The organism is Plesiocystis pacifica SIR-1 (assembly GCF_000170895.1).
Taxonomy (GTDB): domain Bacteria; phylum Myxococcota_A; class Polyangia; order Nannocystales; family Nannocystaceae; genus Plesiocystis; species Plesiocystis pacifica.
Genome location: NZ_ABCS01000007.1, coordinates 115343 through 170347 on the forward strand (window position 1 = coordinate 115343; position 55005 = coordinate 170347).

The following is a 55005-nucleotide window of genomic DNA, read 5'->3' on the forward strand; positions in this document are numbered from 1 at the left end:
TGCGCGTCCTCGAGCTCCTCGGCGGAGTCGCCCGCGAAGGGCGGGACGCCCGTGAGCAGCTCGTAGAAGGTCGCGCCGAGGGCGTAGAGGTCCGTGTGCGGCCCGGGTTGATGGCGCGTGCGACCGCTGAGCTCGGGCGCGGCGTAGCGGACCATGTTGGCGTAGAGCTCGATGTCGTCGGGGTCGAGGAGCTCGTGCTCGATGGCCGCCGCGGTCCCGAAGTCGAGGACGTAGACCTCCCCGCCGCCGTGGCCCACGCGGACCGAGGCCGGGCTCAGGGTCCACGCGAGCAGGCGCCGGGCGTGGAGCTGCACCAGGGCCTCGGCCAGCTCCCGGGCGACCGGCAAGAAGGTGTCCAGGGGCATGGCCTGGTTGGCGCTGAACTCCGAGAGGTCGACGCTCGGCACCCGCTCGGACAGCACGACCAGCTGCTCTCGGGTCTGCTCGACGCCGACGATCGGCACCACCCCGCGCAGCTCGTGGGCCCGGGCCAGCTCGCACTCGAAGGCGAGATGATCGCCGACCCCCGCCACGCTCAGGTCGAACACACGCGCGATCACCTCGAGCCCGTCATCGCGGACGGCCTCATAGGTTCTGGAGAACCGCGTTGCCCGGATGAGCTCGACGGTCGAGTAGCCGGTGATCGGCAGTCCCATGCGTGGATTGACCCTGCGTCAGGGTGTCCCTAGTTTTGGCATGAAAACCCGACCCACAGCTACCAAGCTGGCGTCAGCGTGCGATCTCGGGCGGCCAGACCGATCTTGAGGGTGGGGTCGTGCCCCATGCGCGTCATGCCCTGCGCGCCTCGATGATCGGCTGGTCATCTACCGCCGCCGCCCTAGGGGCAATGTGCACCGCCGTTCTCGGCCAGGAATGACCCACTGAACCACAAGTGCACTCTCGCCCCTCGGCGGGACCACGGGCCTCTTTGTGGTCCATGGCCAATGCCCTCGACGGGTGATGATCGATGGATCACCCACGCCCACACCCCTCACTGCTTGGGGGCAAAACGCTCGGACAGCTCTTCGAGCACCAGAGCGCGCAGCGTCGGCGAGGCGTCCTTGCGAGCCGCGAGCACGCGCAACTCGTGCGCGAGGCGGGCGCTGTCTTGACCGAGACCGAAGGACTCGCTGTGCGCCAGGGTGTTGCCCAGCGCCATGGCCAGCTGCACGCGCAGGTGATCGTCCGCCTCGGGGCCCGAGCCCAGCTCGCGGATCCGGGCGAGCAGCACCGCGCCCCGATCCCGATCGCCCCGCTCGAGGGCCATGCCGTGGTGGTTGACCAGCGCCATGATCAGCCGGCGAGGCAGCTCGAGCTGCCCCGGGTTGGCGCGGCACAGGGCCTCGAGCTCCTCGAGCAGCGCCTCGCTCGCGCGCAGATCTCCGCCGAGGACCTCGCTGCGCCGGGACGCGTCGACGTGGGCGTTGAACAGCGCCGTGGCGAGGTGACGCTGCAGCGCGGACGAGCCGAGGTGCTGGCGGGCGAGGGCGCGGAGCTCGACGAGCAGGGCCTGGGCGAGCTCCGAGGGCGCGCCGCCTCCCCCGCGGCTGTCGCCGGCGTCGACGTGGGCGTTGACCAGCATCTGGGCGAACAGCTCGACCATGCCGAGCGAGCCCCCCGCCAGGTCGACGAGGTTGCGGGCGCGGCTCAGCAGCAGCTCGGCCCGCACCCACTCGCCGCGGTCCCCGACCCGCGCGTGCGTGGTCACCAGCATGCGCAGGTGCTCCCGACGCAGGGCGAGCAGCAGCTCGACCTCGCGCTCGCTCCCGGCGCGCGGACCGAGCTGACGCTGGGTGCGCTGCTTGGCCCGAGCGCCTGCGTCCGCCTCGGCCTCGGTGTGGTGATCGAGGAGGCTGTCGGCCTCGGCCTGGAGGTACTCGCAGACCTCGTCGAGGCCGAGCTCCGCGGCGTTGAGGTGCACCTGCAGCAGCGCCTCGAGCAAGATGTGGCCGAGCTCGAGGTCGGCGGGGTGGCGCTCGTGGATCAGGCGCAGCTCGTTGAGGCCTCGCTCGGCGGCGCCCGGCAGACCGGCGCCGGCGCCCTCCGACTCCCACGCGCCCAGGCCAAACACGGCGACGTCCCGGAGCACCCGCGCGAGCTCCCGGACCAGGCTCGGCTCGCCCTCGCCGCGCGCTCGGACCAGCGCCCGCAAGGCCTCGAGGGCCGCGTCCGCGCGCTCGTCGGCGCTCTCGCCCGCTTCGTCTGCGTCCGCGTCCTCGTCCTCGTCCACGGCGGCGCTTCGATGGCGAGCGTGCGCGCGGCCCAGCGCCCGGGCGCGCTCGAGGTCGACGCGGCCGTCCTCGTGGGCCTCACCCAGGGCGCGGAGCCTGGCCAGCGCCTCGACCTCCCGGGCCGGGAAGGCGACGAGCTGCTCGCGCAGCGCCCGGGCGAGCTCTCGGGCCACGCGAAAGCCTCGATCGTGGCGCTCGAGCTGCTCGAGCTCGGCGAGGCTCTCCGCCACCCGAGCTTCGTCGCCGTCCTCGCAGCTCGTCGCGACGCGATCGGCGAGGAGCTCGGCCAGGGCCACGCGGCAGGCCGCCGCGGACGGGTCGAAGCGCGCCCGCATGCGCAGCTCCTCGAGGGCCGCCAGGCGCATGGGCTCGTCGTCGAGGAGCAGGCCGCCGCGGTGCGCGTTGAACAGCGCCGCGGCGAGTCGGTCTTGGAGCAGGTCCGGCGCGCCGCTGCCGTGCAGGCGCGCGCGGAGCTCGTCGAGGCGGCGCCAGGCTTCGCCCCGGTCGCCTCGCTCGAGGGCGAGGATCTGCGCGTCGAGCAGCGCGCCCGCGAGGGCGTCCGTGCACCGCCCGCGCCCGTCGGCCGCGAGCGCGCGCAGCTCCTCGAAGGCCGCCTCGATCGGCCCCTCGACGGCCTCGTCGGGCAGCTCGCGCAACAATCGGCGCAGGCGGTGGAGCAACCTGGTGGCGAGCTCGTCGCGCTCGCGCCCCGTCGGTCCCCCCTGCTCCGAACTGGCCATCCCAGGGAGTATACGGGGGATGGTCGGCACACGTCCGGAGGCTAGGCGTCCGCGCTGGGGTCCGGGCCGGTGTCGAGCACGAAGGCGATCGCCCGTTCGCGGCTGTCGAACACCGAGGCCGGAGCGGACGCGCCGACGTTGTGGTGGGCGAAGAACTGCCGCGTGCGCTCGCTGCTGCTCCACCGCGCGACCCGGGCGAAGGCCCGCGAGGTCAGCTTCTCGGCGAGCTCGCGATAGCGCCGCACCAGCTTGGGCGCGACCCACAGATTGTCCACGCCGATGACCAGCGGGATCTTCCCGCGACCTGCCGTCAGCGCCTCGAGCCGACGCTCGAGCTCGGCCTCCAGCGCGAGCATCCCGGCCTCGTCCTCGATGCGGGTCGCGCGGGGGTACTCGAGCAGAGCAATGCCCCGGGTGGGGTCCCAGACCACCCGCATCCACAGGGTCTCGATGCCGAGGTTCTCCCGCTCGCGCTCGCGCTCCGCCTCGCGGACCAGCGCCGCCGGCAGCCGATGCACGCCGCCCTCGCCGGGCATCAGGCGGACCGAGTCGATCACCGCGGACCGGGGGATCTCGCCGTAGTAGTGGGGGAAGCGCTCGTGGGCCCGGTCGGGGCCGCCGCGCTCGGGCGCCTCGAAGCGCAGGCTGCCGTCGAGGAGCAGCTCGACGTCGACGGTCAGCAGCACCAGGTCGTCGCGGCCCGCGAAGTGCCGGGCCAGCGTCGGCGCGACCTGGCTGATCGTCGACAGGTGGACGAAGCCGTCGCGGGCGTCGAGGCTCGTGGGCGGGAGCTCGCCCTCGTCCAGACAGCGCTTCCAATCCTCCACGCTCGAGATCCGATAGAGGAGCTCCCGCGCGCGGACGGAGGGTTCACGAGAGCGCATGGTGCCAGCTTGAACTTGGTGGTGGGCGGACATGGCCGAGACCGGGTCCACCAGATACCCGGGGGCTGCTGCGTGGGCGTGCCCGCTGAGCATCGCAGAGGTGACGAATGACCGCCCCCTCGTGCGCAGATTTCATCGTTCTGGCCCAATTCCCACGGGGACCCCGCGGTCCCGCTATGCTGTCTCCATGCTCGGTTCCCCCGGCGGCAGCATGCTCTTCGCCTGCGCGCTCATCGTGGTCCTGGTCGCCGGACTCTTCGTCCTCGGTGACCGCGCCTTGGGCGTCGAGCGCCGCCGCTCCCTGGGCGGCTGGCTCATCGACGAGCTCCCCGCCGAGGCCCGCGTCGACACCCTGCCGCAGGCCTTCATCGAGTGGTTCGACGCGCTGTTCCGGACCCGCGCGGTCTCCGTGCTCGGCGTCGAGCTCCACCTCCCGCGATTGGGGCGCTCGCTGCTCGCCTCGGGGATCGCGCTGATCGCCGCCGCCCTGGTCTGGCTGGCCAACAAGGGCGCCCTCGCCGAGGCCCCCAGCTCGGGCACGAACGTCGCCCTGCTCGGCCTGCTCTACGGCGGGGCGACCATCGCGACCAACCTGATCCCCGACTACCTCTCCCTGGTCGAGAGCCGCTTCGTGCTCGGGCGCATGGCCGCGGCCCGCGGCCCGCTGGCCCGCCTGGGCTGGCTCGCCGTCGACGTCGTCGCGTCCATGGCGATCGTGTTCGGCTTCGTGTTCCTGTCGTTTTGGCTGGCCCTGCCCCTGGTCCCCGAGGGGGCCGACTACGCCGTGGGCTGCCTCGACCGCGAGAGCCTGAGCTTCGCCCGCATGGTCGACATCTTCGTCGCCGGCCTGACCTTCAGCACGCCGCCGGGCACCCTCAACTACGACGTCTCGGGCGTCTACATCTACTCGAGCCTGTTCACCTCGTTTTGGGTGTGGATCTACCTGGCCTCGACCCTGCTGGTCCGCGTCGCCCAGCTCGCCCCGGGCCTGCGCGCCTTCCTGCGCGACGCCTGCCGCGTCCACGACTACCCCCTGCGCGTGCTCGCGGCCGCCTCGGCCCTCGTCGCCGTCGTCGCCCTGACCCTGCCGCCGCTGCTGCGCCCGCTCCTGCCCGAGGATCGTCAGCACACCAACGGCATGGACGGCGACGTCTGGGAGGTCGACCTGTGCCGCGAGAAGCACTTCAGGGAATTCATGTTCCCGCTCCCAAACCAGCGCGTCCGCCAAAACCCAGGCGGCTGGCCGTTCTGACACCCCCGCCAGACCACGCCCCACCAGACAGCACCTTCCTCCTCGCCAGACAACGCCCCCTCGCCCCGCCAGATAGCACCCCCCTTGGGGGGTGGCCACATGCGCCCTAGAAGGCACGAACGAGTTTGAGGACAACCCAGAGCGGAGGAGCGGCCAGCGACGAAGCGTCCCCGGTCCTACCCGCCTGCGGGGGCATGACAGCACGCGTCCCCGGTCTGAGCCGCCCGCGGGGGCATTACAGGTACTCGAAGCCCCAGGTCATGGCTTCGTTGGGGTCGTCGCTGTAGCCGTCGACGAAGTCGACGATCTCCGAGCCGGTCAGCTCCGTCGCGCGCATGGCCCAGCCCTTGATGCCCAGGTAGAGGGCGCGGTGGGGCTTGGGCACCTCGGCGAGCTTGAGGGTCACGCGGTGGCGATCGTTGGGGTCGCGGTGGACCGTCATCGTCCCGAAGTCGAACTGCGAGTGCCAGGCCTTGGCCGCGCGATCGAGCAGGAAGTTGAGGTTCCCGAAGCGAAAGAAGATCCGATAGATGCCGGTCAGGTTGTGCTCGCAAGAGAAGCGGCCGAGCTCCTCGACGAGCTGCATGTCGCCGCGGCCGAGCACCTTGTCGACGGCGACGTTGAGCTCGACGAAGACGTCGAAGGGGTACCAGACCGTCTCGAGCGGCCCGCCGTCCATCATGTCCTTGCCGGCCGGGCCGAGCTCGGCGAGAATTTTCTGGTAGGCCTCGTCACCCGCCTGGCGCACGTACATGTAGCGCGACCGGATGACGTGACCACTGACCTGCATCGCCCAACGCTAGCGACTTCCCGCCCAGGTCTCAACTCTTTCGTGACACCCCGGCCAGCCCTGGAGCCTCTGCGCGGCTGCCTCGAATTGCCGGCCGCGGGCGCGCAGGTGCCCCTGATTTTCTGTTACCGTCTCCGCGATGTCGAATGCGGTGCGAGTCGACCTTCGTGAAGCCACGCTGAGCAACAGTGCGACCCTGACCGAGGGGGAGCCGGCCTTCCTGGCCCTCGACAACCCACCACCGGTGCGCAGCCTGCTCAAGGTCCACGTCGGCGAGGCGCTGCGCGTGTTCGAGGTTGGCCGCGTGGTCGAGGTCGTCGACGAGCGCGAGCAGGCCCGCGGCTGCTACGGCACCTTCGTCGACGACGAGCGCCTCGCCGAGCAGGGCAAGGTCGGCTCGGAGCACCTCGAGCCCGGCATCACCGACAGCGGCGTACCGGCGCCGGTGGTCATCATGAACACCGCCGACATGATGCTCGGCGAGCCCGGTGGCTCCAGCGAGTCCAGCGAGCCCAGCGAAGCGGAGGCTTCCGAGGCCGCGGCCAGCGAGGACGCGCCGGCCGAGGGCGCCGAGGCTTCCGCGGACGAGAGCGCGGACGCCGAGGGTGACGACGCGCCTGCCGAGGGTGAGGCCGCTGCCGAGGGCGACGCTCCGGCCGAAGGCGGCGAAGCTGCTGCCGACGGCGACGCGCCTGCCGACGGCGACGCGCCTGCCGAAGACGACTGAGCCCGAGGCGTCCTCAAGCCGGCGGCAGCGCAGCGTTGCCGCCCGAGGGCTCTTTTTTGGTCCCGGACTCGACCGCGAGCTTGCGCTCCATGCCGCGGACCTTGGCCGTGAAGAAGGCCTCGGCGCCGGCGTAGAGCGCGACGAAGATCGAGATCGGCGAGAGGTGGGTGAGCAGCGCGAGGCTCCACACCGCGAACACGAGGGAGGCCCGGCCGACGTCGCCGTTGAGCAGCTGCCCCGTGCCCGGCAAGAACAGGCTCAGCAGACCCGCCGTCACCGGCAAGCGCGGCTCCTCCTCGTCGTCGAACACCGCGAGCTCGTCGGGCTCGCGCAGCATCAAGGCGTTGGTCTCTCCGAGCTCGTGGGCGGCCTCGCGGAACATCGCCTCGAGCTGGGCCTTGCGCGCGGGCGCGACGGAGTAACGCAAGCTGCCCTCCGCCACGGGCTCGAGCTCGCCGGCCTGGACCAGCGCGTCGATGGCCGTCTCGATGTCCCGCCGGGGCCGCTCGAGGGCCCGCGCCGCGGTCACGGCCGTGATCGTCGTGATGCCCGGCTCCGAGAACAGACTCAGGACCCGAGCGGGGAGCGAGCTGTCGTCCAGACGGGTCTCGGGCTCCGCCTCGGGCGTCGCGTCGTGGTCCCAGCCCACGCTCCCGCGATCCGTCAGCGCCGCGGCCTTCCGGCCCGATCGCCGCGCTCCCTCTCGGTGACGACGCATGCGGTCGAGGGATCGCCTGACTTTGGCCTTGCCTTCGGTCATCTGAGCGCGCCGCGGTCGGACCCGCGGAAGAACAGCATGCCAATGAATTGGGGCTGGGGGTACCGCGTACCCCCCAAGTCGTCGGTGACGGCCACCGAGGGCCCTCTGGGCGGACATCGTCGGCCGACAGCGCGCTCCCCCGAGCTCTCCGAGCCTCTGCGCACCTGGCGCCTCTGGAGTTCAGCGCCCTCGCGTGCGACACGGAGCCCATGAGCGAGACCCTCGAGCGACTCATCCGCGCCGCCTACGAAGACCGCAGCCTGCTGGCCAAATCCGAGCACGTCGACGCCGTCGAAGAGACCATCGCCCTGCTCGATCGTGGCGAGCTGCGCGTGGCGACCCCGCCCGAGGGCGAGGGCGGCAGCTGGACCGTGCACGCCTGGGTCAAGCAGGCGATCCTGCTCTACTTCGGCACCCGCAAGCTCGAGACCATGGAGGTCGGGCCGTTCGAGTACTACGACAAGATCCCGCTCAAGCGCGGCTGGGCCGAGGCCGGCGTGCGCGTCGTGCCCCCCGCGACCGCCCGCCGCGGCGCCTTCATCGAGCGCGGCGCCGTGCTCATGCCCAGCTACGTCAACGTGGGCGCCTGGGTCGGCAGCGGCACCATGGTCGACACCTGGGCCACCGTGGGCAGCTGCGCGCAGATCGGCCGCCACGTCCACCTGTCTGGCGGCGTGGGCATCGGCGGCGTGCTCGAGCCCCCCGGAGCCACCCCGGTCATCGTCGAGGACGGCTGCTTCCTCGGCTCCCGGGCCATCGTCGTCGAGGGCGTGCACATCGAGCGCGAGGCCGTGCTCGGGGCCAACGTGGTCATCACCGCCTCGACCCCGATCATCGACGTCAGCGGCAGCGAGCCCGTCGAGCACCGCGGCCGCGTGCCCGCGCGCAGCGTGGTGATTCCTGGCACCCGCCCCAAGTCCTTCCCCGCCGGGGACTACCAGCTCGCTTGCGCGCTGATCATTGGCCAGCGCAAGGCCAGCACGGACAAGCGCACCAGCCTCGAGGACGCCCTGCGCGACTTCGACGTGCAGGTCTGAGTCGTGGACGTGGGGCAGGGAGGGCGTGGCGTCGTCCACGACGGCTAGAGCAGACAGGGACTGTGAAAACTTCACAGTCCCTGAGTCTCTGCTCTACCCCCACAGGCATCTGGGCACCGGGGGCGCTTCGTCGCTCCGCTCCTCCGCTTTGGCTTGGTGGGCAATGGGGTTCGTGCCTTGGAGAAGGCGCGTGGTCGCCCCCGCTCGCGGGGGCGTGGATTCGTTGACAGTCCCTGAGTTCTGTTTTGCCCCCACAGGCGCCTGGGACCGGGGGCGCTTCGTCGCTCCGCTCCTCCGCTTTGGCTTGGTGGGCAATGAAGTTCGTGCCTTCGAGAAGGCTCGTGGTCGCCCCCGCTCGCGGGGGCGTGGGTTCGTGGGTTTGCCCCCACAGCCGCCTGGGACTGGGGGCGCTTCGTCGCTCCGCTCCTCCGCTTGGCTTGGTGGGCAATGGAGTTCGTCCCTTCGACCACCTCTCGCGATCGGGACGGTGAAAGGCCGGTGAGTGAGCACACTCTTTTGTGACCATCAAAGATGGGCCGAGCGTTGATCGAGTCAGTACCCGCTCGGTACCTACCACTCGAATCGCGGGTAGTTCGACCCAACACCGCGATTCAGTGGAGACAACACAATGGTTGCAAGCCCGATCCCCCCGGCCCAAAAAAGCACACACTTTCAGGCGAACCGTAGAGCCATGAAAGCACCGCTGACCCCCCTGTTCGCCATTGGCCTCACCCTGCTCCCCGCCACGGCCTTCGCCGCGAAGCCCGACCTGACCTTCTCGAACATCGACGGCTTCTACGACCCCGCCACCGACCTGGTCAACCTCGAGCTCACGGTCAAGAACGCCGGCGACGCGGCGACCAACCATCCCTTCTTCGTCGACGTGTTCGGGGCCGAGAAGGGCAACTGGGACGAGTGTGCCGAGACCGCGACGGACTTCGCCTCCGTCCCGGCGGGGCTCCAGCCCGGCGCCGAGGTGGTGGTCGAGCTCGAGATCGACCGGGACTTCACCCAGCTCGGCCCGCTCTACTTCTTCGTCGACATCGACGAGCTCGTGTTCGAGAGCGACGAGGGCAACAACGAGGGCCTGGTCCACGTCCTCGACGCCGACCCCAACGAGCCCGTCGTGACCATCAGCAACCTCCAAGAGAACAACCCCCAGTGCCTGCGCGACACCGTGTTCAACGCCTTTGGCGTGATGATCGGCGCCGTCGCCGACGTGTTCTACTCGAAGCTGCGCATCCTTCCCTGAGTGCAGCCATCCCAATCACCATCCTCGAGGAGGGTGTACGCAAAGCTGCGTGCGCCCTCTTCGTCGCTAAACGGCACCGAACAGCAGGCACACCGGCGGCCCGGGTGTCGCCCACACCGGCGACGATGACAGCGGTCGACCGCTACTGATCGGCGTCGGCGTCGGGCAGCTTGCGGTCGTCGGCGCGCAGGTACCAGCTGGCGAAGGCGAGGATCGTGAACACGATCGGGCCGATGTACTTGTCGGGCCCGTCGCCGTTGGCGATGTGCGAGTAGGCGGCGCCGCTCAGGTCGATGACGATGCCCGCGTAGGCCCACTCTTTCAGGCGCGGGAACTTGGGCGCGACGATCGCGACGGCGCCGAGGAACTTGGCCAGGCCGATGAAGCGGACGATGTACTCCGGGTAGCCCAGGTCGAGGAAGAACTGCACCGCCTCGGGGAAGGCGATGAGATCGGCGAGCCCGCTCGCGCCCATGATGAAGGCGACGATCCCCGTGGTGATCCAGTAGCCAACCTTGCGCCCCGTACTCTGCTCAGCCATGACCCATTCTCGCCCACGGCCCGCACCCCTGCCAAGGGCTCAGGGACTGTGAAGTTTAGCCGTCGTGGACGACCCCACGCCCTCCCTGCCCCACGTCCACGACTCAAAGGCTGTCAACGAATCCACGCCCCCGCTTGCGGGGGCGACCACATGCCCTCTCAATGGCACGAACTCCATTGCCCACCAAGCCAAAGCGGAGGAGCGGACAGCGACGAAGCGCCCGCGGTCCCAGGCGGCTGCGGGGGCAAAACAGAACTCAGCGGCCCGACAGAAAAGGCAGGCGCTGGAAGATCGGCTCGGGCAGGTTGCGGACGACGAGCATGATCCACCGCCACCACCCGGGCACGTAGATGACGTGGCGACGACCCTCGAGGCCGCGGAGGATCGCCGCCGCGACCTGCGGCACCTCGGCGAACACCGCGGTCTTCGGGTGATCGACGGTCATCGGCGTGTCGACGGGACCCAGCTTGAAGTTGTGCACGCGCACCCCCTGGGGGCCCAGGACGCTGCGCAGGCCCTCGAGGTAGTGGCTCAGCCCGCCCTTGGCCGCGCCGTAGGTGAAGTTCCGGGGGCGGCCGCGCTCGCCGGCGACGGAGGTGATGACGCCGAGGTGACCCGCGCCGGCCTCGGCGAAGTGGCGGCCCAGGGGCACGAGCAGGGCGACGACGGAGCTGAGGTTGGTGTGCAGCGTGGCCATGGCCTCGCCGACATCCCGCTCGGAGCGGAGCTGATCGCCGAGGCGACCGTGGGCGATGAGGGCGAGGTCGAGGCCGCCGAGGCTCGCTAGCGCCCCTTCGATCCGCGCCTCGGCGGCGTCAACCTCGTCGAGGTCGGCCTGGGCCGAGCCGATCACCGCCGGGCCGAGCTCGGCCTCGAGGGCGGCGAGCTTGGTCGGGTTGCGGGCCAACAGGTAGAGGCGATCACCCCGAACGGCACAGCGCCGCGCGACCTCGGAGGCGATGGCCGAGGTCGCGCCGATGATGAGCACCCGCCGCGCCATGGCGAGGGAGTGTACGCGGCGTCCCACCCCGGCGACATGGCGCGGTATGCTCCCGCCATGAGCCCGCCCCCTCGCCGCCTCGTCGTTTCTGTGGGAACCAGCCTCCTCGCCGCCTCGCTCGTCACGGGCGCGGGCGCCTGCGACGGCCCCTCCGTCAACCCCGGGGCCGAGCCCGAAAAGCCCGACTTGGATGCGGGCGCCGAGGGAGCCCACGCGCAGGAGGCCGGCGAGGTCACGGTCAACACCGCGCCCGAGCCCCCGCCCGAGGAGCCGATCCACACCAACCCCGGCCCCGACCCCAGCGGCGCCGACGCGGGCCCGCCCCCCGAGCTCGAGGCCCCCGCCGAAGAAAAGCGGGTCAACACCGGCCCCGAGCCCGAGCCCGAGCCCGAAAAGAAGGTGGAGCCCAAGCACGTCAACACTGGGCCCGCGGACAAAAAGCACGACGCGAAGGCCCCGTGAGCGACGCGCCGGCTGGCGGCCCGACCCTCGTCGCGGCCCTCGCCTCCCCGAGCCCCCGGCTGGCGACGATCCACCGCCGGCAGGTCCACCGCGATCCCTGGCCAGACTTCTCCACCTTCGACCCGGCGCCGTGGTCCGTGGACCAGCGCCGCCGAGCCGCGCGCGAGTGGGCGCACCGCGGGCGCAACGAGCTCGGCTCGGTCCAGCAGTTCAGCGAGCTGTGCCACGCCCTGGCGACGGCGCGGGTCGAGTTCGAGATCCTCGGCAGCCTCGCCCGGCTGATCACCGACGAGGTCCGCCACGCCCAGCTGTGCACGGAGTTCGCCGCGGTCTTGTGGCCCGCCGAGGCCCTCGGACCCATCGAGGACACCCTCGACTGGCCCCGACCTCGGGCGCCGTGGCGAGCCGCCCCCGAGCTTCGACGGCCGCGGGCGGAAGGGGACCCGGACGACGAGAGCGCCGTGCTGCGCTGGGCCGCGAGCGCGATCCTGACGGCCTGCTGCCTGGGCGAGACGCTGTCTCGGCCCATGCTCGAGGCCCTGGCGATCGTCGCCACCGAGCCGCTCGCGGAGGCCGTGTGTCGGCAGATCCTGCGGGACGAGCACCTCCACGCGACCTTTGGCTGGGAGGCCCTCGGCGCCCTCTTGCCTCGCCTCGGCGAAGACGACCGCGCCGCCTTGCAAGCCCAGCTCGGCGAGGACCTGCGCGGCTTCGAGCGCACGGTGTGCGGCGGCATCGACATCGCCGAGGTCGCCGGCTGCGAGCTCGTCATCGAGCGCGGCGAGCCCAACCTCGGCGTCCTCGACACCCGGCAATACGCGATGATCTACTTCGCCTGCGTCGAGGGCGAGATCTTCCCGCGCCTGCGCGAGCTCGGCTTCGATACGCAATCAGCGTGGCTGGCCCGGGCCAAACCACGCTGATTGCAGCAGCGAAGGGCCAGACTCAGCCGGCCGGAGCCGCCGCGTCCTCGGCGGGCGCCGCCTCGGCTGGAGCCGCCTCGGCCGGCGCGGCCTCGGCCGGAGCCGCCTCAGCCGGGGCCGAGCCGCCCTCGACGTAGGACGCCGTGATCTCGGTGTTGAGCGCGAAGCTGAAGCTCTGGCCCTGGGCGTCGACGGTGGTCTCGCTGGCGCTGTAGCCCGTGAACGACACGGGCAGCTGGGTCTTGGTGTCGAAGAAGATCGTGAACGCCGACTCCTCGAGGGTCGAGACCATCGCCGAGCCGCCGCCGCCGGACAGCTCGGTGGCGCCGCTGCCCTCGATGGTCACGTCGAGCTCGGCGACCCCATTGGCGTCGATGCCCCGCAAGGTCCAGGTCTCGTCGACCTGCACCGGGATGGCGCCGAAGGGCAGCTGGCGCTCGTCGTCCTTGGTCGGGAGCTCGATCTTCTCGCCCTCCTTCAGGTCGACGGAGGGCAGGTCCGGGAGGCCAAAGAGGCCAAAGTCGTTGCCGTCGTCCTCGCCCTGGTTCTCCGCGAGGGCCTTGGTCGCGTCGTCATCGGCCTCGCCCTTGAGCGAGATGATCGACCAGCTCTCGGCCTTACGCAGGTCGCCCTCCATGTCGGGCACGGGCTGGCCGGCCTCCTCGGCCTGCTTCTTCATGAACTCGGGGTCCATGGAGCCGGTGCCCAGGTACTTGGTCAGCTCGAGGATCTGGCCGTGGACCTTGAGCTTGCCGCCCTCGGGCGCGGCCTCGATCAGGCTGCGGGCCTCGATCTCCGTGGCGCCCTGTCCCTCGGCCGAGCTCAGCTCGAGCTTGACCTGCATGGTCCCCGTCAAGGTGAAGCCGTCGGCCTTGTAGGTGTAGAGGGCCCCGCCCGAGTCCTTGGAGCCCCCGCCGTCCGCAGCACCGTCGCCGCCGCCTGGGTTGGTCGTGCCGCCGTCGCCCTTGTCGCAGCCGCCCACGGACAGGGCGAGCGCCAGGGTCAAAGCGGCGGTGGTCAGGGGACGAAGTCGGCGAGTCATGGCCCGCAACGCTACTCGCGCGCTCGTCGGTGCGCAACCGCTCGCACCCCTTCTAGAGCCCCTCAAACGCCGCTCGAGGCTCCTCCCCACGTGACCAGGCTCGCGTCCCGGCGCTGGCGGTGCGGCGCCCATTTGTTAGAAGTCGCGGTTGACGTGTTCGAATTCATCACCGCGCTGTTTGGACCCCGCATCAAGCTCGCGCGGGACCGTGTCACTCGCTTGCCCCGCCGGGTTCGCAAGTCCGCGAAGGAGCACGTCGAGACCATGCAGCGCATCGTCGACGACCTCGCCGGGCTCGAGGGCATCGCCGACGTCAAGCAGAGCAAGCGCCTGCCCCGGGGCTTTTACGACCGCGTCGAGGACCTGCTCGCCGCCTACGATCGCTACCTCGCGGCCGTGCGCGAGGGCCTCGGCGACCGAGCGGACGGCATGTTCCCCGCCGGCACCCCCGAGGGCGTCGGGGGCTGCTACGCCGCGCCCTTCGGCGTGACCGGGCCCGAGGCCATGCTGATCTACCGCGAGGTCCGGACCTGGCGCGACTTCCCCCAGATCGCCCAGCGCCTCGGCGAGCTCGGCGAGCAGCAGTTCAAGGACATCCAGGAGGGGCACCGCGGCCGCGACCCCGACAAGATCCGCATGACCTCCAAGGCCGCGGGCCTGGGCCGCAAGCGCTTCTCCGAGCGCGGCGAGGCCTGCCCCTTCCTCAACGAGTCCAAGGGCCGCTGCCGCCTCGGGGACAAGCGCCCGATGACCTGCCGCATGCACCACATCGGCGGCGACACGGCCAAGGGCGACCCCCGCCACGAGGACCACGAGAACGCCGAGCTGTTGAACATCCGCGTGCCCGTGCGCCCCCAGGTCGCCATCTCGCAGCTCGACAAGCGCATGGACATGGGCCTGACGCCCTTCCTCTACGCGAGCGTCCTGCAGCTGCTGCAGTTCGCCGAGGGCGAGCTGATCCTCGAGGTCGGCGAGGCGCCGCGGCGCATGCAGCAAGACGGGCGCGTGGCTCAAAAGGCCAACCGCAACGTCAAGCACGCGAAGAAGTTCCAAAAGGGCAAGAACAAGAGCAAGCCCAAAAAGAAGAAGAAAAAGAAGAAGTAGGGCGACGCTCGACGACTCACGATCGTCGACGCCGATGGAGGCAGCGGTGACAGTCTCTGAGCTGATTTTGGGCGAGGCCCGGCGAGCGAAGCTCTCCCAGTTTGGCTTTCCAGACCCCTTCATCCAGGCGCTCGACGAAGCGCCCTCCGACCCCATCACCGGCCGGGTCGTCGCGTCCAGCGGAGAGGTTCTCGCCGAGCTCCTCGACATCCCCGGCGTGGGGGATGCCCTCCCGCCCGGCCGCGTCGTTCCGGTGTGTCACAAAGAGGAGAGCCAGCTCGCGTACTACCTGCTCATCGAGGGGGAAGGCGCCGGCCCCGAGCTGGTCTACTGGGAGCCCGCCGCCACGGAGCCCGTCGGCAGCGCCCTGGCGTTCATGACCGAGCTGGTCATCGAGGCCTTCGAGGGAGACCTCCTCGAAGGTGAAGGCCTCGAGCCACACCAAGAGCGCGCGCGGCTCGGCGCGTGGGCGGACCGCATTGGCCACCCAGCCGGGGCCCGCCTCGTCGCCGAGCTCTACGCCATGATCGGCACCGACCAAAGCGCCCACTCGCCGACGTGGCGCGAGCGCTTTTTGGCCTCCATCTGAAGCTAGCCCTCGTCGCGCTCGTGCCAGCGCAGCAGCGCGGCGATCCGGGCCGAGGTCTCGCGATCGCCGATCCGAAACTTGACCCCAAAGCCCCGGTGCCCGCGGCTGCGGCCGACCCAGGCCACCGTCGCCTTGAGCGTCAGCGGCGTGGTGTGCATGAAGCCGACCACGCTGTCGTCGAGCTCGAGGCCGATGTCGCTGCCCACCGAGGGCGGCGCGCCCGTGCGGATGAAGGCGCCGCCCCGGCTCAGGTCGCCGATCTGGGTCTGGTGCGTGCCCAGGCCCCAGCGCCACACGGCCTGGATCTCCGAGTCGAGGCGCCGGGACGAGCGGGCCGCGGCGGACCGGCGCTGGTGCAGCACGTCGTGGACGTAGCTGGCCCGGCTGCGCTCCTCGGCCCCAAACACGATGGTCACCAGGGGCGCTCGCTCGCCCCGCTCGCGCCAGCCGTGGACCAGGCCGCGGAGCACGACCTCGTCGGCGTGGGCGCCAAAGCTGACCTCGATGTGGATGACGTCGCCCTTGGTCACGGGCTCGCGGGTGGGGATCTCGATGCGCCCTGCGTCGCTCGTCCCCGGCGGGCTCAACATGCTCGCCAGCCGCTCGTCGGCCTGCAGACGCAGCAGCCGAGCCGGCGTGTCCGGGCGCGCCGCGATCATGCTGAGCGTCGTCCGGCGACGCCTGCCTCGGCTCCGCTCCACCATCCCAGGACCATAGCGAGGCCCCATGGCGGACGCCAGATCGCGTGTTGCGCTCGGCGTATCGCTTTGTTCCCACCCGCCTTCGGGCCAGTGGCTCGCGGACCCCAACCTGGCCCTGCTAACCTCTCCAAATGGACGCCGCGACCTGTGCGCAGATGCGAGAGCGCCTGCTGTCTCTGCGTGACGAGCTCATCGCCAAGGGCAAGGAATCGATCCCCCCCGCGCGGACGGACGCCGTCGCCCAGCCCGACGAGGACGAGGCGCCGCTCACGGAGATGACCCAGTCGATCGCCTCGAGCCGCAACCGCGAGCGCGCGCAAAAATTGGCCGCGATCCGCGAGGCCCTGCTCCTGATCGACGAGGACCCCGAGGAGTACGGCATGTGCGAGGACTGTGAAGAGCCGATCAAGCGCCGCCGCCTCGAGCTCATGCCCTGGGTGAGCGTGTGCGTGCAATGCCAGGAAAAGCGCGAACGGGACGGTCGCGTGCCCTCTAGCCGGCGCAACCTGACGGACTACCGTTGACGGCGCTCACGCGCGTATGCTCGCGGCGATGACCCAACCTTCGCCCGTCGCCGTCATCTCCCCCATCGACGCCAGCGTCGCCCACGAGTATCGCCCCCTCGGCCTCGACGCGGCCCGGGCGACCGTCGACCGAGCCCGCCTCGCCCAGCGCGTGTGGAAGGCCCGGCCCATGGCCGACCGCGTCGAGCTGTGCACCAAGATGCTCGAGCACTTCGCGGCCAAGGCCAACGGCCACGCCACGCTGATCTCGAAGATGATGGGCAAGCCGCTGGCCGAGGCCCAGGGCGAGGCCCGGGTCATGGCCGGGCGGGTCGAGGCCCTGTGTCGCCTGGCGCCCGAAGCCCTCGCCGACGAGCCGCTGCCCGCCAAGGAGGGCTTCCACCGCTTCATCCGCCACGAGCCCGTCGGCGTGGTCCTCGACATCGCGGCGTGGAACTACCCGCTGCTGGTCCCGATCGGCGCCGTCGCGGGGGCCGTGCTCGCCGGCGACTCCGTGCTCATCAAGCACGCCCCGCAGACCGCCGCGTGCGGGGCGATGATCGCCGACGCCTTCGCCGAGGCCGGCGCGCTCATGGCCGCGCCGCCGCCCGAGGGCCTGGTCAGCGACTTCATGGTCAGCCACGAGACCGTCGGCACGATCCTCGACGAGCGCCGCGTCGATCAGGTCGCGTTCACGGGCTCGGTCCGCGGCGGCCACGAGGTGTTCCGGGCCGCCGCGCGCGAGAACTTCATGAATGTTGGCCTGGAGCTCGGGGGCAAGGACGCGGCCCTGGTCCTGCCCGACTGCGACTTCGAGTTCACCGTGGCCAACCTCGTCGAGGGCGCGTTCTACAACGCCGGCCAGAGCTGCTGCGCCATCGAGCGCATCTACGTGCACGCCGCGCTCTACGACCGCTTCGTCGAGGCCTACCTGGCCGAGGCCAAAAAATTGAAGCTCGGCAACCCCCTGGCCGCGGGCACGACCCTGGGCCCGGTGGTCAACGCCGACGCGGCCGCCCGGGTCCGCGCCCAGGTCGAGGCCGCCGTGGCCGCGGGCGCGACCGACCTGCTCGCCGCCCACGACTTCGCCGTACCCGACGCCTCGCCCTGCTACCTCGCCCCCGCCATGCTCGTCGACGTCGACCACACCATGGCGGTCATGCGCGAGGAGACCTTCGGCCCCGCCATCGGGATCATGAAGGTCGCCAGCGAGGCCGAGGCCGTCGCCCTGGCCAACGACTCGAGCTTCGGCCTGACGGCCTCGATCTGGTCCACCGACGACGCCCGCGTCGAGGCCATCGCCGGTCAGCTCGAGGTCGGGACCGTGTTCCAAAACCGGGCCGACTTCCTCGACCCCGAGCTGCCCTGGGTCGGCGTCAAGGACTCGGGCTCGGGGGTCTCGCTCTCGCACCTGGGCCTGCGCGCCCTGACCCGCCCGAAGTCCTTCCACTTGCGCCGGCGCGAGCCCGCCAAGGCGGACTCGCCCTAGCTTTGATGGAGGGCCCTCGCAGGCCCTCCCCCTGACCGGGCGGACCCGTCCAGGGTCCCCCTCCCAAGCGGTCGGGCTCACGCCCTCCGTGCCCCTGGCGGGGCCTGGCCCCGAACGACACGAGAAGCTCGCCATGCAATTCGACAGCCCCGAAGCCCTGTTCACCTACCTCGACCAGGAGACCATCCGCTTTTTCAAGATCGGCGTGTTCGACATCGACGGGGTGTTCCGCGGCAAGTACGTCAACCGCGACAAGTTCGAGTCGGCCGTGCGCAAGGGCTTTGGCTTTTGCGACGTCGTGCTCGGCTGGGACAGCCAGGACCAGCTCTACGACAACACCGAGGTCTCGGGCTGGCACACCGGCTACCGCGACGCCCCCGTGGAGCTCGACCTGAACTCGGTCCGCAAGCTGCCCTTCGAGGACGACACCATCTTGCTGCTCGGCCAGTTCTCCGGGGACTACGAGGCCGTGTGCCCGCGCCGGGTGCTCGAGCGCGTCGTGGCCAAAGCCGAGGCCATGGGCTTTCACCCCCGCGCCGCCCTCGAGTACGAGTTCTTCCTGTTCCAGGAGACCCCCGAGAGCGCCCGCGAGAAGAACTACACCAACCTCACCCCCCTGACCCCGGGCATGTTCGGCTACTCCATGCTCCGCTCGGGCGTGCACGCGGAGCTCTACCACGAGCTGCTCGAGACCATGGAGGCGCTCGAGTGCCCCATCGAGGGCCTGCACACCGAGACCGGCCCGGGCGTGCTCGAGGCGGCGCTCCGCCACGACATGGCCCGCGCGGCCGCGGACAAGGCCGCGCTGTTCAAGACCTACACCAAGGTCGTCGCCCAGCGCATGGGCCTGCTGGCGACCTTCATGTCGAAGTGGAGCAACGACTACCCCGGCCAGAGCGGGCACATCCACGTGTCCCTGGAGGACGCCGAGGGCAACAACGTGTTCGCCGACCCCAGCCGCCCCGGCGGCCTGTCGGAGACCATGGAGCACTTCATCGCCGGCCAGGTCACCTTGATGCCGCAGCTGCTGCCGATGATCTGCTCGACGGTCAACGCCTACCGCCGCCTGGTCCCGGGCATGTGGGCCCCGACCCACGCCAACTGGGGCGTCGAGAACCGGACCACCGCGATCCGGGTCATCCCGGGTGGAAAGAGCACGCGCAGCGAGTACCGCGTGGGCCCGGCCGACGCCAACCCGCACCTGGCCCTCGCGGCCGCCATCGCCTCGGGGCTGTGGGGCATCGAGAACCGGGTCAAGCCGCCCGCGGCTTGCGAAGGCAACGCCTACGAGAACCCGGGCGAGGAGACCGTGCCCCTGCCCGGCACCCTCGGCGAGGCCGCGCGCTTGTTCAAGAACTCGAAGGTCGCCCGCGACCTGTTCGGCGACGTGTTCGTCGACCACTTCGCGGCCACCCGCGAGTGGGAGGACCGCGAGGCTCGCAAGTTCGTGACCGACTGGGACAAGGCCCGCTACTTCGAGATCATTTGAGGGGCCCCAGCTCAGGCCGGCAGCTCGCCTGTGGCCAGCCAGCGGGCGCAGTCCTCACCGAGGCGCTCGGTGGCCGTCGCCTCGTAGCGGGCGACCTGCTCGGCGCTCAGCAGGTCGCGCCAGCGGCCGTTGGTGCCCTTGTGGATGAAGGTCTGCGGGCCGCCCTCCCAAAATACGCCGCCCAGGGGCGCGACCTTGCCAGCGTTGGCCTTCATGTAGTCGAAAGAGCAGTGCTGCGCGACCGCCCCCCAGTCGAGGCTGTCCGCGGCCACACCCAGGAACTCGGCGAGGCGCCGCGCCTCCCCGTCGAAGTCGCTGCGCAGCGCGGCGAAGTGGGTGAAGTGCAGGTTGGGCAAGGAGCGGATGTCCCACCAGCTGCGGACCAGCTCCCAAAACGACCACAGCGGGTAGCCGTCGCGCTCGAGCCAGGTGTCGAAGTACTCGACGACGGACTCCGGCGGGCGCGGCATGGGCTCGCCGACCAGCCCCGGCGTGTCGTTGAGGGTCGCGTACCACTGCTCGTTGGCGCGGGCGTGGTGGTTGAACAGGCTCCAGACCACGTCGCGCCCGTCTCGGCCCACGAACACGTACTTGGCGGTCTTCGGAGTAGACCAGCGCGTCGACGGGCAGGTGGGTCTTGACGAAGCGGCGCCCGGGCATCGACCCGAGGATCTCCTGCTTGACCGGCAGCGGCGGCACGCGCAGGTCGATCCACAGCGACTGCTTGGTGATGTCGAGCTCGGCCGAGCCGGCGTGCAGGAGCTGGCCGACGAGCTGCTGGGTCCACGTGCTGCCGGACTTGGGCCACGAGGCGATCACCACGTCGCCCTCGCGCAGCTCGACGTGGTCCCAGGGCGTGGAGTCGAGGTGGTGGTTGTGGAGGTCGCGGGTCTTGGCGGGCCAGGTGGTGTGCTCGTGGGTCATGGTCTCGTCCAGGTCAGTGGTTCGCGCGGCGCCCGTGGGCGCGCTCGAGGTGGGCGATGCAGTCGTGGAGCGCGGACTCGAGGTTGCGCAGGGTGATCAGACCGATGAGCTCGATGCCGAGGCTCACGAGGGTCTGAGCGATGTCGGGGCGGAGCCCGCTGAGGACGCAGCGCGCCCCCAACAAGCGCGCCGCCCCGGCGAGCTTCAGCAGGTGGTGGGCGAAGCCGGTGTCCGCCGCGTGGATCGCCGTGACGTCGATGATCACGCAGCGCGCCCCCTGAGCGCCGATGGCCGCGAGCAGCTGGCTGGTGATCACCTCGCCGCGGCGATCATCGACCATGCCGACGAGGGGGAGCACGACGATGCCGTCCCACACCCGGATGATCGGCGCCGAGAGCTCGAGGATGGTCTCGCGCTGCGACCGGACCAGGGCGAGCTGCTCCTCGAGCTCGGAGGTCCGCGCGCGCACGGCCTGCTCCAAGGACTCCTTGCGCTCGAGCAGCTCCCGCTCCATGCGCTTGCGCCGGGTGATGTCGTGGAGGAGCCCGACCCAGCCCGCGCTTGCCTCGAGCTCGACCTGGGACGCGAGGAAGGTCCGGCGCCCGCCGTCGGGGAGCGCCAGCTCGACCTCGCGCTCCGACTCTGCCGCGGTGTCAGAGCGCTCCGCCTTGGCCGCCAACCTCGGGTCCAGGTCCGCGAGCGAGCGCCCGACCAGGCTGGACGCCCCGGTCACACCCATGAGCCGGCTCAGCGCCTCGTTCCCGCCTGCGAGGATTCCGTTTTCATCACACCAATAGACCGCGTGGGGTAGCAAGTTCAGCAGCTCTTGCTGGATCGCGCCGCGCTGGCGCAGGCGCAGCTCCTCGCGCTTGCGGCTCGTGATGTCGTTGAGCTGGATCGCCACGGTCCCGGGATCGCCTCCATAGGCGATGACCTGGTAGGCCGCGCGCAGCTCCCCGTCGACGCGCCGTTGAGCCTCGTAGTCGAGGGCCGGCAGGTCGCTCGCGCCCCGGGCGAGGACCTCAAACGCAGCCATGCGGTCGCCTTTGAGGACGAATTCGGGGAAAAAGAGGTGGGGAGGTGTCGCCCGAGCGCGGTCGAGGCACAGCCCGGTGATCGCTTGCATCCTCGGGTTTGCGTCCGCGACCATCAGCTGGTCATCGACGAGCCGCAGAATCGTCGTCCCCATGGACGAGCGCTTCCACAGCATCTCGCGCATGCTCGGCACTCGAAGTCCTTTATCATGGTTCAGCACCGTAAATTCAAGAGATAAAGCGTATTTCGAATGCGCACATTCGACCACGCTCTGGTCGACCCCAGCCGCCGCCACCTCTCGGCCACGGCCCGCGCCTTCCTCGAGCCCGGATCAGCGCGGGCCTTCGAGCAGCCCCGCGCTGATCCGGGTGACGATCACCAGGGCGAGGCCGCCCGCGACCAGGACGAGGCCGTTGAGCGCGACGTCGCGGCGGATGATGGCGTGCATCCGCGCGGCGGTCACCGAGTCGTCGAACACGCCGCCGAGGAAGAAGTCGGCGACCTGCTCGACGAGCGCCGCCCCCAGCATGGGAATCGCGAGGAGGCTCAGCCACCACAGCACGATCCACGAGGGGAAGCTCTGGCGCCGCCAGGCCACGGGCCGAGGATCCGCGGCCGCGCACCACAGCTCGGCGAGGACGCGCAGCGGCATGAACAGGTTGGCGATCGGCACGAACCACCAGCCCACGGCGGCGAGGCCTCCATGACGCAGCTCGAGGCCGTGGCCTCTAGCGGCCCGCTGCGCTGTCCAGGTCCAGAGCCACCACGCCGGCACCGCGAGCACCCAGCTCAACCAGCGCGCTCCCAACGTCCGCCCGAGCCCGGCCCGCCACGGCGAGGCGTCCTCCTCCAGGCCAAACTCCGCCGCGCGCAGCCAGCTGTCGAGGCGCAGGTCAAAGAAGATGCCGCCCAAGCGCACGCACAGGCCCAGCACCAAGAGCACGACCAGCGCGCGCGTGGCTCTACGCAGCGCGGGCCCGGCCTCGGCCGAGAGGGGTTGTTGCGACGGGTCGGACTGCGGTCTCGCGTAGGGGTTGGCCACGCCCAAAGGTGCCACGATGCGCGGGCGATCCGGGGGCCTCGGTGCAAGTTTGCACCTGCGCCGGCTCGGCGCGTGCGCGCGAGAAAAAGACCGCCGGCCGGATGATCGTCCGGTGGGGCCCGAGGCACTCCCAGGCCATGCCTTGCATCGAGCTCCTGCGCCGCCGAAGCGTCCTCACCCTCGCCGCCCTCGCCCTCGCCTCGGGCTGCGCGACCCAGGGTGCCGACGGGCCCCTCGAGGAGAGCCACCAGGACTTCCTCGACGCGCAGGCCCAAGAGGGGGCGGACTACGACTACGTCTCGTCGCGCACCTACCTCGACGACCAGGGCGGCTGCACCTGGAAGACCACCATCGAGGTCCGGGGCGACGCGGTGACCCGCCGCAGCGTCGAGATCACCCCCGACGCAGGGCCCGACTCCGGAGCCGAGTGCCCCGAAGGCTTCGCGGAGGAGGGCGAGGCCCTCGGCTCCTTCGCGGGCCAGGAGGTCGCCCCGGTCCGGACCCTCGACGAGTGGTACGCGCTGTGTGTCGACGAGGTCCAGTTCAGCGACAACCCCTTCCCCGGCGCGCCGACCGTGGACGCGCCCTTCGCCATCGGCGAGGACGGCATGCTCGAGCGCTGCGGCTGGATGATCGCCGACGAGGCCATCGACCCCTACGGCGACCCCTTCCTGTGGGTCATCGAATTCGAGTGGATCTAGACCCCATCTGTCCGAGACCATGGGCGCCATGAGCCCCGCCGCCCTCCGCCTGGTCACCTGGAACGTGTGGTTTGGCGACTGGCGCCACGCCGACCGCCAAGGCGCGCTGTGGCGCACCCTCGACGGGCTCACCCCCGACCTGGTCTGCCTGCAGGAGATGACCTTCGACCACCTGTTCGGCCCGGGGGTCTCGCGCTGGCGCGAGCGCGGCGGGTGGATCAGCGACGAGTCCATCGCCCACTACGACGTGATCATGGGCGCGCGCCGACGGCCCCTCGAGCACTGGCGCGTGGCCCTGCCCACGCAGATGGGCCGCTCCCTGCTCGTCGCCCGCCTCGACGTCGACCCGCCCCTGACCCTGGCGACGGTCCACCTCGAGAGCACGAGCGCCATGGAGAAGGCGCGCATGCGCCAGCTCGAGCGCATCCACGCCGCCCTCGCCGACGAGCCCAACGTGGTCTTCGTCGGCGACATGAACTTCAGCCCCGACGGCCCGGCCCAGGCGCTGTTCGAGAGCTGGGAGGGCTGGACCGACGCGTGGGCGCAGCTGCGCCCGGATGAGCCGGGCTACAGCGTCGACGCCGAGCGCAACGCGATGCGCGGGCTCAAAGACGCCAAGGGCAAGCGGGCCCGCATCGACCGCGTGTTCGTGCGCGCGCGCGACTGGGAGGTCTCGTCCATCGAGCTCCTGGGGACGCAGGCGCTGCCCGACGATCCGCTGACCTTCATCTCCGACCACTTCGGCCTGCTCGCCGAGCTGCGCCCGCGATGATCGCCGCCGGCTCGGCTCAGGGGTTCGCCCCAGCCTCGATCCAGTCGAGGACCAAGGCCTCGTCCGCGGCGCTCAGGGATCCGCTGGGCGGCATGGGATCCCCGGCGCTGGCCGTCCCCTGGATCTTCTGGACGATGTAGCTCGCGGCAGGGTCCCCCGCCGCGACCCGCGAGGAGCCGGGCTCTTGGCTCGACGCCACGCCCACGAGGTTGGCGTAGGCCGTCCCCGCGTCGGGCATCGCCAGATCGGCCGGCGCGCCCGCGACGTGGCAGCTGCAGCTCGCCGTGATCACCGGGTAGACGTCGCTCTCGAAGGACAGCTCCGTGCCCTCTTCGCTCGCGTCGTCGCCAGCCGTCTCCCCGGCCTCGTCCCCAGCCTCGTCGGCTGTGTCGTCGCTCGGGCAAGCCGTCAGGCTCATCGCGACGCAGACCCCAAAAAACATGTACATCCAGTGCTCTCGCGTGTGCATGGCAAGTCTCCGAAGCCTGAATAGCGCGCGCGTGGGCTCCGCGGAGCGCCCGATCCTCGATGTCACCAATCGAGCGCGGCGATGTCGAGCGTGAGCGCCCGTGGACGTCGCCGCAGTCCCAGTTGGGGACCAGACAAAGCGCGCGGTCCCAGCACGGAGCCCTGTCGCAAAGCGAGGGGCCCTCGCGGCTAGTCCCCTGGCTCAGGGATTCCATGAGTCCAGGGGACAGGAGGGCTTGGCCCGACCGCCGGGGAGAGGGACCCGAGACGGCTTTGCCGGCACGGGGGAGGGCCTGCGAAGGCCCTCCATCGAGTCTAGAAGGCGTCGAGGAGCGCCTGCTTGACGTTGGCGTAGCCCTCGTCCGTCGACAGGTTGGTATTGACCTCGCCGCCCTGGTCGAGGAACACCGCCATGGTCCCGTCCGCGTGGTAGATGACCAGGTCGTCCTTGGTCCCCCCGTGGAGGTCCCAGGCGTCGACCTCGTCGATGTCCTGGAAGAGCGGGAAGGCGCAGCGATCGACGAGGTTCTGGCGATCGTCGTCGTTGTCGGCCGAGGTCGCGTTGATCGCGATCATCTGGACGTCGTAGCCCTCGAGGGCGAGCTCGAGGCGCATCTCCTCCATCTTGCCGGCCTGGCTCTGGCAGTAGCTGCACCACCCGGCGAGCATGGCGATGAGGGTGACGTGGCCCTCGAAGGAGTCGAGGCCGTAGGTCTCGGTGTAGCCGCAGCTTTGGGGCTGGAAGTCGTAGAGGTCCCAGATCGGCGCGCACTCGGGGCACGGCGGCTCGCCGGTCTCGGTGCCCTCTTCGCCGGTGTCCGTGGTCGTCTCGCCGCCCGTGTCCGTGGTCTCGCCGCCCGTGTCCGTCTCGGTCCCGGTGTCCGTGTCGACCCCGGTGTCCGTGTCCATGCCGCCGTCGGTGGTGTCCTCGCCCGTGTCCGTCTCCGGCTCGGGGTCGAGGATCGGCGTGACGCCGACGCACGCCGGCTCGCCGGTGTCGGACTCCCCGGTCGTGCCCGACTCCCCGGTGCTCGCCTCGGTGCCCTCGGTGTCCAGCGTGGCCCCGTCCGTGCCTTCGGTGCTCCCGGTGCCGCCCGTGCTGCCGGCCTCCGTGCCCGCGTCGTCGCCGTTGCCACCGAGGACCGGCTCCTCGCCAGGGCACGCGGTGAGCATCAAGGCGGCGCTCATCGACAGGACCAGGACCGAGGCGCGGGGTTTTCCAAGGTCGAGAGCAAGCATGGGGCCCACTCTACCCCTTCGCGTACGGGACGCGGACCGCGGAGAGTGCGTCCTGGGTCCACGGGTTAGGTCACTGCTTGAGATTTCACAAAAATCACCGGACAAAGCTGTGCTTGGCCGTCAACGCCGTTTGATCGCCAACTCGCGCGACGTGCAGCTTCTGCGACACCCACGCGGGGGGCCAGAGAGACGACCCGGCCGCGCTACCCTCCCGCCATGGCGCGCATGCTCTCGACCACTTCGCTGGCCGTCGCCCTGATCGCGCTGGCCTGCGTGCCCGACCCGGCCGCGGAGTCCGGCAACGACGACGTCGCCGACTCGGACTCCGAGTCGGACACGGGCACGCCCGAAGAGCGGGGCGCCGCGCTCTACGACAAGTACTGCGCCTTTTGCCACGGCGACGTCGGCCAGGGCTACACGGCGGACAACGCCAACGCGCTGAGCAACCAGGAATTCCTGCGCATCGCCAGCGACGACTTCCTGGCCACGAGCATCCGCTACGGCCGGCCGGGGACCTCGATGTCGGCCTGGGGCGAGGACAAGGCCGGGCCGCTCTCGGACCAGGACATCGACGACATCGTCACCTTCATCCGCACCTGGCAAGAGCTGCCCTCGGCCGGCCCAGAGGTCGACGCCTACGAAATCGACGAGACCGCCTCGATCCTCCGCGGCGAGACCTACTACGGCGTCTACGGCTGCGAGGACTGCCACGGGATCCAGGGCGTGGGCGGGACCTTCATGACCCTCGAGAACCCCTGGTTCCTGACCACCGTCAGCGACGGCTACCTGCGCGAGAGCATCGTCCGCGGCCGACCCGGCACGCCCATGCCCAGCTACCAAAGCGGCGCGGACACGGACCTGAGCGACCTGCAGGTCGACGACATCATCAAGCTGATCCGCAGCTGGGAGCGGGAGCCCAACACCGACCCCCTGCCCCCCTTCGAGCCCGACGTCAGCGACGCGGTCATCAACCCCGACGGCCCCGACCCGGACTTCGTGCCCGTGGACGGGCGCTTCATCGGCGCGGACCTGGTCAAGTCGGCCCTCGACATGGGCGCAAAGATGATCCTGCTCGACGCCCGGCCCCACGCCGACTACGTCGACGGGCACCTCGAGGGCGCCGTCTCGATCCCCTTCTTCGACCTGCCCAAGGTCATCGACGAGCTGCCCCAGGACGTCTGGATCATCAACTACTGCGGCTGTCCTCACGCCGTCTCCGGTCAGAGCTTCGACGCCCTCGCGGAGGCTGGGTTCACGAACATCGCGGTGCTCGACGAGGGCTACTACTACTGGGTCGAGCAGGGTTATCCGATCGTCGAAGGCGAGTGAGCCTGCGAGTGCCAGCCCACCCCGCGGTCGGCCCGCGCAGGGGTGACACCGCCCCGCTCGAACTCGACCGTTGACGCCCGCTGCCGAGGGACTAAGGGTCCCTTCATGGGCGCGCGTCGTCTCGAGTTGTTGTGCCCCTTCGCGGCGCTGCCCTTCGCCCTGGGCTGCACCATGGCGAACCCCCAGTTCGACGGCATCGAGGCCGTGGACAGCTTCGCGGACAGCTTCGAGGACGGGGACGAGAGCATGGGAGAGAGCAGCGACTCGGGCGCAGGGGAGAGCTCGGAGTCCGGGACCGACGACGCGGGCACGACGACCACCGAGTCGGGCTCGAGCGAGGACACGGGCACCAACACGGGCACCAGTAGCGAAGACACGAGCGACGCCGAGGACAGCTCCGAGACCAGCGCCCTCGAGCCCTTCGCCTGCCCCGAGGACCCGAGCCTGCGCGCTTGCTACACCTTCGACGACAACCTGGCCAAGTACGACGGCTCGGGCAACGAAAACCACCTGGCCGCCAGCAGCTTCGCGATGATCGCGGGCCTGTCCGGGGACGCCCTGCACTGCAACGAGAGCAAGGCCGTGCACGCCCTCGACTCGCCGAGCCTCGACATCACCGGGCCCCTGTCGATCAGCGCGTGGGTGCGCACGGAGGCCTACCCCAACACCGGGCGCGCGGTGTGGCTCGACAACTCTGGGCAGTACGGGCTCTTGCTCGACTCGAGCGCCGGCTACGTGTGCCGCGTGCTCACCTCCCAGGGCGCCTACCAGGTCGACGCGCCCTTCGAGACCGTCCCCCTCGACGCGTGGACCCACCTCGCCTGCGTCTACGACGGCTCGAGCGTCTCGCTCTACGCTGGCGGTGACCTGCTCGACAGCCTGGCCGCAGGCGGGACCCCCCAGGTCGGCAACGCCGAGCCGGTGACCGTGGGCAGCAACAGCCCGGCCTTCGACGAGCCCTGCACCGGCGCCATCGACTCGCTCTCGGTCTACGCGCGGGCGCTGACCCCTGGCGAGATCGATGCGATGGCCGACGCTGGCTAACAGGACATCGGGAATGATCGGCGACCCGAGCGAGGTCGTCGCGGTCCTGGTCGAGGAGGTCGAGCGCCCGCCGGGGATCGGCCGCTGCGGCGGGTCGTCGGCAAGGACATCGCGCCAGGGGTCTCGGCCATCAACGACACCTGCGCCGCCGTCGAGGGCGAGATCCTCAAAGCCTTCGGCATGCAGGGCCGAGGCCAAGGCCAAAGCCAAGGCCAGTCCCCCGGCTTTGGCAACCCCGGCCCGGGCAGTACCATCCTCGCCGCAGGCCCGCCCTCATGCCCAAGAAGCTCGTCAAAAATCGCCTCGGGCGCCTGCGCCAGTTCGCGGGCGCCGGCCTGCGCATGGGCGCCGACATGGCCCTGGGCCGCGAGGGCGCCGGCGCCGAGAAGGCCGCGGAGATCCTCGGCAACCTGCGCGGGGTCGCGACCAAGGTCGGGCAGATGGCCGGCTACATCGACGGCGTCATCCCGGAGGAGCAGCGCGAGGCCTACGAAAAGTGGATGCAGACCCTGCTCGACCAGGCCCCGAGCTCGGACCCCGAGCAGGTCCGCCGGCAGGTCCGCGAGCAGCTCGGCCGCCCCCTCGACGAGGCCTTCGCCGAGTTCGACGAGACCCCCGTCGCCAGCGCGAGCATCGGCCAGGTCCACCGCGCCGTGCTCCCCGACGGCCGCGTCGTCGCCGTCAAGGTCCAGCACCCCGGCATCGACGAGGCCATGCGCAACGACCTGGCCAACTCGGCCATGGTCGAGCAGACCTTCCGCCTGTTCGCCGGGAGCAAGTTCGAGTCCAAGCGCATCGCCGAGGAGATCCGCCAGCGCTTCGCCGAGGAGCTCGACTACGCGCTCGAGGCCCGGCGCCAGCGCGAGATCCGTGCGCTGCACCTGGGCGACCCGGCGATCCGCATCCCCGAGCTCGTCGACTCGCACTGCGCCGCGAAGGTCCTGACCATGGAGTGGGCCGAGGGCCTGGACTTTTCCGAGGCCGCGGCCGCCCCGGAGGCGCTGCGCCGGCAGTGGGCCGAGGCGATGTGGCGCTTCGCCTACAAGAGCGTGCTGATCGGCGGCCAATTCAACGCCGACCCGCACCCGGGCAACTACAAGTTTCACCGCGACGGGCGGGTGACCTTCCTCGACCACGGCTGCGTCCAGGAGGCCGACCAGGCCCACCGAGACGCCGGCGCCGCGACCCACCGAGCCGCCTGCCTGGGCGACGTCCCGGCCTTCGAGGCCGCCGCCCGCGAGATGCTCGGCCTGCGCGGCGGGGTGTTCGAGCGCGCGGCCATGGACTACCTCCACGAGGCCTTCCGGCCCCAGCTGCAGTCGCCCTACCGCATCGAGCGTCACTACGTCGCCGGCCTCGCCAAGCGCTTCAAGGACATCTTCCAGGTCGCGCGCACGTGCACGGACGACAGCTACGTGCCCTTCGAAGAGGGCGTGTTCTTCCTCAACCGGCTGCAGTTCGGCTTCTACTCGGTGCTCGCGCGCCTCGACGTGGAGGTCGACTACGCCCAGGTCGAGCTCCAATTTCTCTAGGGCCCCCACGGAGGTCTCGAGACCGGGGACGCTTCGTCGCTCCGCTCCTCCGCTCTGGTCGTGGGGCAATGGGGTTCGTGCCCTCGAGGGGGCATCGGGTCGCCCCCGCTCGCGGGGGCGTCATCTGGCGGGCGTGAGACCACCTCGACCGAGGAGTCGCGGAGCGGGAGCCTGGGCCGCCTCTGAGTTCAAGGAGCTTCCGGCACGACGGTCATCGCCGGGGCGCGCTGTGAACCGTCGGCGGCGACGATCAGCTCGCGCGCGTAGCTGCCGAAGGTCCCGTCGCCGTCGAGGTCGCCCTCGGCCTTGGCCACGAAGCGGCACGCGTCGCCGTCGAGGGCCGCCGAGAAGCTGTAGTGGTAGCGATGCCCCGGGGCCGCGGCGCCCTGGGGGGTGTAGCCGAGCTTGGCCCACGCGCCCTCGGACCACGCCTCGCTCGGGTACTGGCCCGCGTCGGCTCGGGGGTCCTCGGACTGCGCCCGGCAGCGCCCGCCCGGGCCGGCGTTGCAGTCGAGCTCGAGGGCCGGCGTGGGTCCGGCCTCGCCGACCAGCTCCTCGCACCCGCCGCTGCGCTCGCGCACGGCCAGGGCCGTCGACAAGATCCGCTGGGTCTCCTCGCTGGGCTCGCGGGCCTGGGCCTGGCGGCTGAACTCGACCACGGCCGGGAGCGCGACGGCGCTGAGCAAGCTGAGCTCGAGCATGCCCACGGCCCCGTGGTGGCGCGGGGCCTGGCCCACGCGCGCGCGGTAGGCCGGCGCGCGCGGAGACTCCCCGTAGGCCTCGACCAGGCCGGCGTAGGGGCTCTCGCCCGCCTTGGCCGAAGCTCCAGCCCCAGCCAAGACGGCGTCGAGGGCCTGGCCCGCGGCCTCGCGCTCGGCCGCGTCGCTCGCGGCGTCGAAGGGCACGACCGTCAGCTGAGCGAGCCAGCGCCCGTCGACCCGGCGCAGCCACACGTCGACGCTCGACCACGGCGCGAGGGCGTGGAAGGCCTCGGCGATCCCGGCCGCCGCCGCGTCGAGGGTCGCCTCGTCCACGCCCTCCGTCGGGCCCAGGAGCTCGCGCAGCTCGTCCTCCGAGGGGGGCACCTGCCAGTCGTCGAGGACGACGTGGAACACCACCCCGACCTCCCCGTCCACGAGCGCGCGGCCCAAGGTGGGCGGCAGGGCCGAGAGGGTCGCGGGCGTGGGCCCGGTCCCGCGCAGCTTGCCCAGGGCCTCCGGGGTGGCCTCGACCTCGCCCAGCACGAAGCTGGCGTAGTCGCCGTAGGCCCACAGCTTGCCGCGCAGGTCCACGCCCAGGGTCGAGCGCCAGTCGTCGAGGGTCTCGCCCGCGAACAGCATGCCCACCGCCGGGACGAGCTTGCCGTCGAGGGCGACGGGCTTGCGCTCGAACTCGACCTTCAGCCCCGAGAGCGGGCCGGCCTCCACGGGCTTGCCCGGGAGCATGCCCGCGAGGCTCATGATCGCCTGGGAGCTGGCCTTGAAGTCGCTCGTGCCGACCTGCACGACGATCGCGTCGGGGTCGTCGTGGGCGCCCAGGTAGAGCTCGCCCGTGAGCGCGTCGACGACCTCCCCGGCCATGCCCGCGGCGGCCGGGGGCAGCTGCTCGCTGACCGCCTTGGGGTCGAGGCGCAGCCAGGCGAAGGAGGCCCCGGGCACGAGGCTGCGCAACGCCGGGGCCGGGCCGGGAGCGAGCAGGCCCTCGCCCGCCGCGTCCTCGCCCGCCGCGAACTCCCGAGGCAACGGCACGCTCAGCTCCCACAGCCCCGGATCCGTGCGCAGCGCGGCGATCAGTTGGGGCTCCGCCGGCTCCTCCTCGCCGGTCCCGAGCCCCTGTTCGGGCAGCGGGCCCAGGCGCAGCACCAGGTTGGTCGCGTCGAGCTCGACGCCGGGCAGCTCCCTGGCCAGGGTCGAGACCCGCGCCGCTCCCTGACCGCCCGCGGCGTGAGGCTCGGCGCCCTCCACCACGCAGGCGTACCAACCTTCATGGCCGTCGCCCTCGATGGCCCCGCAGCCCCGGGTCCAGGCGGCGGCTTCGGCCCCCAGCAAGCTCGCCAGCGTGCTCACGCGATCGAGGCCCTCGGCCGAGAAGATCAGCGTCGGCGAGGCGTTGAGGTTGGCGACGATGAACCCGCGATCGAGGGCGATGCCAGCGCTCTCGAGGCCCGCGAGGATCAGCGCGAGGGCGTCCCGGGTCCGCTTCAATCGTGCCTTCGCCGCCTCGCCGGACCTCGGCGCGTCCGGAGGCTGCGCCTGGGCCTCGCTCGCGTCGAGCAGCGGGGCCAGGCCGTCGAGGGCGCGCTGCAGCGGCCCCGCCATCACGGCCTCGACCCGCCGGGCCTGGGCGAGCACGGGCCGGAGATCACGGACGATCAGGTAGTCCTCGCAGTCGGCGGGCAGCAGGTCGAGCTGGTCCTCGAGGCTCCGGGCGTAGCGCGCCTTGGGCAGCTCGCGGACGTCGCTGGCCTTGGCCGCCTCGACGTCCTCGTAGACCAGCGGCTTGGACCGCTCCTCGACCGAGGGCTCGTCGTCCTTCTTGCACGCGCTCCCGGCCCCAGCCAGGGCGAGGGCGAGGCTCACCGCACCCAGGCGCAGGGGACACCAAAAGCTCGGGAGGCGCGAGGTCGGCACCCCCGGAGCCTACCCGACCTGTCAGTGCCCAGCCACGCGAGCGTCGCAGGCCTCGGCGTGGCTGTTCCAGTTGGGCCCAGCGGCGCGCAGCTTGACCGCGGCCTCGCGCTCGAGCGCCCGACCCCGCTCGCGGTCCTGCCCGCTGTCGATCAGTGCCTGGCCGAGCAGGCACTCGACCTCGCCCTGCTCGCCCGGGTCGCGCTGCTCCTGGCGCAGCTGCCAGGCCCGCTCGAGCACGGGCACGGCCTCGTCCGCGCGGCCCAGACCGAGCAGGCCCTCGGCGACGCCCACGAGCGAGTAGGCGATGTAGAAGTGATCGGCGCCGAGGCGGTCCTCGACGTAGCCCAGGGCCTTGCGATCGAGCTCGAGGCCCGCCTCGAAGTCCCCCCGCGCCCGGGCGATGAGCGCGAGGTTGTTGAGCACGATCGCCGTGATCGGGTGGCCGTCGCCGAGCACCTCGGGGGCGAGCTCCAGCGAGCGCGCGCACACGGCCTCGGCCTCGTCGAGGCGATCGAGCTTGTACAGAGAGAAGCACAGGCTGTTGGCCAGGGTCATGCCGTTGACGCTGCTGGGGCGCTGCAGCTCCCCGCGGCGCGCGAGCATGGCCTCGAAGTTGGCCGCGGCGCGCTCGTAGTCCCCGCGCAGGTCGTGGACCAGGGCGAGGTGGTGGAGGATGTTCTCCGCCCGGGGGCCGCCGTCGGTGTAGCTGGCCGCGTCGATGCGCTGGGCTCGCTTGGCGTCGGCGAGGGCCGCGTCGAGCTGGCCCGCCCCGGTGTGCAAGGTGGTGCGGGACAGCAGCGGGCCGATCAACAGGGGGTGGTCCGGGCCGAGGCGGCGCTCGTAGGTGTCGATCGCCCGGGCCAGGATCTGCTCGCCCGGCTCGTACTTCCCGCCCTCGCCGTAGGCCGTGCCCAGGGCGACCTCGATGCGCGCGGTGACCAGGCTGTGCGGGCCGTGGACCTCGGCGGCGAGCTCGGCCGCGCGGCTCAGCTCGCCCCGGGCCGGCTCGAAGCGCATCTGCCGGAGCATCGCCCGGCCGTAGGCGTAGCGCCGCTCGACCTCGTCTTCGGGGCCGCCGTCGATGCGCCGCTCGAGGGCCGCGGTGACGGCGTGCCAGCGCCGCGCCAGCTCCTGGCCCTCGTCGCCCGGGACCGCCCCGTCTTCGAGGACCAGGTCGCGGGCGGCGGTCATCGCCAACCGGTCCTGACCCAGGGCCAGGGCCCGCCCGTGGGCCGCGAGCAGCCAGTCCTGGGCCGTGGAGACATCTTTGGTCTTCATCGCGTGGACGCCCCGCAGGTAGTCCAGCTCGGCGAGCAGCGGCTCGTAGTCGGCGACCTCGACCTCGGCGCCGAGCAGCTCGAGCTCGGTGTCGAGGCCGTCGAGCTCCGCCGCGGCCAGGCGCGCCCGGACCCGAGCCAGGCGCCCGCGGACCTCGTGGACGACGTCGAGCTGGTCCGCCCGCGGCGGCTCCACGGCGCGGCGCCCCTCGAGGGTCTCGCAGGCGTCCGCCGCCGGCAGCTCGCTGACCAGGTCGGGGGCGTCGCGGACCAGGTCCTCGTCGGCCATGGAGAACAGCGCGATCAACCCATCGACCTCGGCGCGCTGCTCCGCGAGGCAGTTCATGCGCATGTCGTAGCGAAGGTCGGACTGCTCGTGGCGGGTCTCGCAGGTCTCCCGGTAGGCCCCCGCCCAGTCCTGCGACCAGGCCCGCACCCCCTCGTCGATGGCCTCGAGGCTGCTCGCGCCAAAGCCGATGTCGAGGCCCTCGAAGCGCGCCGCGAGCTGGGCCCGCTGGGCCTCCCCCCAGCTGCGCGCGACCTCGGCCTCGCCGCGGCTGCAGGGGTCGACGGGCTCGGGCGCGGGGCTGCCGACGACCCAGGCCGTCAACGCGGCGGCGGCCATCGCCCCGCCCAAGCTCGCGAGCAGCCACGGCCAGCGCCGGCGCTGGGGCGGCGCGAGCTCGAGGGCGTCGAGCAGCGCGCGCATGTCGGGGAAGCGATCCTCGGGCTCGCGCGCCAGCCCGCGCAGCAGCGCCGCCCCGATCTGCGGCGGGATCGCGGTGTGGCTCGGGAGGGTCGGCGCCGAGCCCAGGGTCACCGCCGCCGCGAGCTCGAAGAAGCCGCCGCCCTCGGCCTGGAACGGCCACTCCTCGTAGAGGGCGTGGTAGAGCGCGACGCAAAACGAGAACTGGTCGCTGCGCGCGTCGGCGGGCATGCGCTGGAACTGCTCCGGAGACATGAAGCGCGGCGTCCCCAGCCACGCCTCGTCCATGGTCAGGCGCGCCGACATGCCCGAGCCCGAGGCCAAGCCGAGGCTGCGCGTCGACGCGGCCATGGTCTGCAGCGCGCCAAACTCGGGGTCGCGCTCGCCCGACTCGGACACCCGCGCGTGGGCGAGCAGCTCGTCGCCGCGGATCGGATCGGGCAGGGTCTCGGCCCCCTGGTCGCTCGGCCGCACCAGGCCAAAGTCCGCCACGCGGACCCGGCCCTGCGCCCCGATCAGCACGTTCTCGGGCTTGAAGTCGCGGTGGACCAGGCCGGCCTCGTGGGCCGCGCACAGGCCCTCGCCGGCCTGCCGGTAGAGCTCGAGGCGCTCGCGCCAGTCGAGGCCGCCCTCGCCGATGCGCGCGTGCAGGGTCTCCCCGGCGACGAACTCCATGGCGATCCACACCCCGCCCGCGTGGGCCCCGACGTCGAACACGGACACGACGTTGGGGTGGCTGAGCCGGGCCATGCCCTGGGCCTCGCGCACGAGCCGACTCTCCGCATCGCCGCCGCCCTTGCCCGGGCGCACGACCTTGAGGGCCACGCGGCGATCGAGCTGGGGATCCCAGGCGGCGTAGACGATGCCCATGGCGCCGGAGCCGAGGACGTCGAGGACGACGAAGCGATCGATGGTCTCGGGCGCCTCGTTGGCCGCGCCCGTGGCCCTTCGCTCGGCGTCGCGACGCGAGTCCACGGTCACCGTGAGCAATGACGACTCTTCGGAGCCCATTGTCCGATCCCAATCCACGCACCCAGAGGATACCCCCAACTCGAGCCGCGACCAGACCCTCAGCTCGACACGGGGCGAGACTGGGCTGGGGTCGCGCGCGCGACGACCTCGCTGCGTTCGACCCAGATCGAAGCACCTCGGGTGCGTCCATTGATGCGCACGCATTGGACGGTGTTCACCTCACCCGAAAAAAGTGGATGGTGGTGAATGAAAACGGCGAATTGATGACAGAGCTCAGCGCACGAGGCCCCGGCAGCTGCCCGAGTGACTGGCCTGCTTGATCGGGGGAGGACGACGCGAGAGCCTCGAGAGGTCGCCATGCCTCGCCTGCTGATCGCCGAAGTTGTACACCGAGCCACCTCCTGGGCCGCCGACCCGGACGCTCCCTACGCCGGGATGGATCGCCGGCTGCTGCGTCCCCTCGGCCTGAGCGAGGCCGCGTGGCTCCGCGGCCTCGCCCTCGAAGCCTTACCCGTCGCCGAGGCCGAGCGCGGCTGGCCGGCCCTCGCCCGGGACCTCGACCAGGCCAGCGGTAGACGCCACGAGCTCCTCGCCCTCGGCGAGCTCTCGCGGCCGGGGTGGGAGCGCCTCGGCCTCGACGTCGGGGAGACCGACACCACCACCGTCTGGTCGGCCCTCGCCCACCGCTGGCGGCTGCTCCCCGCCGCCGAGCTGCCCAAGTGGGCGCTCCGGCTCAACGCCCACGGCCTGTTCGACGACCCCGCCGACGCCCGCGCCTTCCTCGAGCGCTACTTCGCGTGCGAGGACCCCGACCGCGACTGGATGTCGACCGACGGCGAGGTGTATCGAGCGGGCTATGGCCTGGTGCCCATCCACCGCCTGCGCGTCGCCGACTGACCGCGCTCACCCGCCCGGCTCGGCGGCGAGGGCCTCGACGAGGGCGTCGAACACGATGCGGATCCGCCGGCTCGTCCGCAGCTCGCGGTGACACACCAGGTAGATCGGCACGGGGATCGTCGGCACGTCCGGGAACACGCGGCGCACCCCGGGCTCGGCGTCCCCGACCTCGCGCATCATGATGCAGATCCCGACGCCGCGCTTGCACAGCTCCCACTGCACGAGGTGGTCGCCGGTCATGATCGGGAACTGCTCCGGACGGACCTCGAGGCCGAAGGCGCGCAGGCCGTCGATCATCATGGCCGAGTCGTCGAAGGCGAAGATCTCGGCGCGGTGAAAGTCCTCGGCGGAGTCGAAGGGGCCGGCGCGCTCGATGTAGTCCGGCGACGCGTAGAAGGCCCCCTCGGTGTCCCGGAGCTTGCGGACGATGAGCTCGGGCTGCCCGGTGCGGGTGTTTCGGATCGCGATGTCGGCCTCGCGCCGCCGCAGGTCGCGGATCTGGTTGGACGCCACGATGTCGATCTCGATGCCGGGGTACTCCGTCCGCAGCCGGGTCAGCACGGGCGGGAGCAGGAAGGCCGCGGTCGCCTCGCTCGCGGTGATCGACACCGTGCCCTCGACCGACAGGGCCTGGCCCGTGGCCACGAGCGACATGCGGGTCGCGGCCTCGCCCATGCTGCGGACGTGCTCGACGAGCTCGACGCCCGTGGCGGTCAGCTCCAGGCGCGTGCCCAGGCGCTCGAACAAGGTCACGCCGAGCTCCTCCTCGAGGGCCGCGACCTGTCGGCCGACCGTCGGCTGGGTGGTGCCGAGGGCCCGGGCGGCCGCGGAGAAGGAGCCTTCGGAGGCGGTCACCAAGAAGGCTCGGGCTCGGTTCCAGTCGAAGTTGACGCTGCGCCAGTCCATGCTTCGCTTCGCTCGTAGCGTGTCTGTGCCGTGCGCCGACCATGCATTTTCGCATGGCACGGAGACACATTTAGACAATGGCCCATTTGAGCTCGCATGGCTAGACCAAGAGCATGAAGGCAGCGCACACCCCCCTCTACGGCCCCCCCAGCGTCCTCGACACCCGCATCGTGCCCACGCCGACGCCCGGGCCCGGGCAGGTCCTCGTCGAAGTTCACGCCTCCTTCGTCAGCGCCGGCGACCTGCGCCTGCGCGCCGCCGACTTCCCCGGCATCTCGGCGCTCTTTGGGCGCCTCATGTTCGGCCTTCGCCGGCCTCGAAACCCCATCCAGGGGAGCATGTTCTCGGGCCGGGTGGTCGCCGTGGGCTCGGGGGTGCGCCGCTACGCCAAGGGCGACGAGGTGTTCGGCAGCGTCGATCACGGGGCCTACGCCGAGTTCCTCGTGGTCGAGGAAGCCGGGGCCGTCGCGCCCCTGCCCGCCGGGGTGAGCCACGCCCAAGCCGCCGCCACGCCCTACGGGGCCTGGACCGCGCTGAACTTCCTGCGCGACCTCGGCGAGCTCGAGGCCGGGGAGAAGGTGCTGATCCTCGGGGCCTCCGGCGGCGTCGGTCAGCTCGCCGTGCAGGTCGCCCGCCACCTCGGGGCCGAGGTCACCGCGGTCGCCAGCGCCCGCCACCACGACTTCGTGCGCGGCCTCGGGGCCCAGCACGTCATCGACTACGCCCGCGAGGACTTCACCCAAAGCGGCGAGAGCTACGATCTCATCTTCGACATCGCCGGGGCCTCGAGCTTTCGCAAGGCCAAGGGCTCGCTGACGGATAGGGGGCGCTACCTCTCGCTCTACGTCAGCGGGGCCCTGCTCGCGCAGATGCTGTGGACCCGCGTCTTCGCCCGCCAGGGCAAGCGGGCGATGTGCGGCGTGGCGATGGGGGACGCGGCGAGCACGGCCGAGCTCGCCGCGCTGCTCGAGGCGGGGGCGATTCGACCGGTCATCGGCCAGCGCTTCGCCTTCGAGGCCATCGCCGACGCCCACGTGCACGCCGAGACCAGCCGGAGCGCGGGCGCGACCGTGGTCGAGATGGTCCCGCCCGAGCGCCCCCTCGCCGCGGTCGGCTGATCAACGGGCCGCGGTCGAGACCAGGGTGTCGCCCGCGAAGGCCGGGCTGGCGGCGAGCAAGCAGGTCAGGGCGGCGGTGGTGGTGGCGATGCGAGCGGCGAAGGTCTGGATGGTCATGGTCTCGTCTTTCGGAGTGGCGCCCATTGGCGCGTTGGCTTCACCGACGGAGTTCCAGCCCCCCAGCCCGGGATTGCGCAGCCGCCGAGAAAATTTGTCGGCGCTCTCAAACACCGTTGCCGCGGGCCCCGGGCCACCCCCGGCTCGGTACACGCGGGACGCGCGACCGGAGCGCCGCCGGTGACGTAGAGTCCGCCCATGGCCCGGCCGCAGATCCTCGTCGTCTACACCGGCGGCACCATCGGCATGCGCAAGACCCCGCGGGGCTACGTGCCGGAGCCGGGCTACCTCCAGCAGCTCATCAACGAGCAGCCGCGCTTTCGCGACCCCGAGGTCCCCCAGTTCGAGATCCACGAGTTCAACCCCCTGCTCGACAGCTCGGACATGACCCCGGCGCACTGGCTCGAGATCGCCGAGCGCATCCGGACCCACTACGCCGACTACGACGGCTTCCTGGTCATCCACGGCACGGACACCATGGCCTTCTCGGCCTCGGCGCTGAGCTTCATGCTCGAGGACCTGGGCAAGCCGGTGATCCTGACGGGCTCGCAGATCCCCCTCGAGGAGACGCGCAACGACGCCCAGGCCAACTTGCTGACCGCCCTGACGATCCTCGGCCGCTACCACCGGGAGCTGGCCGAGGTGATGATCTGCTTCGACAACCTGCTGCTCCGGGGCAACCGCGCGCGCAAGGTCTCCGTCGGCGAGTTCGCGGCCTTCGCCTCGCCCAACTACCCCCCGCTCGGGCGCGTGGGCATCGACATCGCCATCGACTGGTCCCGGGTCCTGGCCCCGCGGACGCGCGCCGGGGCCAACGCGGGCATCGACGACGAGCAGCCCCAGCGCCTCGAGGTCGTCGAGCTGGGCAAGGCCACGGTCGCCGCCTACCGCCTCTTCCCTGGCCTCAAGCCCGCCCTGCTCGACGCCATGCTCGCGCCGCCGGTCCAGGGCGTGGTGCTCGAGTGCTTCGGAGCCGGCAACGCCCCGACCTCGGACCCGGCGTTCATGAACACGATCTCGCGAGCGACGCGCACCGGCGTGGTCGTGGTCGCCGTGACCCAGCCCGACGTCGGCACGGCCAACCTCGAGCTCTACGCCACGGGCCGCCGGCTCCTCGACGCCGGGGTGGTCAGCGGCTACGACATGACCTGCGAGGCCGCCCTGGCCAAGCTGTTCTACCTGTTTGAAAAGGGCTACGAGCCCGAGCGGGTCAAGGCGCTGATCCGTCGCCCGCTGGTCGGCGAGCTGACCCTGCCGGGCCAGCACCTGTCTTCGCCGACGGATCCGCGCTCGTACGAGCCGTGGACCGAGCTCGACCGGCACGGCTGACGGCCGCGTGGAGCTGGCACAGCTTCGCGCTCGACAACGACTGGCCGGCGTAGGCCTCCGCCGCGGGCCCCTCGGCCAGCGCGGCTTCATAAGCGTCGACGTAGCGCGAGACGACGTGGGCCCGCGCCCCGCTCCGCGCGGCGATCGTCGCCGCGTCGAGGCCCTGCTGATGCAGGGCGATGACGGCGTGGACCCGGCCCTTGGCGATGGCGGCCGGCTCCGTCAGGTAGCGCAGCGGCGCGACGATGAAGTCGACCATGGTCGGGTGATCGGCGAGGCGCTTGAGGCTCAGGCCGACGCGCGCCGTGGCCAGGACCTCTGCGTCGAGGCCCGCCGCCGGGCGCAGCTGCAGCGCCCCCGCCTCGGTCACGGCGTGCGCCTCCACCTGCCCCGCCAAGCTCGCTACGCTGTCCGCCCCGGTCCGCGCGAGCAGGTGATCGACGACCAGCGAGCACCCGCTGACCAGCTCGCCCGCGGGCGTCCGCAGCGTGCGGATCAAGATCCCGCCGTAGGCCGGGCCGAAGGTGATGTCGAGGCCCTTGTAGGTCCCCCCGCGATAGCCCGCGTCGAGCCCGGGGCCCGCGCGGTGGAAGTACCAGCGGCCCGCGACGGCCTGGGCCTCGTGGGCGTGGGCGAAGGGATCGGCGAAGCCCGGGCCCCGGTAGTAGACCTCGACCTCGACGAGACGATGGCTGGCGCCCGCGACGAGCAGCTCCGTGTTCACCAGCAAGCGGCGCGCGAGGGCCCCAAAGTGCGCCCCGAAGTCTGGCCCGGGCTCGGCCGCGAGCGCGGACGCCAGGTCCGTCGGGCTCACGACGGCGCTGCCTCGACGGCCATCCCCCGATCGAGCCAGCGGATCATCCCGCCGGAGAGGTTGGCGACGCGCTCCCGCCCCGCCTTGCGCAGCATCACCGTGGCCTGGGCCGAGCGACCGCCGGAGCGGCACACGACGACCACGGGCTTGTCGGCGCCGACCTCCTCGATGCGCTCGAGCAGCTCGCCGATGGGGATCAGCTGCGCCCCGCGGATGTGGCCGAGGGGGCCGTCGAACTCCGCGGGCTCGCGCACGTCGAGGATCGTCACCGCGCCGAGGTTCTCCTCGAGCCAGGCGCCGTCGAGCTCCCAAATCCCCGCGTAGGTGCACTGCAGCGGCGCCCAGTCCGGCTCGCTCGGGGGCACCTCCCCCTCCGCCGGCGCGCCGCAGCGCAGGTTCGCCGGGAGGGCCACGTCGATCTGCTTGGGGTGCGCCAGGCCGAGGTTGCGCATGTAGCCGACGAAGTCCCCGGAGCTGCGCTGGCCGCCCAGGCGCGGGTTGTGGGTGCGCTCCTCGGCGACCGTCGAGACCGTGCGCCCGGCGTAGTCGTGGGCCGGGTAGATCAGGCAAGTCTCGGGCAGGCTGAACAGCTGCTGGTGGACCGAGGTGTAGAGCCGGCCGGGGTCGCCCTGCTGAAAGTCCGTGCGCCCGGCCCCGCGGATCAGCAGGGCGTCACCGGTGAAGACCTTGGCGCCGTCGTCGAGGACGTAGCTGACGCAGCCGTCGGTGTGCCCGGGCGTCTCGCGGACCTCGAGGCGGTGACGACCGAACTCGACGACGTCGCCCTGGCCGACCTCCCGGTCGTGACCGCTGGCCCCGGCCCGGCCCGAGAGCACGATCTGCCCGCCCAGGGCCCGCCGCAGCAGCCACGCCCCGGTCACGTGGTCGGCGTGCACGTGGGTCTCGAGCAGCGCGACCACCTTCAGGTCCAGCTCGCGAACCAGGGCCGCGTCGCGCTGCACCTTCTCGTAGACCGAGTCGATGATCACCGCCTCGCGGCTGTCTTCGTCGGCGAGCAGGTAGGTGTAGGTCGAGGACCGGCCGTCGAAGAGCTGGCGAAAGATCATCGCCGACCAGCCTACTCAAACCGACCCCCAGGCTCCCAGGGAAAATCTCACATTTCTCCGGTCAACTCGAGCTCTGTGGACGTCGGCTCAGCGATGCCAGCCCCAGTCCCACAGCTTGCCGATCTTGCGGCAGCGCTTGCGCAGCTTGGCCATGGCCGCCGCGTTGTCGCCGTAGGCTGGAAACACGTCGACCAGGGCGACGTCGGCCTCGAGCTTGGGCAGGACCTCGAAGGCGTCCCCGATGATCACGCGAACGCGCTCGTGGCCGAGGGAGCCGAGGACCTGCATGGCCTGGGGCATGACCAGCTCGCACAGCTCGCTCGAGCGCTCGACGACGGTCAGCTCGGTCACCGCCCGGCGCTTGGCGACCTCGAGCAGCTGGTGAGCCAGGCCCAGGCCCGCGATGACCACCCGGCCCCGCGCGAGCTTGGTCCCCGGGCGCAGGGTCAACAGCTCGGCGGGGGTCAGGCTCATCCACGGGTGACGTCGCCACGGCGAGGTCGAGCTCGGCGGCGCGTCGGCGGCCTCGCGCTCGAACAACATGGGCAGCTCGATGTCGCCGTCGAACACGACCGAGCCGATCTTCCCGTTCCACCACGTCGAGATCGGCACGCCTCGCCGGTGGCGACGCAAGACGTAGCGAAAGCGACCCTGGGGCGAGTCGACGAACTCCCCGTCGCCGAGCTCCCGGGGCAGAGCGGTCGACGGGCGAACCCCCGGGAACAAGTTGAGAGCCGGGTAGCTGCTCGCCTGCACGTCGAGCTCGGGGCGCCAGCGGGTCTTGCGGGTCCACGGCGCGCACCCTTCGAGGCGCCGGGCCAGGTCCGCGGCGACGCGCGCGTGCTGTTCGGGGGTCAGCTCCATGTTCGCGTCGCCATCATCCCACGAGTCCCCCCGGCCCCCGAGCCCCACCCGTGTGTGGGCCCCCCCGAGATCCCGCGCCCCACGGGTCTGTCCAGGTGGGGAGGCGCTCACATGCGCTGCATCCACGCGCCCAGGGTGCTGCGCGGGACGTCGAGGACCTGCGCCGCCTTGCGGATGCTGCCCTCTTCCGCGACCACGTGGCGCAACAGGGCCGCGTTCATGTCTGCGTAGGTGCCCCGCGGCACGGCGATGGTGTCGGGCCGAGCCTGCGGGCGCGCCACGGGCAGCAGCCCCGCCGCGGTGATCGGTCCCTCGGACAGCGCCGCCGCGCGCAACACCGCGTTGCGCAGCGCCCGGACGTTGCCCGGCCAGGGGTGCTGGGTCGCCGCCGACACGGCCGCCTTCGACATCACGACCTCGCGCTCGAGCTCGGCCGCGGCTTGATTGGCGAAGTGCTCGAGCAGGCCAGGGATGTCGCTCCGGCGTCGCCGCAGCGCCGGCAGCTCGATCTCGACGACCCCGAGGCGGTGGAAGAGGTCTTCGCGGAACTGCCCCGAGGTGACCATCGCCCCGAGGTCGCGGTGCGTGGCCGCGAGCACCCGACATTCGATGGCGAACTCACGGTCACCGCCCACGGGCGAGACCAGCCGGGTCTCGAGCACGCGCAGCAGCTTGGCCTGGGCCTCCAGCGGCAGCTCGGCGACCTCGTCGAGGAACACGGTCCCGCGGCCAGCCCGAGCGAAGGCGCCGGCGTGGTCGCGGTGCGCCCCCGTAAACGCGCCCCGGCGGTGGCCGAAGAGCTCGGACTCGAACAATGCGGGCGGAATGGCCCCACAGTTGAGGGCCACGAAGGGCGCCTCTGGGCGCGGGCCGAACTCGTGCAAGGTCCGCGCGGCGAGCTCCTTGCCCGTGCCGGTCTCGCCCCGGATCAGCACCGGGAGGGCCAGACCCGCCAGCTTCTCGAGCTGATCGCGCAGCCCACTCATCACCGCGCTGCGCCCCATCAAGCGATGGGGGCTGCGGCAAAAGCTCGCGTCCCCGCGCAGTCGCCGGGCCCGAGCCTCCTCCTCGCTCTTGTCGATGCGCACGACCGCGAGTCGCGCTTGCCCCAGCTCGAGGTGCATCCCGGGCTCGAGCTGGGCGCCCTGAACGGGCACTCCGTCGACGCGCAGGCCGTTCGTCGAGCGCAGATCCTCGATCCGGTAGCCCCCCTGGCCGTCAAAGCGGACCTGGGCATGCGCCGAGCTGACGAAGCGGTCCGCGAGCACCAGGTCGCAGCCAGGGTCCGAGCCGATGGTCAGCGAGCGGCAGTGCGGGAGCGAGCAGCGGCGCCCGTCGTCGAGCTCGAGGGCCAGGCGCAGCGCGGGATCGGTGGTACGGGGCAAGCGATCGGTGTCGTTCATGGCAAGGCGGTGTCGGCCCCCGCTGTCCCGCCTTGCAGCGACCCCCCGAGTTTTTTGTCGGCTCCCTCGGAGCACCCACCATTGTGAGTTGCCAGGGCTGTCGCCGAAGAGGCATCATGGACGCGAATGAGCGACCCCGTTGTCATCTACGGATTCACCTCCATGGAGGGAGTCTTTGACATCAGCCCGTTCGTTCACAAGCTCGAGCTCTACCTCGTGCTTGGCGGCGTGCCCTACGAAAAGCGTGTCGGAGACGCCCGCAAAGCCCCCCGCGGGAAGCTCCCCTACATCGAGCACGACGGCCAGACGATCCCCGACTCGCAGGTCTCCATCGAGTACCTGCGCCAGCGCGGCCTCGTCGAGCACGACGACTGGCTCGACCCGGACCAGCGCGCCGAGGCCTACGCCCTGCGCTCCATGCTCGAGGTCGACCTCTACTTCGTGCTGGTCTACATGCGCTGGAAGCTGCCCAAGGGGTGGGCGGTCTACCAGCACACGATGCACAAGCTGCTCCGGGAGATGGAGGTCCCCGGCCTGCTGCAGAACCTCGTGCTGCGCAAGGCTCGGTCCAACACCCTGGCGCACCTCTCCGCTCAGGGCACGGGCCGGCGCGCCGAAGCCGAGATCGCCCAGCGCATGCGCGACATCCTGACCGCCCTCGACATCTTCCGAGCCGCGCGCCAGGACGACGGCCCGTGGTGGTTTGGGCCCAAGCCCTCGGGCTTCGACACCGTCGTGCACGCCTTCTTCGCCGGGCTCTACCGACCCAACGTGCCGCTCGCGGTCTCGCCCGAGGAGTTCCGGGCCTGGCCGGCGCTGCTCGAGCACATGAACCACGTCGACTCGACGCTCATGGAGCTCGGAGTCGATCTCGCAGCGCCGCCAGACCGTCGATGACGGAGAAGATGCCGCGGATCTCGCCCTCGTCCATGACCAGGGCGGTCCCGATCTTGCGCTCGCACATCGCGTCGATCACCTCGAGCAGCGGGGTGTTGGGCGCGACCATGTAGGGGTGCTCGGTCATCGCCTCGACCACGCGCACGCGATCTTCCTTGACCCCGGGGATGCTCTTGACCAGGGCCAGGTCGCGCTCGCTGACCACCCCCACGACGTGACCGTCGTCGATCACCGGGAGGTGGCGAATGCCGTGGTCGAACATCCGCTGCGTCGCGTCGCTGAGGTTCAGATCCGCCGGGATCGTCACGGGGTTCTTGGTCATGCGCTGGCCTACGGTCTCGACGTCCATGCTCTCCATATGGACCCGAAGCCCGCCCTGGCAAAGCGCTCACGCTGCGCCCTCGACCCGCTCCCGGGCCTCCCGAGCGGTCAGATTTGCCGGCACCGCATTTGGTGCGGTTCGAGCTCTCGACTCAGGGGCCTCAGGGGCCTCAGGGGCCTCAGGGGCCCTGGCCGATCCACTCCGCGCCTTCGGTGTCGACCTCGCGCTTCCAGATCGGCACGTCCTGCTTGAGCCGCTCGATGACCTCGCGGCAAGCGGTGAAGGCCTCGGCGCGGTGCGGCGCGCTCGCGGCGATGACCACGGCCGTCTCGCCGATCTCGAGGTGCCCGACGCGGTGAGCCAGGGCCACCCGCGCCCCAGGGATCTCCGCCTCGACGGCGAGCGCGATGCGGTCCATGGTCGCCACGGCCATGGGCGCGTAGGCCTCGTACTCGAGGAAGCGGACGGTCTTGCCCCGGCTGTGCTCGCGCACGTTCCCGGTGAAGGTCGCGATGCCCCCGGCGCCGCGATGGTCGACGGCCTCGACGACGGCCGCGAGGCTCAGGGCCGCGTCGCTCAGGGTCGAGCGCTCGCCGACTCGGGGCAGGGCGTCCCCCGCACCGGGCTTGGCTTCGGGTTGGGGACCGTCGTGGCCTCCGCTCACGGGCGGAATCAGCGCAATCTCCACGGGGCGCCCGTGGCGATCGAGCGCGGCGAGGGCCTGGTCCTCGCCGACGAACTCGTGATCCACGGCCACTCGGCAGCGCTCGAGGTGGGTGGCTAGCTCGGGCCGAGCGGCCGCGACTCGAGCCTTGAGGGCCCTGGGCGTCAGCTCGCCCCCGCTCCAGGCCAGGCGCAGCTCGCTCGCACCCGCGGCCTGGCGCAGCCCAGCGAACAACAAGAGGGTCAGGGTCATCGGTGGGGCGTCGGAGGGCATGGGCGTCGCGCGGGGCCTCGGCTTCCTGCTCTGGCTCAGATAAGCTGGCCGGGGCCAGGTGCGGCAAACTCGAAGCTACCACCGCCGCCCCTCGATACCCCCCGGCCAGAAGCTCCGGCCCAAGGCAAATTCGCGATGATCCTCCGACCCCGAGCCCATCGATCCGCGAAATTCGATCGCGCGTGGCGGCGCTCTTATGCTCACGTGGCGCGCCGGGGGGCGGAGCTCGACGGACTCGGCGTAGCCAGCGCGCCGTTCCCGTCCTGCACCCCAAAGCGCGCACAACGGGCCGTGACGAGCCCCCCACCACGCCGAAATCGCTTTGGACGGAGCCAGCTTGCAACTTCTTTCCGGGGCCGCCCGCCCTGCCTTCGAGACGATGTCCCGCTCCCCCGTCGCGCCGCGTAAAGTCCGCGCCGTTTTGAGCCCGGCCGAGCCCACGGAGCTCGACGACGACATCGAGTTCGACGGCTTCGACGGCTTCGACGACGGCGACGAAGACCTCTACGCCCACGACCTCACCGAGCTCTCCGAGGTCGACGGCGACCCGCGCTTCCCCGAGCTCGAGACCAGCGACCGCGAGGCCATGCGCAGCGAGCTCGAGATGCGCCTGGGTGCCTACCTGCGCAAGGGTCGACCGCGGGTGATCATCACCGACAACCTGCGCACCATGCTCTCGGTCAAGCGCGGCCAGGGCGTCTACACCTTCCGCCTGCACCACATGTTCGTCGACGCCCCGTCCCGGGTCCTGCGCGCCGTGGCGACCTACGCCGAGCGCCAAGATCGCGACGCGGCCGAGACCCTGCGCGCCTTCATCGACGCCAACGAGGACGCGATCCGCAAGCGCAGCCGCCCGCGCGCCGTCGCCATCGACGTCGCCGGCCGCTTCCACAACCTGCAGGCCATCTTCGACGAGCTCAACGCCGAGTACTTCGGCGGCGCGATCCAGGCCCAGATCACCTGGGGCCCGAGGACCAAGCGCAAGAAGGGTCGGCAGTCGATCAAGCTGGGCAGCTACACCGTCGAGGATCAGCTGATCCGCGTCCACCCGGTGCTCGACGCCGAGGACGTGCCCCACTACTACATCGCGTGGGTCATCTATCACGAGATGCTCCACGAGATTCACGACATGCCCATCGTCGACGGACGCCGCGTCTACCACACCCGCGCCTTCCGCCAGGCCGAGGCCAAGTACGAGCACTACCCCAAGGCCGTCCTGTGGGAACGCACCAATCTGCACAAGTTACTGGATCGCTAGGGATCCGCTGACGAGTCGGGGAGTGGCCAACGCTGGCGGAGCTCGCTAGCGTGGGGCCATGGTTCGCAAGACGTTGGCAGTCTGGACGCTCGCCTCGGCCCTCGCCTGCTCGCTGGGGGCCTGCGGCGGCCCTGCCCAGCCCGAGCCGAGCGAGCCTGCGGCCCCAGAGTCGTCGAGCGTGGCCGAGCCCGCGGCGAGCGAACCCGCGGCGGCCCCCAGCCCCGACCCCGCCGAGGTCGTCGCGGCGCCCGACCGCAGCGAGGACGACCGAGAGGTCGACGCGCGGCGCAAGCCCGCAAAGCTGCTCGCCTTCCTCGAGCTCGAGCCCGGGATGAAGGTCGCCGACATCGGCGCGGGCACGGGCTACACCACCGAGCTGCTCGCCCGCATGGTCGGGCCCGAGGGCCGCGTCTACGGCCAAAACCCCGCCTTCGTGCTCGAGCGCTTCGCCCGGGCGGGCTGGGACGAGCGCCGGGCCAAGGCGGTCAACGCCGAGATCGTCGTGAGCCTCGAGCGCGAGTTCGACGATCCTTTCCCCGACGACATCGAGCCCCTCGACCGCGTCGTCAACGTGCTCTTCTTCCACGACTTCGGCTGGATGGAGATCGACCGCGCGGCCCACCTCGCGGACGCCTTCGCGGCCCTGCGGCCCGGGGGTCGCTACGTCATCATCGACGCCTCCGCGGCCGAAGGCCGGGGCCTCGACGACTCCAAGTCGCTGCACCGCGTCGAGGAGGCCCTGGTCGTCCGCGAGTTCGAGGCCGCGGGCTTTGTCCGGGGCCGCAGCGCCGACTTCCTGCGCAACCCCGAGGACACCCTGGACTGGAACGCCCTGCCCTGGCGAGACGCCGAGCGGGCCGCGCGGGGCGAGTTCAGCGACAAGTTCGTGCTCGAGTTCATCAAGCCATGAGCCCGGTCCACACCGGCGCCGAGGCCCTCGAGCTGCTGCGCACGCTGGTCGACGAAGCCGCCGCCGATCCAGCCTTCGTCCAGGCCTTCGTCCCTCGCTGCGAGGGCGCCGTCGAAGCCGCCGTCGCGCTCACCGACGGGCTGCGCCGCCGCCTCGGCCCGCGCCCGCCCATCGACGCTGGCGCGGTGCAAGTCGGCGCCGCCCTGCGCGGCGTCGGTCAGCTGGTCTCGCCCCCCAGCCCAGCCGAGGGCCGTCGCCTGTTGCTCGCCCGCGGCCTCCCCGATCACCTGGCGTCGCTCTCCCTCACCCTCGAGGGCGGCCCCCGTGACGGCCTCGCAATCGAGGCGCTGCTGGTTGTCTTGGCCGAGGTGTTGGCGACGGGCGAGCGAGACCCCGCCCTCGAAGCGCACGTCGTCGAGCGCCTCGCCCGAGCCTCGGGCCACGCCCGGTGGCGGGTAAACGAGATCGCAGACAGCGTGTTCGAGGCCGTCGCAACCCGAGGCCGCGAGCGACACCGACGCGACAGCCCCGCTTGAACGCCGTGTCGTCCAAGTGCGCCCAAGCGGGCTGTGAACGCCCCTTCGCGCGAGCTTGGCTACACGTCGCGGGCTCACGGCGAGGACCGAAGTCGCCCGATTCGTGGACCCTCGCGCCGGCTAGACTCGCGCGCAGATGGCCAAGCTCTCCCGCAAGGAAGCCCTCGAGTTCCACGTCCAGGGACGCCCCGGCAAGATCGCCGTCGTCCCGACCAAGCCCCTGACCAGCCAGCGCGACCTGTCCCTGGCCTACTCCCCCGGCGTCGCCGAGCCCTGCCTCGAGATCGCCAAGGACCCCAAGGCGGCGAACCTCTACACCGCCCGCGGCAACCTCGTCGCGGTGATCACCGACGGCACCGCCGTGCTCGGCCTCGGCGACATCGGGCCGCTCGCGTCCAAGCCGGTCATGGAGGGCAAGGGCGTGCTGTTCAAGAAGTTCGCCGACATCGACGTGTTCGACATCGAGGTCGACTGCAAGGACCCCGACGCCTTCATCGAGTGCGTCGCCGCCCTCGAGCCGACCTTCGGCGGCATCAACCTCGAGGACATCAAGGCCCCCGAGTGCTTCTACATCGAGCGCGAGCTCAAAAAGCGCATGAAGATCCCGGTGTTCCACGACGACCAGCACGGCACGGCGATCATCTCCGGCGCCGCCCTGGTCAACGCCGCGGCCCTGACCGAGCGCGAGCTCGAGGACATCACCGTCGTCGTCAGCGGGGCCGGGGCCTCGGCCGTGGCCTGCTCGCGCTTTTACGTGTCCCTGGGCGTGAAGCTCGAGAACATCCTGATGTGCGACTCCCGCGGGGTCATCCACACCGGCCGCGAGAACCTCAACGCGACCAAGCAGGAGTTCGCCCGCGAGACCGACAAGCGGACCCTCGCCGAGGCTCTGGAGGGCGCCGACATGTTCCTCGGCCTGTCCGTGGGCGGCCTGGTCAAGCCCGAGATGATCGAGAAGATGGCCCCCAACCCGATCATCTTCGCCCTCGCCAACCCCGAGCCCGAGATCCCCTACGACCTGGCCAAGAGCACCCGCCCCGACGCGATCGTGGCCACCGGGCGCAGCGACACCGACAACCAGGTCAACAACGTGCTCGGCTTCCCGGGCATCTTCCGCGGGGCCCTCGACGTGCGCGCGACGGCGATCACCGAGGAGATGAAGGTCGCCGCCGCCCGGGCCCTCGCCGAGCTCGCGCGCAAGGACGTGCCCGAGGTCGTCGCCCAAGCCTACGGCACCGACTTCACCTTCGGCCGCGACTACATCATCCCCAAGCCCTTCGACCCCCGGGTGATCCAGTGGGTCGCCCCGGCCGTGGCCAAGGCCGCCGTCGACTGCGGCGTGGCCCAGGACGCGTTCGACGAGCAGGCCTACCGCGAGCGCATGCGCGGCCTGCTGGGCGGCTCGACCGCGGTCCTGCGCCGCTTCGTCCGTCGCGCCCGCAAGGAGCCCAAGCGCCTGGTGTTCACCGAGGGCGAGGACCCGCGCATCCTCGAGGCCTGCCGGATCATGATCGACGAGGGCATCTGCCGCCCGCTGCTGCTCGGCGACCCCGAGCGCATCCGGGCGATCACCGAGCGCATGGACATCGACCTGAGCGAGGGCGCCTACGACATCATCGATCCGCGGACCAGCCCCGAGCTCGAGAGCTACGCCCAGGAGCTCTACGAAAAGCGCAAGCGCAAGGGCGTCGACGAGCACCTGGCCATGGCGCTGATGCGGCGCAGCAACTACTTCGGCTCGATGATGGTCGAGCGCGGCGACGCCGACGGCCTGCTCTCGGGCGTGAGCTACTCCTACCCCGAGACCATCCGCCCGGCCCTGCAGATCATCGGCCTGGCCCCGGGGGCGCGCCGCGTCGCGGGCATGTACCTGATGCTCCACAAGCGCGGCCTGCTGTTCTTCGCCGACACCACCGTCAACCTCGACAGCGACGCCGAGGTCCTCGCCGACGTCGCCGAGATGGTCGCCGACGCGGCGGTCGGCACCTTCGACGTCGAGCCCCGCGTGGCCATGCTCGGCTACTCCAACTTCGGCTCGGCCCGCGGCCAGACCGCGACCGAGGTCGCCCGCGCCGTCGAGCTGATCACCACCCGGCGCCCCGACATCCAGGTCGAGGGCGAGATGCAGGCCAACGTCGCCCTCGACTACAACCTGCAAAAGCACAACCACCCCTTCACGCGCCTCGAGGGCCCGGCCAACGTGCTGATCTTCCCGAACCTCGAGGCCGGCAACGTCGCCTACAAGCTCATCCGCGAGCTCGGTGGCGTGCCCGCCGTCGGTCCCGTGCTGCTGGGCATGGACAAGCCCGTGAGCGTGCTCGAGCGCGACTGCTCCGTGGACGCGATCGTGCACATGTCGGCGCTGACGGTGGTCCAGGCGCAGATGCGCGCGGGCCAGATCATCGCCGCCGAGTAGTGGCCCAGCTGCGGGCCACTCGGCCCGCTTTCAGGCCACCCCGCGCGCCCGGCCTGCCCGGTCGCGGGTGAAATCTCGAAGCAAATCGCCCGTGCCCTCTCGGCACGGGCTTTGCGTTGGTCTGGGACGCACCATGCCCACGACCCTCCACCAAGGCGCCGCCAGGCTGTTGGTCGACGAGCCCGAGCAGGCCTTCTCGTGCCTGCGCTCGGTGTTCGGCCTCGAGCTCCCCGAGTTCGTGCGGGTTCAAACCAGGCACGCAGTCTTGGACCGTCACCTGCCGATGGCGGGGGACACGGGAGAGCTCCGGCCCGATGCCCTCTTGTCGGCCGAGAGCCCTGGCGATCCCCTCGGCGGCCTCGGGCTGATCATCGAGGCTCAGCGCCGGCCCGACCCCATCAAGCACCGTCGGCTGTGGGTCTACTGGGCCCACGCGTCCGAGGAGCTTCGCCGGAGCACCGCCGTGCTGATGATCGCGCTCAGCGACGCCGTCTCGCGTTGGGCCCGGAGCCTGGGCCAGTACGAGCTACCGCCCCGTGAAGGATTGCTGGTCCTCGACCGACACAACATGCCGGTCGTCCGCGATCCCGCCACGGCGCGGCGCCTGCCGGCCTGGTCCACGCTCTCGGCCATGATCCACGGCGTCCACGGTGACCTCGACGCCCTGAAGGTGGTCTTGCCCGTCGTCCTCTCCCTCGAGGACGAGCGGCGCTGGCGCTACGCGTCCTACCTGCTGTGCGCCGTGGACCCGCAGTCCCGTGCCATCTTGGAGGGAGCCATGAGCACGCAACGCATCCCCATCAGCGACATCGAACGCCGCAGCATCGCCTTCCACGACGGGCGAGAAGAAGGCCGCACCGAGGGCCGAGCGGAAGGCCGCACCGAGGGCCGAGCGGAAGGCCGCACCGAGGTCTTGCGCGAGCTCGTCGAGACCGTGGTCGAGCTTCGGGGGCTGCCCGTCACCGTCCGACTGCGCCGCGCCCTCGAAGGTTGCGCCAGCCTCGAGGGCCTCCGCCTGGCCCAGCGGCGCGCCCGAGGGCTGCGGCAGGCGAGCGAGCTCGGCGAACTCATCGCCCTGCTCGAAGCCCACACCTGACCGTTTTATCCGTCGTGGATGATGTGAGCCAATCGCCCTCTGGGGGCGAACGGATCCCCCCTCCCAGCTACGAACTCCATTGAGGGCAAACCAGAGGAGGAGCGGCAGGTTCAAAGCGTCCCCGTTTCTAGATGCCCGCGGAGGCAAAACAGAGCCTTCACCCCCGCCAGACAACACCCCCGCTCGCGGGGGTGACCCAATGCCCACTCCCAGGTGCGAACTCCATTGAGGACAGACCAAAGGGGAGGAGCGGCAGCGACGAAGCGTCCCCGGTCCCGAGACCCCCGCGGGGGCAAAACAGCGCTCACTCGATCATCGCCGCGGGGAACTCCCGGAAGAAGCGCTCCCGGGCGTCGCTGGCCCCGCACAAGTAGAGGATGTCCTCCTCCTCGAGCACGTCCGAAGAGGTGACCTGGGTCAGCGTCTCGCCCGTCTCCCCGTGATCGCGGCGCTCCACCGCGACCACGGTGCAGCCGGTCCGTTCGGGCAGCCGCGCGTTCGACAGGCTCAGGCCCGCGAACGGGGCCGCGAGGGCGTCGAAGACCCGCATGCGCGGCTCGGCGGCGGCGAAGTGCTCGCCGAAGAGCTTGTAGCCGAGGAGCTGCGCGGTGACCTGGGAGATCGACAGGGCGTGATCGGCCCCGGCCCGGTGCACCCGCTCGATGTTCTCGGCCCGGTCGACGGCCGCGATGATCGGCAAGTTGGGGGCGATGTCGCGGATGATCGTCGCGGCGAACAACGCGGTGCTGTCAGCCGAGAACGCGAGGATCACGACCCGCGCCTTGACGATCCCCGCCGCCTCGAGCACTTGCGGGTCGAGGGCATCCCCGCACACGTCGAGGCGCGGGTGGTGATCCCGGGCGAGCACGCGCACGGACTCGCCGACGCTCTCGAGCATCTCGACGAGCTTCTGGCCGACCTCGCCGTAGCCGATGACCAGCAGCGGACCGCTGCGGTCCAGGGGCGTCGCCAGCTCGCCGAGCTTGGCGAGCGCCCGAGCGTCCCCGAGGGCGACGACGATCGTCCCCGCCTCGAGCGCGGCCTGAGGGTCGGGCGGCGCCCGAAACTGTCCGCGAGTCCACAGCCCCACCACCGTCGCCCCGGTCCCCGCGCGCACGCTGAGCTCGGTGAGCGACTTGCCGCGCATCGGCGAGTCCTCGTGAATGCGCAGCTCGCCGACCTCCACGTCGGCGCCGATCATCTGCACGCCGGAGACCCGCGGCGCGATGCGGTCGCTCGCCTTCGCGGCCAGGCCCGCGGCCAGGGAGTGCATCGGGCTGTAGACCGCGTCGGCGCCCGAGAGCAGGATCGGCCGACGGTGCTTGGGGGTGTCGACGAGGGCGTAGATCGAGCCGTCGAAGCTCAGCTGCCGGGCCATGGCGATGACCGCCGCGTTGTCGTGGTCCTCGCCGTTGGCGATGATCGCCCGGCACCGCTCGATGCCGCGCAGGTCGAGCTGCCCCTCTTCGAGGCTGGCGTAGACGACCTTGTGCCCGCGATCTCGCAGCCACCGCGCCCGGCTCTCGTTCTCCTCGAGGATCACCGTGGCGATCCGCTGCTCGCTCATGTTGCGGACCAGGGACGAGACCGCCGGGCCCCAGCGGTAGACGAGCACGAAGTCGTCGACCTCGGGCAGGGCCTGGGGTAGGCGCGCCTCGAAGCGGCTCTCGAACCACGGGATGAGCACGATCGGGACGACCGAGAGCGTGACCATCAAGCCGAAGAACTGCACGCTGGCCACGAACACGATCATCAGCGGGTGCTCCCAGTGGGAGTCGTTGCCGTAGCCCGTGGTCGTCAGGGTCTCCGCGGCCCACTCGAGGCTCGACCAAAAGTCGCGCTCTTGGCCCTCGAGGTGCTCCATCCCGAGCATGTAGACGGTCGCGGCTACCAGCAGGGTCAGGACCAGGAAGCCGAGCAGCGAGAACAGGCGGTTGAAGGGGCGGCGCATGCGGCGGGCGCTCAATATATCGAAGGACGGGGGTCGGCCAAGGCGGTCGCGGGCCGCCCAGTCGTGAAAGACGCAGCCGAGCCCGGCGTTTGCCCCGTCGATGTCTCTCCTGCGCACCGTAGCCCTGGGTCTGCTGCTGATCCCCATGCCCAATCGGGGAGGGCCGGCGGGCCCAGCACATCCGATCAGGGAGACGCCCGCGCCCGCCCCTGCGGGTGAGACGGAGGAGCAGGTCGTCGAGGGCGGCGACCCGGACGAGGGCGCGACCATCGACATCGTCGTCGAGAAGCCCCGCCCCGACTGGCTGTTCCCCAAGCTCGACCACCCCCGCGTCCAGGCCTTCTTTCGCAACGACGCGATGACGGGCTCGTCGCTCTTCGACCCCGAGCCGCCCCCGCCTCCGGTGCCCCTGGTTCGGGCCGGTCGCCTCGAGGTCCAGGGCGCCGCCAGCCCGGCCCAGCGTCGGGCCGCTCGACGCTTCGCCCGTCGCCTGGTCGCCGATCGCCGCGACGCCCTCGAGGCCTGCTACGTCGACGCGCTCCAACGCTCGGCCGGCGACGCCGTCAAGCTGACCTTCTCCATCGAGGTCCAAAACGGCAGCCGCAGCGCCTTCCACCTCGACCGCGGCCAGCTCGGCGACACCTTCGGCAACGCCTGCGTCATGGGCGTGCTCGAGTTCGCCCCCGCACAGATCGAAGGCCGGGACCGGGCCGAGGCCCTGCGGGCCCACACCGTGAAGATCGACATCCCGGTGTGGTTTTGGCTGCAGAGCCAGACCGTCCCGGGCTGAGTCGCGGACGTGGGGCAGGGAGGGCGTGGCGTCGTCCGCGACGGCTAAAATACTCAGGGGCAGAGAGGGCGTGGCGTCGTCCGCGACGGCTAAAATACTCAGGGGCTGGCGTGGCGTCGTCCGCGACGGCTAAAATACTCAGGGGCAGAGAGGGCGTGGCGTCGTCCGCGACGGCTAAAATACTCAGGGG

50 protein-coding genes and 1 pseudogene (1 of these 51 running past the window's edge) are annotated in these 55005 nt (G+C 71.2%); 26 read left to right on the plus strand and 25 right to left on the minus strand.

What is annotated here, in order from left to right:
- The 3 genes from PPSIR1_RS05435 to PPSIR1_RS41865 all read right to left on the minus strand — a co-directional run.
- A protein-coding gene (locus PPSIR1_RS05435) for an ATP-binding protein (protein WP_006969988.1) crosses the window boundary here: on the minus strand, positions 1-656 show its beginning. 5074 nt of this gene lie to the left of the window's left edge; 656 of the gene's 5730 nt are visible here — the first part of the coding sequence; the start codon lies at positions 654-656; the stop codon falls past the left edge of the window.
- A gap of 335 nt (positions 657-991) precedes the next feature.
- On the minus strand, positions 992-2971 hold the full coding sequence (locus PPSIR1_RS05440; protein ID WP_157595216.1) for a hypothetical protein: 1980 nt from the start codon (positions 2969-2971) through the stop codon (positions 992-994).
- Positions 2972-3012: 41 nt separating this feature from the next.
- A complete protein-coding gene (locus tag PPSIR1_RS41865; protein ID WP_157595217.1) occupies positions 3013-3855 on the minus strand; it encodes a DUF952 domain-containing protein in 843 nt (280 codons plus the stop codon).
- 187 nt (positions 3856-4042) lie between these two features.
- On the opposite strand from PPSIR1_RS41865, the gene PPSIR1_RS05450 reads away from it, so the two are divergent.
- The gene (locus PPSIR1_RS05450) at positions 4043-5107 is read left to right on the plus strand and encodes a hypothetical protein (protein ID WP_157595218.1); all 1065 of its coding nucleotides are present in this window, start codon (positions 4043-4045) and stop codon (positions 5105-5107) included.
- Between the two features lie 235 nt (positions 5108-5342).
- Here the strand turns inward: PPSIR1_RS05450 and PPSIR1_RS05455 are convergent, their stop codons facing one another.
- Positions 5343-5897: a hypothetical protein gene (locus PPSIR1_RS05455; RefSeq protein WP_006969992.1), complete on the minus strand. Its 555-nt coding sequence runs from the start codon at positions 5895-5897 to the stop codon at positions 5343-5345.
- Between the two features lie 139 nt (positions 5898-6036).
- Between PPSIR1_RS05455 and PPSIR1_RS05460 the strand changes: the two genes are divergently transcribed.
- Complete coding sequence (locus tag PPSIR1_RS05460; protein WP_157595219.1) at positions 6037-6624, plus strand: hypothetical protein; 588 nt, start codon at positions 6037-6039, stop codon at positions 6622-6624.
- Between the two features lie 13 nt (positions 6625-6637).
- Here PPSIR1_RS05460 and PPSIR1_RS05465 read toward each other — a convergent pair whose 3' ends face one another.
- Positions 6638-7342, minus strand: a complete 705-nt coding sequence (locus PPSIR1_RS05465) for a hypothetical protein (protein ID WP_157595220.1) — start codon at positions 7340-7342, stop codon at positions 6638-6640.
- Positions 7343-7593: 251 nt separating this feature from the next.
- Here PPSIR1_RS05465 and PPSIR1_RS05470 point away from each other — a divergent pair, with 251 nt between their 5' ends.
- Together PPSIR1_RS05470 and PPSIR1_RS05475 are read left to right on the plus strand one after the other, a co-directional pair.
- Entirely contained in the window at positions 7594-8421 is an 828-nt protein-coding gene (locus PPSIR1_RS05470) for a 2,3,4,5-tetrahydropyridine-2,6-dicarboxylate N-succinyltransferase (RefSeq protein WP_006969996.1), read from the plus strand.
- Between the two features lie 691 nt (positions 8422-9112).
- Positions 9113-9673, plus strand: coding sequence for a hypothetical protein (locus PPSIR1_RS05475; RefSeq protein WP_006969997.1), 561 nt, complete (start codon positions 9113-9115; stop codon positions 9671-9673).
- 142 nt (positions 9674-9815) lie between these two features.
- On the opposite strand, the gene PPSIR1_RS05480 is transcribed toward PPSIR1_RS05475, so the two are convergent.
- Both PPSIR1_RS05480 and PPSIR1_RS05485 read right to left on the minus strand, forming a co-directional pair.
- Positions 9816-10214: a DoxX family protein gene (locus PPSIR1_RS05480; protein ID WP_006969998.1), complete on the minus strand. Its 399-nt coding sequence runs from the start codon at positions 10212-10214 to the stop codon at positions 9816-9818.
- 256 nt (positions 10215-10470) lie between these two features.
- Positions 10471-11214 (minus strand): SDR family NAD(P)-dependent oxidoreductase, encoded by a 744-nt coding sequence (locus PPSIR1_RS05485; protein WP_006969999.1) that lies wholly within the window; start codon positions 11212-11214, stop codon positions 10471-10473.
- 57 nt (positions 11215-11271) lie between these two features.
- Between PPSIR1_RS05485 and PPSIR1_RS05490 the strand changes: the two genes are divergently transcribed.
- Together PPSIR1_RS05490 and PPSIR1_RS05495 are read left to right on the plus strand one after the other, a co-directional pair.
- Entirely contained in the window at positions 11272-11676 is a 405-nt protein-coding gene (locus PPSIR1_RS05490) for a hypothetical protein (protein WP_157595221.1), read from the plus strand.
- Entirely contained in the window at positions 11673-12599 is a 927-nt protein-coding gene (locus PPSIR1_RS05495) for a hypothetical protein (RefSeq protein ID WP_006970001.1), read from the plus strand. The genes PPSIR1_RS05490 and PPSIR1_RS05495 overlap by 4 nt, the downstream gene beginning before the upstream one ends.
- A gap of 22 nt (positions 12600-12621) precedes the next feature.
- Here PPSIR1_RS05495 and PPSIR1_RS05500 read toward each other — a convergent pair whose 3' ends face one another.
- Complete coding sequence (locus tag PPSIR1_RS05500; RefSeq protein ID WP_157595222.1) at positions 12622-13641, minus strand: hypothetical protein; 1020 nt, start codon at positions 13639-13641, stop codon at positions 12622-12624.
- Between the two features lie 153 nt (positions 13642-13794).
- On the opposite strand from PPSIR1_RS05500, the gene PPSIR1_RS05505 reads away from it, so the two are divergent.
- Together PPSIR1_RS05505 and PPSIR1_RS05510 are read left to right on the plus strand one after the other, a co-directional pair.
- Complete coding sequence (locus tag PPSIR1_RS05505) at positions 13795-14745, plus strand: YkgJ family cysteine cluster protein (RefSeq protein ID WP_006970003.1); 951 nt, start codon at positions 13795-13797, stop codon at positions 14743-14745.
- A gap of 46 nt (positions 14746-14791) precedes the next feature.
- Complete coding sequence (locus PPSIR1_RS05510; protein ID WP_157595223.1) at positions 14792-15334, plus strand: hypothetical protein; 543 nt, start codon at positions 14792-14794, stop codon at positions 15332-15334.
- Between the two features lie 2 nt (positions 15335-15336).
- Here the strand turns inward: PPSIR1_RS05510 and PPSIR1_RS05515 are convergent, their stop codons facing one another.
- The gene (locus PPSIR1_RS05515; RefSeq protein ID WP_006970005.1) at positions 15337-15993 is read right to left on the minus strand and encodes a PilZ domain-containing protein; all 657 of its coding nucleotides are present in this window, start codon (positions 15991-15993) and stop codon (positions 15337-15339) included.
- Between the two features lie 173 nt (positions 15994-16166).
- Between PPSIR1_RS05515 and PPSIR1_RS05520 the strand changes: the two genes are divergently transcribed.
- From PPSIR1_RS05520 to PPSIR1_RS05530, 3 genes are all read left to right on the plus strand, one after another.
- Positions 16167-16559 (plus strand): TraR/DksA family transcriptional regulator, encoded by a 393-nt coding sequence (locus tag PPSIR1_RS05520; protein WP_006970006.1) that lies wholly within the window; start codon positions 16167-16169, stop codon positions 16557-16559.
- A gap of 28 nt (positions 16560-16587) precedes the next feature.
- Positions 16588-18027 (plus strand): aldehyde dehydrogenase family protein, encoded by a 1440-nt coding sequence (locus tag PPSIR1_RS05525; protein ID WP_045115448.1) that lies wholly within the window; start codon positions 16588-16590, stop codon positions 18025-18027.
- 133 nt (positions 18028-18160) lie between these two features.
- Positions 18161-19516, plus strand: coding sequence for a glutamine synthetase family protein (locus tag PPSIR1_RS05530; protein WP_006970008.1), 1356 nt, complete (start codon positions 18161-18163; stop codon positions 19514-19516).
- 11 nt (positions 19517-19527) lie between these two features.
- Here PPSIR1_RS05530 and PPSIR1_RS50700 read toward each other — a convergent pair whose 3' ends face one another.
- The 4 genes and pseudogenes from PPSIR1_RS50700 to PPSIR1_RS05545 form a co-directional block, all read right to left on the minus strand.
- On the minus strand, positions 19528-20103 hold the full coding sequence (locus tag PPSIR1_RS50700) for a sulfotransferase domain-containing protein (RefSeq protein ID WP_006970009.1): 576 nt from the start codon (positions 20101-20103) through the stop codon (positions 19528-19530).
- 85 nt (positions 20104-20188) lie between these two features.
- A pseudogene (locus tag PPSIR1_RS51160) lies at positions 20189-20440 on the minus strand (sulfotransferase domain-containing protein); the annotation flags it as partial.
- Between the two features lie 13 nt (positions 20441-20453).
- Positions 20454-21659, minus strand: coding sequence for an STAS domain-containing protein (locus tag PPSIR1_RS41870; protein WP_006970011.1), 1206 nt, complete (start codon positions 21657-21659; stop codon positions 20454-20456).
- Positions 21660-21806: 147 nt separating this feature from the next.
- Positions 21807-22517, minus strand: a complete 711-nt coding sequence (locus PPSIR1_RS05545) for a DUF4328 domain-containing protein (protein ID WP_157595224.1) — start codon at positions 22515-22517, stop codon at positions 21807-21809.
- Between the two features lie 137 nt (positions 22518-22654).
- Here PPSIR1_RS05545 and PPSIR1_RS05550 point away from each other — a divergent pair, with 137 nt between their 5' ends.
- On the plus strand, positions 22655-23218 hold the full coding sequence (locus tag PPSIR1_RS05550; protein WP_006970013.1) for a hypothetical protein: 564 nt from the start codon (positions 22655-22657) through the stop codon (positions 23216-23218).
- 28 nt (positions 23219-23246) lie between these two features.
- The gene (locus PPSIR1_RS05555) at positions 23247-23990 is read left to right on the plus strand and encodes an endonuclease/exonuclease/phosphatase family protein (protein WP_157595225.1); all 744 of its coding nucleotides are present in this window, start codon (positions 23247-23249) and stop codon (positions 23988-23990) included.
- Between the two features lie 16 nt (positions 23991-24006).
- Here the strand turns inward: PPSIR1_RS05555 and PPSIR1_RS05560 are convergent, their stop codons facing one another.
- Entirely contained in the window at positions 24007-24459 is a 453-nt protein-coding gene (locus PPSIR1_RS05560; protein WP_006970015.1) for a hypothetical protein, read from the minus strand.
- Positions 24460-24773: 314 nt separating this feature from the next.
- Positions 24774-25697 carry a redoxin domain-containing protein gene (locus tag PPSIR1_RS41875; protein ID WP_157595226.1) on the minus strand — a complete coding sequence of 308 codons (924 nt, stop codon included), beginning with the start codon at positions 25695-25697 and terminating at the stop codon, positions 24774-24776.
- Between the two features lie 216 nt (positions 25698-25913).
- On the opposite strand from PPSIR1_RS41875, the gene PPSIR1_RS05570 reads away from it, so the two are divergent.
- The 3 genes from PPSIR1_RS05570 (at position 25914) to PPSIR1_RS05580 (ending at position 29602) form a co-directional block, all read left to right on the plus strand.
- Complete coding sequence (locus PPSIR1_RS05570; RefSeq protein WP_006970017.1) at positions 25914-27026, plus strand: c-type cytochrome; 1113 nt, start codon at positions 25914-25916, stop codon at positions 27024-27026.
- Positions 27027-27131: 105 nt separating this feature from the next.
- On the plus strand, positions 27132-28070 hold the full coding sequence (locus PPSIR1_RS05575; protein ID WP_006970018.1) for a LamG domain-containing protein: 939 nt from the start codon (positions 27132-27134) through the stop codon (positions 28068-28070).
- Between the two features lie 275 nt (positions 28071-28345).
- On the plus strand, positions 28346-29602 hold the full coding sequence (locus PPSIR1_RS05580) for an ABC1 kinase family protein (RefSeq protein WP_006970019.1): 1257 nt from the start codon (positions 28346-28348) through the stop codon (positions 29600-29602).
- Positions 29603-29790: 188 nt separating this feature from the next.
- Here PPSIR1_RS05580 and PPSIR1_RS05585 read toward each other — a convergent pair whose 3' ends face one another.
- Entirely contained in the window at positions 29791-32232 is a 2442-nt protein-coding gene (locus PPSIR1_RS05585) for a hypothetical protein (protein ID WP_006970020.1), read from the minus strand.
- A 21-nt stretch (positions 32233-32253) separates the two neighbouring features.
- Positions 32254-35190 carry a serine/threonine-protein kinase gene (locus tag PPSIR1_RS05590; protein ID WP_198154463.1) on the minus strand — a complete coding sequence of 979 codons (2937 nt, stop codon included), beginning with the start codon at positions 35188-35190 and terminating at the stop codon, positions 32254-32256.
- 354 nt (positions 35191-35544) lie between these two features.
- Between PPSIR1_RS05590 and PPSIR1_RS05595 the strand changes: the two genes are divergently transcribed.
- Positions 35545-36084 carry a hypothetical protein gene (locus tag PPSIR1_RS05595; protein ID WP_006970022.1) on the plus strand — a complete coding sequence of 180 codons (540 nt, stop codon included), beginning with the start codon at positions 35545-35547 and terminating at the stop codon, positions 36082-36084.
- A gap of 6 nt (positions 36085-36090) precedes the next feature.
- On the opposite strand, the gene PPSIR1_RS05600 is transcribed toward PPSIR1_RS05595, so the two are convergent.
- Entirely contained in the window at positions 36091-36990 is a 900-nt protein-coding gene (locus PPSIR1_RS05600; protein WP_006970023.1) for a LysR family transcriptional regulator, read from the minus strand.
- 113 nt (positions 36991-37103) lie between these two features.
- On the opposite strand from PPSIR1_RS05600, the gene PPSIR1_RS05605 reads away from it, so the two are divergent.
- A complete protein-coding gene (locus PPSIR1_RS05605) occupies positions 37104-38108 on the plus strand; it encodes an NAD(P)-dependent alcohol dehydrogenase (RefSeq protein WP_006970024.1) in 1005 nt (334 codons plus the stop codon).
- Between the two features lie 315 nt (positions 38109-38423).
- Entirely contained in the window at positions 38424-39554 is a 1131-nt protein-coding gene (gene ansA / locus PPSIR1_RS05610) for an asparaginase (RefSeq protein ID WP_006970026.1), read from the plus strand.
- Here the strand turns inward: ansA and PPSIR1_RS47405 are convergent.
- The 4 genes from PPSIR1_RS47405 to PPSIR1_RS05630 form a co-directional block, all read right to left on the minus strand.
- A complete protein-coding gene (locus tag PPSIR1_RS47405; protein ID WP_006970027.1) occupies positions 39436-40368 on the minus strand; it encodes a hypothetical protein in 933 nt (310 codons plus the stop codon). The genes ansA and PPSIR1_RS47405 overlap by 119 nt on opposite strands.
- On the minus strand, positions 40365-41435 hold the full coding sequence (locus tag PPSIR1_RS51025; protein ID WP_006970028.1) for an MBL fold metallo-hydrolase: 1071 nt from the start codon (positions 41433-41435) through the stop codon (positions 40365-40367). Before PPSIR1_RS51025 ends, PPSIR1_RS47405 begins: the two co-directional genes overlap by 4 nt.
- Positions 41436-41522: 87 nt before the next feature.
- Positions 41523-42299 carry a polyamine aminopropyltransferase gene (locus PPSIR1_RS05625; RefSeq protein ID WP_006970029.1) on the minus strand — a complete coding sequence of 259 codons (777 nt, stop codon included), beginning with the start codon at positions 42297-42299 and terminating at the stop codon, positions 41523-41525.
- A 107-nt stretch (positions 42300-42406) separates the two neighbouring features.
- The gene (locus PPSIR1_RS05630; RefSeq protein ID WP_006970030.1) at positions 42407-43702 is read right to left on the minus strand and encodes a sigma 54-interacting transcriptional regulator; all 1296 of its coding nucleotides are present in this window, start codon (positions 43700-43702) and stop codon (positions 42407-42409) included.
- A 126-nt stretch (positions 43703-43828) separates the two neighbouring features.
- Here PPSIR1_RS05630 and PPSIR1_RS41880 point away from each other — a divergent pair, with 126 nt between their 5' ends.
- Positions 43829-44599: a Tom37 metaxin N-terminal-like domain-containing protein gene (locus PPSIR1_RS41880; protein ID WP_006970031.1), complete on the plus strand. Its 771-nt coding sequence runs from the start codon at positions 43829-43831 to the stop codon at positions 44597-44599.
- On the opposite strand, the gene PPSIR1_RS05640 is transcribed toward PPSIR1_RS41880, so the two are convergent.
- Positions 44553-44948, minus strand: coding sequence for a CBS domain-containing protein (locus tag PPSIR1_RS05640; protein WP_198154464.1), 396 nt, complete (start codon positions 44946-44948; stop codon positions 44553-44555). The two genes, PPSIR1_RS41880 and PPSIR1_RS05640, sit on opposite strands and share 47 nt — an antisense overlap.
- Positions 44949-45099: 151 nt before the next feature.
- Complete coding sequence (locus PPSIR1_RS05645) at positions 45100-45837, minus strand: molybdenum cofactor biosynthesis protein (RefSeq protein WP_006970033.1); 738 nt, start codon at positions 45835-45837, stop codon at positions 45100-45102.
- A gap of 400 nt (positions 45838-46237) precedes the next feature.
- On the opposite strand from PPSIR1_RS05645, the gene PPSIR1_RS05650 reads away from it, so the two are divergent.
- From PPSIR1_RS05650 to PPSIR1_RS05670, 5 genes are all read left to right on the plus strand, one after another.
- Entirely contained in the window at positions 46238-47116 is an 879-nt protein-coding gene (locus PPSIR1_RS05650; protein ID WP_157595227.1) for a hypothetical protein, read from the plus strand.
- A 58-nt stretch (positions 47117-47174) separates the two neighbouring features.
- The gene (locus PPSIR1_RS05655; protein ID WP_006970035.1) at positions 47175-48026 is read left to right on the plus strand and encodes a class I SAM-dependent methyltransferase; all 852 of its coding nucleotides are present in this window, start codon (positions 47175-47177) and stop codon (positions 48024-48026) included.
- On the plus strand, positions 48023-48562 hold the full coding sequence (locus tag PPSIR1_RS05660; protein ID WP_006970036.1) for a hypothetical protein: 540 nt from the start codon (positions 48023-48025) through the stop codon (positions 48560-48562). The genes PPSIR1_RS05655 and PPSIR1_RS05660 overlap by 4 nt, the downstream gene beginning before the upstream one ends.
- Positions 48563-48698: 136 nt before the next feature.
- A complete protein-coding gene (locus tag PPSIR1_RS05665) occupies positions 48699-50978 on the plus strand; it encodes an NADP-dependent malic enzyme (RefSeq protein ID WP_006970037.1) in 2280 nt (759 codons plus the stop codon).
- Positions 50979-51111: 133 nt separating this feature from the next.
- Positions 51112-52074, plus strand: coding sequence for an RpnC/YadD family protein (locus PPSIR1_RS05670; protein WP_006970038.1), 963 nt, complete (start codon positions 51112-51114; stop codon positions 52072-52074).
- A 304-nt stretch (positions 52075-52378) separates the two neighbouring features.
- Here the strand turns inward: PPSIR1_RS05670 and PPSIR1_RS05675 are convergent, their stop codons facing one another.
- Complete coding sequence (locus tag PPSIR1_RS05675; protein ID WP_006970039.1) at positions 52379-54025, minus strand: potassium channel family protein; 1647 nt, start codon at positions 54023-54025, stop codon at positions 52379-52381.
- 100 nt (positions 54026-54125) lie between these two features.
- On the opposite strand from PPSIR1_RS05675, the gene PPSIR1_RS49145 reads away from it, so the two are divergent.
- Entirely contained in the window at positions 54126-54815 is a 690-nt protein-coding gene (locus tag PPSIR1_RS49145) for a hypothetical protein (RefSeq protein WP_045115421.1), read from the plus strand.
- The last annotated feature ends 190 nt before the right edge of the window (positions 54816-55005 follow it).

Excerpts from the sequence above, each read along its gene's own strand:
- PPSIR1_RS05440 (WP_157595216.1), bottom strand. The coding sequence starts at position 2,971 with ATGGCCAGTTCGGAGCAGGGGGGACCGACGGGGCGCGAGCGCGACGAG.
- PPSIR1_RS41865 (WP_157595217.1), bottom strand. The coding sequence starts at position 3,855 with ATGCGCTCTCGTGAACCCTCCGTCCGCGCGCGGGAGCTCCTCTATCGG.
- PPSIR1_RS05450 (WP_157595218.1), top strand. The coding sequence starts at position 4,043 with ATGCTCGGTTCCCCCGGCGGCAGCATGCTCTTCGCCTGCGCGCTCATC.
- PPSIR1_RS05455 (WP_006969992.1), bottom strand. The coding sequence starts at position 5,897 with ATGCAGGTCAGTGGTCACGTCATCCGGTCGCGCTACATGTACGTGCGC.
- PPSIR1_RS05460 (WP_157595219.1), top strand. The coding sequence starts at position 6,037 with ATGTCGAATGCGGTGCGAGTCGACCTTCGTGAAGCCACGCTGAGCAAC.
- PPSIR1_RS05465 (WP_157595220.1), bottom strand. The coding sequence starts at position 7,342 with ATGCGTCGTCACCGAGAGGGAGCGCGGCGATCGGGCCGGAAGGCCGCG.
- PPSIR1_RS05470 (WP_006969996.1), top strand. The coding sequence starts at position 7,594 with ATGAGCGAGACCCTCGAGCGACTCATCCGCGCCGCCTACGAAGACCGC.
- PPSIR1_RS05475 (WP_006969997.1), top strand. The coding sequence starts at position 9,113 with ATGAAAGCACCGCTGACCCCCCTGTTCGCCATTGGCCTCACCCTGCTC.
- PPSIR1_RS05480 (WP_006969998.1), bottom strand. The coding sequence starts at position 10,214 with ATGGCTGAGCAGAGTACGGGGCGCAAGGTTGGCTACTGGATCACCACG.
- PPSIR1_RS05485 (WP_006969999.1), bottom strand. The coding sequence starts at position 11,214 with ATGGCGCGGCGGGTGCTCATCATCGGCGCGACCTCGGCCATCGCCTCC.
- PPSIR1_RS05490 (WP_157595221.1), top strand. The coding sequence starts at position 11,272 with ATGAGCCCGCCCCCTCGCCGCCTCGTCGTTTCTGTGGGAACCAGCCTC.
- PPSIR1_RS05500 (WP_157595222.1), bottom strand. The coding sequence starts at position 13,641 with ATGACTCGCCGACTTCGTCCCCTGACCACCGCCGCTTTGACCCTGGCG.
- PPSIR1_RS05515 (WP_006970005.1), bottom strand. The coding sequence starts at position 15,993 with ATGATCGCGGCGCGCCCGGACACGCCGGCTCGGCTGCTGCGTCTGCAG.
- PPSIR1_RS05520 (WP_006970006.1), top strand. The coding sequence starts at position 16,167 with ATGGACGCCGCGACCTGTGCGCAGATGCGAGAGCGCCTGCTGTCTCTG.
- PPSIR1_RS05525 (WP_045115448.1), top strand. The coding sequence starts at position 16,588 with ATGACCCAACCTTCGCCCGTCGCCGTCATCTCCCCCATCGACGCCAGC.
- PPSIR1_RS05530 (WP_006970008.1), top strand. The coding sequence starts at position 18,161 with ATGCAATTCGACAGCCCCGAAGCCCTGTTCACCTACCTCGACCAGGAG.
- PPSIR1_RS41870 (WP_006970011.1), bottom strand. The coding sequence starts at position 21,659 with ATGCGCGAGATGCTGTGGAAGCGCTCGTCCATGGGGACGACGATTCTG.
- PPSIR1_RS05550 (WP_006970013.1), top strand. The coding sequence starts at position 22,655 with ATGCCTTGCATCGAGCTCCTGCGCCGCCGAAGCGTCCTCACCCTCGCC.
- PPSIR1_RS05555 (WP_157595225.1), top strand. The coding sequence starts at position 23,247 with ATGAGCCCCGCCGCCCTCCGCCTGGTCACCTGGAACGTGTGGTTTGGC.
- PPSIR1_RS05560 (WP_006970015.1), bottom strand. The coding sequence starts at position 24,459 with ATGCACACGCGAGAGCACTGGATGTACATGTTTTTTGGGGTCTGCGTC.
- PPSIR1_RS41875 (WP_157595226.1), bottom strand. The coding sequence starts at position 25,697 with ATGCTTGCTCTCGACCTTGGAAAACCCCGCGCCTCGGTCCTGGTCCTG.
- PPSIR1_RS05570 (WP_006970017.1), top strand. The coding sequence starts at position 25,914 with ATGGCGCGCATGCTCTCGACCACTTCGCTGGCCGTCGCCCTGATCGCG.
- PPSIR1_RS05575 (WP_006970018.1), top strand. The coding sequence starts at position 27,132 with ATGGGCGCGCGTCGTCTCGAGTTGTTGTGCCCCTTCGCGGCGCTGCCC.
- PPSIR1_RS05580 (WP_006970019.1), top strand. The coding sequence starts at position 28,346 with ATGCCCAAGAAGCTCGTCAAAAATCGCCTCGGGCGCCTGCGCCAGTTC.
- PPSIR1_RS05595 (WP_006970022.1), top strand. The coding sequence starts at position 35,545 with ATGCCTCGCCTGCTGATCGCCGAAGTTGTACACCGAGCCACCTCCTGG.
- PPSIR1_RS05600 (WP_006970023.1), bottom strand. The coding sequence starts at position 36,990 with ATGGACTGGCGCAGCGTCAACTTCGACTGGAACCGAGCCCGAGCCTTC.
- PPSIR1_RS05605 (WP_006970024.1), top strand. The coding sequence starts at position 37,104 with ATGAAGGCAGCGCACACCCCCCTCTACGGCCCCCCCAGCGTCCTCGAC.
- ansA (WP_006970026.1), top strand. The coding sequence starts at position 38,424 with ATGGCCCGGCCGCAGATCCTCGTCGTCTACACCGGCGGCACCATCGGC.
- PPSIR1_RS51025 (WP_006970028.1), bottom strand. The coding sequence starts at position 41,435 with ATGATCTTTCGCCAGCTCTTCGACGGCCGGTCCTCGACCTACACCTAC.
- PPSIR1_RS05625 (WP_006970029.1), bottom strand. The coding sequence starts at position 42,299 with ATGGAGCTGACCCCCGAACAGCACGCGCGCGTCGCCGCGGACCTGGCC.
- PPSIR1_RS05630 (WP_006970030.1), bottom strand. The coding sequence starts at position 43,702 with ATGAACGACACCGATCGCTTGCCCCGTACCACCGATCCCGCGCTGCGC.
- PPSIR1_RS41880 (WP_006970031.1), top strand. The coding sequence starts at position 43,829 with ATGAGCGACCCCGTTGTCATCTACGGATTCACCTCCATGGAGGGAGTC.
- PPSIR1_RS05640 (WP_198154464.1), bottom strand. The coding sequence starts at position 44,948 with ATGGACGTCGAGACCGTAGGCCAGCGCATGACCAAGAACCCCGTGACG.
- PPSIR1_RS05645 (WP_006970033.1), bottom strand. The coding sequence starts at position 45,837 with ATGACCCTGACCCTCTTGTTGTTCGCTGGGCTGCGCCAGGCCGCGGGT.
- PPSIR1_RS05650 (WP_157595227.1), top strand. The coding sequence starts at position 46,238 with ATGTCCCGCTCCCCCGTCGCGCCGCGTAAAGTCCGCGCCGTTTTGAGC.
- PPSIR1_RS05655 (WP_006970035.1), top strand. The coding sequence starts at position 47,175 with ATGGTTCGCAAGACGTTGGCAGTCTGGACGCTCGCCTCGGCCCTCGCC.
- PPSIR1_RS05660 (WP_006970036.1), top strand. The coding sequence starts at position 48,023 with ATGAGCCCGGTCCACACCGGCGCCGAGGCCCTCGAGCTGCTGCGCACG.
- PPSIR1_RS05665 (WP_006970037.1), top strand. The coding sequence starts at position 48,699 with ATGGCCAAGCTCTCCCGCAAGGAAGCCCTCGAGTTCCACGTCCAGGGA.
- PPSIR1_RS05670 (WP_006970038.1), top strand. The coding sequence starts at position 51,112 with ATGCCCACGACCCTCCACCAAGGCGCCGCCAGGCTGTTGGTCGACGAG.
- PPSIR1_RS05675 (WP_006970039.1), bottom strand. The coding sequence starts at position 54,025 with ATGCGCCGCCCCTTCAACCGCCTGTTCTCGCTGCTCGGCTTCCTGGTC.
- PPSIR1_RS49145 (WP_045115421.1), top strand. The coding sequence starts at position 54,126 with ATGTCTCTCCTGCGCACCGTAGCCCTGGGTCTGCTGCTGATCCCCATG.